Annotated in this window: 53 protein-coding genes (1 of these 53 running past the window's edge); 37 read left to right on the top strand and 16 right to left on the bottom strand. The window is 65.6% G+C overall.

Features of this window, described 5'->3' with window-relative positions; all coding sequences use genetic code 11:
- Window positions 1-88 carry the 3' portion of a hypothetical protein gene (locus NA3_RS39030; RefSeq protein ID WP_258562210.1) on the top strand. The gene continues 41 nt to the left of window position 1, outside the view, so only the last 88 of its 129 coding nucleotides appear in the window; its start codon lies off the left edge, out of view; it ends in the stop codon at window positions 86-88.
- Between the two features lie 857 nt (window positions 89-945).
- On the opposite strand, the gene NA3_RS12015 is transcribed toward NA3_RS39030, so the two are convergent.
- The 3 genes from NA3_RS12015 to NA3_RS12005 are packed head-to-tail and all read right to left on the bottom strand — an operon-like array spanning window position 946 to window position 5,116.
- Window positions 946-2,049, bottom strand: a complete 1,104-nt coding sequence (locus tag NA3_RS12015) for an NAD(P)-dependent alcohol dehydrogenase (protein ID WP_062963700.1) — start codon at window positions 2,047-2,049, stop codon at window positions 946-948.
- Window positions 2,046-3,635 carry a class I adenylate-forming enzyme family protein gene (locus tag NA3_RS12010; protein WP_062963699.1) on the bottom strand — a complete coding sequence of 530 codons (1,590 nt, stop codon included), beginning with the start codon at window positions 3,633-3,635 and terminating at the stop codon, window positions 2,046-2,048. Before NA3_RS12010 ends, NA3_RS12015 begins: the two co-directional genes overlap by 4 nt.
- A 20-nt stretch (window positions 3,636-3,655) precedes the next feature.
- Window positions 3,656-5,116: an aldehyde dehydrogenase family protein gene (locus tag NA3_RS12005; protein ID WP_218021815.1), complete on the bottom strand. Its 1,461-nt coding sequence runs from the start codon at window positions 5,114-5,116 to the stop codon at window positions 3,656-3,658.
- Window positions 5,117-5,292: 176 nt separating this feature from the next.
- Between NA3_RS12005 and NA3_RS12000 the strand changes: the two genes are divergently transcribed.
- Complete coding sequence (locus NA3_RS12000) at window positions 5,293-6,918, top strand: sigma-54-dependent Fis family transcriptional regulator (protein ID WP_062963698.1); 1,626 nt, start codon at window positions 5,293-5,295, stop codon at window positions 6,916-6,918.
- 184 nt (window positions 6,919-7,102) lie between these two features.
- Here the strand turns inward: NA3_RS12000 and NA3_RS38180 are convergent, their stop codons facing one another.
- Together NA3_RS38180 and NA3_RS11995 are read right to left on the bottom strand one after the other, a co-directional pair.
- A complete protein-coding gene (locus tag NA3_RS38180) occupies window positions 7,103-7,279 on the bottom strand; it encodes an SPW repeat domain-containing protein (protein ID WP_218021814.1) in 177 nt (58 codons plus the stop codon).
- Between the two features lie 196 nt (window positions 7,280-7,475).
- Window positions 7,476-8,504: an AraC family transcriptional regulator gene (locus tag NA3_RS11995; protein WP_062963697.1), complete on the bottom strand. Its 1,029-nt coding sequence runs from the start codon at window positions 8,502-8,504 to the stop codon at window positions 7,476-7,478.
- A 173-nt stretch (window positions 8,505-8,677) separates the two neighbouring features.
- On the opposite strand from NA3_RS11995, the gene NA3_RS11990 reads away from it, so the two are divergent.
- The 7 genes from NA3_RS11990 (at window position 8,678) to NA3_RS11960 (ending at window position 15,568) form a co-directional block, all read left to right on the top strand.
- Entirely contained in the window at window positions 8,678-9,052 is a 375-nt protein-coding gene (locus NA3_RS11990; RefSeq protein WP_218021817.1) for a carboxymuconolactone decarboxylase family protein, read from the top strand.
- Window positions 9,053-9,064: 12 nt separating this feature from the next.
- Complete coding sequence (locus tag NA3_RS11985) at window positions 9,065-10,114, top strand: beta-keto acid cleavage family enzyme (RefSeq protein WP_062963695.1); 1,050 nt, start codon at window positions 9,065-9,067, stop codon at window positions 10,112-10,114.
- A gap of 122 nt (window positions 10,115-10,236) precedes the next feature.
- Window positions 10,237-11,586: an MFS transporter gene (locus NA3_RS11980; protein ID WP_062963694.1), complete on the top strand. Its 1,350-nt coding sequence runs from the start codon at window positions 10,237-10,239 to the stop codon at window positions 11,584-11,586.
- A gap of 49 nt (window positions 11,587-11,635) precedes the next feature.
- Window positions 11,636-13,192, top strand: a complete 1,557-nt coding sequence (locus tag NA3_RS11975) for a long-chain-fatty-acid--CoA ligase (RefSeq protein ID WP_062963693.1) — start codon at window positions 11,636-11,638, stop codon at window positions 13,190-13,192.
- A gap of 64 nt (window positions 13,193-13,256) precedes the next feature.
- Window positions 13,257-14,081: an SDR family NAD(P)-dependent oxidoreductase gene (locus tag NA3_RS11970; RefSeq protein ID WP_062963692.1), complete on the top strand. Its 825-nt coding sequence runs from the start codon at window positions 13,257-13,259 to the stop codon at window positions 14,079-14,081.
- A gap of 44 nt (window positions 14,082-14,125) precedes the next feature.
- Window positions 14,126-14,704, top strand: coding sequence for an RBBP9/YdeN family alpha/beta hydrolase (locus NA3_RS11965; protein WP_062963691.1), 579 nt, complete (start codon window positions 14,126-14,128; stop codon window positions 14,702-14,704).
- Between the two features lie 99 nt (window positions 14,705-14,803).
- Entirely contained in the window at window positions 14,804-15,568 is a 765-nt protein-coding gene (locus tag NA3_RS11960; RefSeq protein WP_062963690.1) for a DUF8020 domain-containing protein, read from the top strand.
- Window positions 15,569-15,889: 321 nt separating this feature from the next.
- Here NA3_RS11960 and NA3_RS38170 read toward each other — a convergent pair whose 3' ends face one another.
- A complete protein-coding gene (locus tag NA3_RS38170; protein WP_062963689.1) occupies window positions 15,890-16,345 on the bottom strand; it encodes an MBL fold metallo-hydrolase in 456 nt (151 codons plus the stop codon).
- A 1,064-nt stretch (window positions 16,346-17,409) separates the two neighbouring features.
- Here NA3_RS38170 and NA3_RS11950 point away from each other — a divergent pair.
- Genes NA3_RS11950 through NA3_RS11910 form a run of 9 tightly spaced genes read left to right on the top strand, consistent with a single transcriptional unit; the run spans window position 17,410 to window position 26,176 of the window.
- Window positions 17,410-17,661, top strand: a complete 252-nt coding sequence (locus tag NA3_RS11950; protein WP_062963688.1) for an acyl carrier protein — start codon at window positions 17,410-17,412, stop codon at window positions 17,659-17,661.
- A gap of 38 nt (window positions 17,662-17,699) precedes the next feature.
- Complete coding sequence (locus NA3_RS11945; RefSeq protein WP_062963687.1) at window positions 17,700-18,914, top strand: beta-ketoacyl-[acyl-carrier-protein] synthase family protein; 1,215 nt, start codon at window positions 17,700-17,702, stop codon at window positions 18,912-18,914.
- 46 nt (window positions 18,915-18,960) lie between these two features.
- Window positions 18,961-20,052 (top strand): beta-ketoacyl synthase N-terminal-like domain-containing protein, encoded by a 1,092-nt coding sequence (locus NA3_RS11940; protein WP_063917458.1) that lies wholly within the window; start codon window positions 18,961-18,963, stop codon window positions 20,050-20,052.
- Window positions 20,049-20,828 (top strand): 3-oxoacyl-[acyl-carrier-protein] reductase, encoded by a 780-nt coding sequence (fabG, locus tag NA3_RS11935; RefSeq protein WP_062963685.1) that lies wholly within the window; start codon window positions 20,049-20,051, stop codon window positions 20,826-20,828. Before NA3_RS11940 ends, fabG begins: the two co-directional genes overlap by 4 nt.
- Window positions 20,825-21,529 carry a 2-hydroxychromene-2-carboxylate isomerase gene (locus NA3_RS11930; RefSeq protein ID WP_062963684.1) on the top strand — a complete coding sequence of 235 codons (705 nt, stop codon included), beginning with the start codon at window positions 20,825-20,827 and terminating at the stop codon, window positions 21,527-21,529. Before fabG ends, NA3_RS11930 begins: the two co-directional genes overlap by 4 nt.
- The gene (locus NA3_RS11925) at window positions 21,510-23,186 is read left to right on the top strand and encodes a phytoene desaturase family protein (RefSeq protein ID WP_062963683.1); all 1,677 of its coding nucleotides are present in this window, start codon (window positions 21,510-21,512) and stop codon (window positions 23,184-23,186) included. Before NA3_RS11930 ends, NA3_RS11925 begins: the two co-directional genes overlap by 20 nt.
- A 37-nt stretch (window positions 23,187-23,223) precedes the next feature.
- On the top strand, window positions 23,224-24,345 hold the full coding sequence (locus NA3_RS11920; protein ID WP_062963682.1) for a beta-ketoacyl-[acyl-carrier-protein] synthase family protein: 1,122 nt from the start codon (window positions 23,224-23,226) through the stop codon (window positions 24,343-24,345).
- Entirely contained in the window at window positions 24,342-25,220 is an 879-nt protein-coding gene (locus NA3_RS11915) for a beta-ketoacyl synthase N-terminal-like domain-containing protein (protein WP_062963681.1), read from the top strand. The genes NA3_RS11920 and NA3_RS11915 overlap by 4 nt, the downstream gene beginning before the upstream one ends.
- A 2-nt stretch (window positions 25,221-25,222) precedes the next feature.
- On the top strand, window positions 25,223-26,176 hold the full coding sequence (locus NA3_RS11910) for an acyl-CoA thioesterase (RefSeq protein WP_128145318.1): 954 nt from the start codon (window positions 25,223-25,225) through the stop codon (window positions 26,174-26,176).
- A gap of 67 nt (window positions 26,177-26,243) precedes the next feature.
- Here the strand turns inward: NA3_RS11910 and NA3_RS11905 are convergent, their stop codons facing one another.
- Window positions 26,244-27,326 (bottom strand): acyl-CoA dehydrogenase family protein, encoded by a 1,083-nt coding sequence (locus tag NA3_RS11905; protein ID WP_062963679.1) that lies wholly within the window; start codon window positions 27,324-27,326, stop codon window positions 26,244-26,246.
- 21 nt (window positions 27,327-27,347) lie between these two features.
- On the bottom strand, window positions 27,348-28,529 hold the full coding sequence (locus tag NA3_RS11900) for an acyl-CoA dehydrogenase family protein (protein ID WP_062963678.1): 1,182 nt from the start codon (window positions 28,527-28,529) through the stop codon (window positions 27,348-27,350).
- 377 nt (window positions 28,530-28,906) lie between these two features.
- Between NA3_RS11900 and NA3_RS11895 the strand changes: the two genes are divergently transcribed.
- Entirely contained in the window at window positions 28,907-29,698 is a 792-nt protein-coding gene (locus NA3_RS11895; RefSeq protein WP_062963677.1) for a helix-turn-helix domain-containing protein, read from the top strand.
- Here the strand turns inward: NA3_RS11895 and NA3_RS11890 are convergent.
- Together NA3_RS11890 and NA3_RS11885 are read right to left on the bottom strand one after the other, a co-directional pair.
- A complete protein-coding gene (locus NA3_RS11890) occupies window positions 29,650-30,654 on the bottom strand; it encodes an ACP S-malonyltransferase (RefSeq protein WP_062963676.1) in 1,005 nt (334 codons plus the stop codon). The genes NA3_RS11895 and NA3_RS11890 overlap by 49 nt on opposite strands.
- Window positions 30,651-31,679, bottom strand: a complete 1,029-nt coding sequence (locus NA3_RS11885) for a TylF/MycF/NovP-related O-methyltransferase (RefSeq protein WP_062963675.1) — start codon at window positions 31,677-31,679, stop codon at window positions 30,651-30,653. The genes NA3_RS11890 and NA3_RS11885 overlap by 4 nt, the downstream gene beginning before the upstream one ends.
- Between NA3_RS11885 and NA3_RS39575 the strand changes: the two genes are divergently transcribed.
- The 4 genes from NA3_RS39575 to NA3_RS11865 are packed head-to-tail and all read left to right on the top strand — an operon-like array spanning window position 31,633 to window position 35,094.
- Window positions 31,633-32,370: an ApeI family dehydratase gene (locus NA3_RS39575; protein ID WP_128145317.1), complete on the top strand. Its 738-nt coding sequence runs from the start codon at window positions 31,633-31,635 to the stop codon at window positions 32,368-32,370. The two genes, NA3_RS11885 and NA3_RS39575, sit on opposite strands and share 47 nt — an antisense overlap.
- Complete coding sequence (locus NA3_RS11875; RefSeq protein ID WP_128145316.1) at window positions 32,367-32,858, top strand: 3-hydroxyacyl-ACP dehydratase FabZ family protein; 492 nt, start codon at window positions 32,367-32,369, stop codon at window positions 32,856-32,858. Before NA3_RS39575 ends, NA3_RS11875 begins: the two co-directional genes overlap by 4 nt.
- Before the next feature lie 41 nt (window positions 32,859-32,899).
- Window positions 32,900-33,949: an acyl-CoA dehydrogenase family protein gene (locus tag NA3_RS11870; protein ID WP_062963672.1), complete on the top strand. Its 1,050-nt coding sequence runs from the start codon at window positions 32,900-32,902 to the stop codon at window positions 33,947-33,949.
- The gene (locus NA3_RS11865; RefSeq protein ID WP_062963671.1) at window positions 33,934-35,094 is read left to right on the top strand and encodes an acyl-CoA dehydrogenase family protein; all 1,161 of its coding nucleotides are present in this window, start codon (window positions 33,934-33,936) and stop codon (window positions 35,092-35,094) included. Before NA3_RS11870 ends, NA3_RS11865 begins: the two co-directional genes overlap by 16 nt.
- A gap of 383 nt (window positions 35,095-35,477) precedes the next feature.
- Here NA3_RS11865 and NA3_RS11860 read toward each other — a convergent pair whose 3' ends face one another.
- The gene (locus NA3_RS11860) at window positions 35,478-37,028 is read right to left on the bottom strand and encodes a class I adenylate-forming enzyme family protein (protein WP_062963670.1); all 1,551 of its coding nucleotides are present in this window, start codon (window positions 37,026-37,028) and stop codon (window positions 35,478-35,480) included.
- A gap of 45 nt (window positions 37,029-37,073) precedes the next feature.
- Window positions 37,074-37,892 carry a crotonase/enoyl-CoA hydratase family protein gene (locus tag NA3_RS11855; protein WP_062963669.1) on the bottom strand — a complete coding sequence of 273 codons (819 nt, stop codon included), beginning with the start codon at window positions 37,890-37,892 and terminating at the stop codon, window positions 37,074-37,076.
- Between the two features lie 130 nt (window positions 37,893-38,022).
- Between NA3_RS11855 and NA3_RS11850 the strand changes: the two genes are divergently transcribed.
- Window positions 38,023-38,778 (top strand): hypothetical protein, encoded by a 756-nt coding sequence (locus NA3_RS11850; protein WP_227995129.1) that lies wholly within the window; start codon window positions 38,023-38,025, stop codon window positions 38,776-38,778.
- Between the two features lie 196 nt (window positions 38,779-38,974).
- Here the strand turns inward: NA3_RS11850 and NA3_RS11845 are convergent, their stop codons facing one another.
- The gene (locus NA3_RS11845; protein ID WP_062963668.1) at window positions 38,975-40,777 is read right to left on the bottom strand and encodes an AMP-dependent synthetase/ligase; all 1,803 of its coding nucleotides are present in this window, start codon (window positions 40,775-40,777) and stop codon (window positions 38,975-38,977) included.
- Window positions 40,778-40,805: 28 nt separating this feature from the next.
- On the opposite strand from NA3_RS11845, the gene NA3_RS11840 reads away from it, so the two are divergent.
- Window positions 40,806-41,021 carry a hypothetical protein gene (locus tag NA3_RS11840; protein ID WP_128145315.1) on the top strand — a complete coding sequence of 72 codons (216 nt, stop codon included), beginning with the start codon at window positions 40,806-40,808 and terminating at the stop codon, window positions 41,019-41,021.
- A gap of 159 nt (window positions 41,022-41,180) precedes the next feature.
- Here the strand turns inward: NA3_RS11840 and NA3_RS11835 are convergent, their stop codons facing one another.
- Window positions 41,181-42,584 (bottom strand): DUF3533 domain-containing protein, encoded by a 1,404-nt coding sequence (locus NA3_RS11835; protein WP_063917456.1) that lies wholly within the window; start codon window positions 42,582-42,584, stop codon window positions 41,181-41,183.
- 262 nt (window positions 42,585-42,846) lie between these two features.
- Here NA3_RS11835 and NA3_RS11830 point away from each other — a divergent pair, with 262 nt between their 5' ends.
- Together NA3_RS11830 and NA3_RS38555 are read left to right on the top strand one after the other, a co-directional pair.
- Window positions 42,847-43,566 (top strand): MerR family transcriptional regulator, encoded by a 720-nt coding sequence (locus NA3_RS11830; RefSeq protein ID WP_063917454.1) that lies wholly within the window; start codon window positions 42,847-42,849, stop codon window positions 43,564-43,566.
- Window positions 43,567-43,892: 326 nt separating this feature from the next.
- Complete coding sequence (locus NA3_RS38555) at window positions 43,893-44,369, top strand: hypothetical protein (RefSeq protein ID WP_181838516.1); 477 nt, start codon at window positions 43,893-43,895, stop codon at window positions 44,367-44,369.
- Between the two features lie 52 nt (window positions 44,370-44,421).
- On the opposite strand, the gene NA3_RS36850 is transcribed toward NA3_RS38555, so the two are convergent.
- Window positions 44,422-44,799 (bottom strand): hypothetical protein, encoded by a 378-nt coding sequence (locus NA3_RS36850; RefSeq protein WP_157126548.1) that lies wholly within the window; start codon window positions 44,797-44,799, stop codon window positions 44,422-44,424.
- A 343-nt stretch (window positions 44,800-45,142) separates the two neighbouring features.
- Here NA3_RS36850 and NA3_RS11815 point away from each other — a divergent pair, with 343 nt between their 5' ends.
- The gene (locus tag NA3_RS11815) at window positions 45,143-45,874 is read left to right on the top strand and encodes an SDR family NAD(P)-dependent oxidoreductase (protein WP_062963664.1); all 732 of its coding nucleotides are present in this window, start codon (window positions 45,143-45,145) and stop codon (window positions 45,872-45,874) included.
- A gap of 708 nt (window positions 45,875-46,582) precedes the next feature.
- Window positions 46,583-46,729, top strand: a complete 147-nt coding sequence (locus NA3_RS36845; RefSeq protein WP_157126547.1) for a hypothetical protein — start codon at window positions 46,583-46,585, stop codon at window positions 46,727-46,729.
- Window positions 46,730-47,638: 909 nt separating this feature from the next.
- On the opposite strand, the gene NA3_RS11810 is transcribed toward NA3_RS36845, so the two are convergent.
- Window positions 47,639-49,312: an aldehyde dehydrogenase family protein gene (locus NA3_RS11810; RefSeq protein WP_227995130.1), complete on the bottom strand. Its 1,674-nt coding sequence runs from the start codon at window positions 49,310-49,312 to the stop codon at window positions 47,639-47,641.
- Window positions 49,313-49,324: 12 nt separating this feature from the next.
- Here NA3_RS11810 and NA3_RS11805 point away from each other — a divergent pair, with 12 nt between their 5' ends.
- From NA3_RS11805 to NA3_RS11770, 8 genes are all read left to right on the top strand, one after another.
- Window positions 49,325-51,025 carry an AMP-binding protein gene (locus NA3_RS11805; RefSeq protein WP_063917480.1) on the top strand — a complete coding sequence of 567 codons (1,701 nt, stop codon included), beginning with the start codon at window positions 49,325-49,327 and terminating at the stop codon, window positions 51,023-51,025.
- A complete protein-coding gene (locus NA3_RS11800; RefSeq protein WP_062963661.1) occupies window positions 51,022-52,557 on the top strand; it encodes an FAD-dependent monooxygenase in 1,536 nt (511 codons plus the stop codon). The genes NA3_RS11805 and NA3_RS11800 overlap by 4 nt, the downstream gene beginning before the upstream one ends.
- A gap of 87 nt (window positions 52,558-52,644) precedes the next feature.
- Window positions 52,645-53,466 (top strand): SDR family NAD(P)-dependent oxidoreductase, encoded by an 822-nt coding sequence (locus NA3_RS11795; protein ID WP_084491494.1) that lies wholly within the window; start codon window positions 52,645-52,647, stop codon window positions 53,464-53,466.
- Between the two features lie 69 nt (window positions 53,467-53,535).
- A complete protein-coding gene (locus NA3_RS11790; protein WP_062963989.1) occupies window positions 53,536-54,228 on the top strand; it encodes a TetR/AcrR family transcriptional regulator in 693 nt (230 codons plus the stop codon).
- A gap of 255 nt (window positions 54,229-54,483) precedes the next feature.
- On the top strand, window positions 54,484-55,236 hold the full coding sequence (locus NA3_RS11785; protein ID WP_062963659.1) for a maleate cis-trans isomerase family protein: 753 nt from the start codon (window positions 54,484-54,486) through the stop codon (window positions 55,234-55,236).
- A 33-nt stretch (window positions 55,237-55,269) separates the two neighbouring features.
- Window positions 55,270-55,920, top strand: coding sequence for a VOC family protein (locus tag NA3_RS11780; RefSeq protein ID WP_062963658.1), 651 nt, complete (start codon window positions 55,270-55,272; stop codon window positions 55,918-55,920).
- A complete protein-coding gene (locus NA3_RS11775) occupies window positions 55,920-56,165 on the top strand; it encodes a hypothetical protein (RefSeq protein WP_062963657.1) in 246 nt (81 codons plus the stop codon). Before NA3_RS11780 ends, NA3_RS11775 begins: the two co-directional genes overlap by 1 nt.
- Window positions 56,162-57,415, top strand: a complete 1,254-nt coding sequence (locus NA3_RS11770) for an alpha/beta hydrolase family protein (RefSeq protein WP_062963656.1) — start codon at window positions 56,162-56,164, stop codon at window positions 57,413-57,415. Before NA3_RS11775 ends, NA3_RS11770 begins: the two co-directional genes overlap by 4 nt.
- The last annotated feature ends 256 nt before the right edge of the window (window positions 57,416-57,671 follow it).

The following is a 57,671-nucleotide window of genomic DNA, read 5'->3' as shown; positions in this document are numbered from 1 at the left end:
GACGAACAGCATCGCCGTGGTGCTCAGCTGCAGCCGCCGCGATCCGGTCGCGTCGGTGGTCTGGTCGCCCGCCGACGGCACGCTGTAATAGCTGGTCGCGTTCGCGTTGAAATGCTCGGTCGGCAAGACCGCCAGGCCCGGCGCGTGCACGCTGATCGACAGCGGTTGCCAGGCGGCGAACGGCATCTCGACCGGATCGCTGACCACATCACTCCACGGTGCGATGGTCACCACCTGCTTCCCGCCGAAGGTGACCTCGTGCATCGTTCCGGGTTGTGTTGCCGCACCGGCGCTTTGGGTCGCGATCGTCACGTGCGCGAGTTCCATCGGCACCGGCCGCGTGCGGTTGGTGAGATGCACGCGCAACACCGAACCACCGCGATGCGGAGTGATCACCAGTCGATAGGTCTGATTCGACACCGATAGTTGCGGAATCAACCCCGGATCCGCGGCGCCGATCGAATCCGACGGCGCCGCCATCCAGCTCCCGACCCAGTGCGAAGCGCCGCACCCGGCCGGCTCCGCGCTCGCCACGCCGGCGACGACCGAACCGGTCAACGCCAGCGCAGCCCCGGCAATCGCCGCCAGATATTTACCCACGACCATGCTGTCCCACCTATCCGGCGCCCGACACAGCCGGCCGCCAACTTGTAAGCGCCAGTAACACTTAGGGCAGGGGGCCGGTCATCGGAAATCCTTTCCTCGGATGCCGGGTCACTCGCGTCCTCGACGCTACGCACGGTTCGAGACCGGGCCGAGTGCCGCGAACAACCCCCTTCAAGGTGATGGCGACACTCCCCGCCGATGCTGGCCGCAGTGAGCCAACCTGGACGCACCGCCTCGCGACCGGTCGATGTGAGCGAGCGCAACCAGAAACTTTCGCACGCGAGGGTCCACTAACCTGCCTCACTGCCGGTCCGGAAGAATCACCCGGACCAGTATCGTTCAGTTGCCGAACGTGAGCACGGCCTTGATCGCATCGCCGCGGTGTGCGGCATCGATAGCCTTGTTGATATCCGCGAATTCGAAGGTGTCGATCAGCTTGTCGAAGGGAAATCGACCCGTCTTATGGAGCTCGATCATGCGCGGGATGAACTCCGAAGGGACAGCATCGCCTTCGATCACGCCGATGAGCGACTTACCGAAGAGCAATTGCCCATGATCGATCGTGATCTCGTTCGGAATTCCTTGGAATCCGACTGTCGCACAAATTCCCGGCGTCTGCAGGCACTCGAGGGCACTGCGCACGACGTTCGGAAATCCGATGCAGTCCACAGAATACTGCGCACCCAGTCCGCCTGTGATCGCCCTGATCGCTTCTGCGGCATCCAGTTCGGACGGGTTCACCGTGTGGGTTGCCCCGAGCTCGATGGCCTTGGCGAGACGGGACTCCTGGATGTCGACGGCAACGATAGTCCCGCAGTCGGCTACCTTCGCCGCCAGCAGCGCCGCCAGACCCACAGATCCGGCTCCGAAGATCGCGATCGATGAACCGGGGGCGGGCTTGAGGGTGTTGAGCACCGCACCGGCGCCGGTCTGGATCCCACAGCCCAACGGCCCCAGCAATTCCAGCGGGACGCCATCATCGACCTTGATCGCGTTGCGTTCGGTGACGACCGCATGCCGCGCCCACGACGACTGACCGAACCAAGCACCGAGGACCGCTTCGCCGTTTCGGCTCAGCGGTGAGGTGCCGTCCACACGGCTGCCGGTCAGATTCAGCGCCATGAAATCTCGGCAGTGCTGTGGAATACCTCCGGCACAGTTGTCACATCGTCCACACGAATTGTACGAGAGGACGACGCGATCGCCCGGAGAGAGTGAGGTGACCTCGGAGCCCACTTGTTCGACGATGCCGGAGCCTTCGTGGCCGAGGACAATCGGTGTCTGGCCCTCGCCAGGCGCAGCAATCACACCCAAATCGGTATGGCAGACGCCGCATCCGACCACCCTGACCAGAACTTCCCGAGGCGCCAACGGAGAAATTTCGACCTCTTCGAGGACCAGTGGTGCATTCGCTGATTCGAGGACAGCTGCGGTTGATTTCACGGTGTATTCCTCAGTTCTTCTGTGAGCTCGCCGAGTTTGCGGCGCATGATCTTTCCCGACGCGGTTGTCGGTAACTGGTCGACGAATTCGACGGCACGCGGACGTTTGTAGGCAGCGAGACCGCTTCGGCAGTGATCGAGAATATCCGAATCACGCAGATGTGCCCCGGCTTTCGCGACGACATAAGCGACAGCGATTTCCCCGCGCACATCGTCGGGGCGGCGCCCGACCGCCACCATCGCGACGTCCGGATGACTGGCGATCACGCGCTCGATCTCCGCTGGATAGACGTTGTACCCGGCGGTGACGATCATGTCCTTGAGGCGGTCGACCACGAAGAAGTGGCGTGTCTCATCGCTGTAGGCAATATCTCCGGTGCGCATCCAGCCGTCGGGGAGAACGACTTCCTCGGTCGCAGTCGGATTTCCGAAATAGCCGAGCATGACCAGCGGACCACGTATCTGCAGCTCCCCGGGCTCGCCGACAGGGGCTTCACGCTGATGGTCTCCGTCGCCGGAATCACTGTTCAGGGCGGCGATTCGGATCTCGACCCCGGGCAGGGCGACCCCGATCGATCCGGGCACCTGTGGGGCGTAAGGACTGTGCGTGGTGCCGAGCCCGGCAAGCTCGGTCATTCCCCACAGCTCGATCATCGGCACTCCGGAGCGCTGCTGCCATTTCCGCAGGGTGTCTACGGAAAATGTCTGTCCGCCAACAGTTGTCAACCGCAGGCTCCTCAGATCCGCGGCGGCGAGTGAATCATCGGCGAGGATCATCGAGTACATGGCGGGCACGCCCTCGAACATGGTGGCGCGCTCGCGGGCGATCAGGCCCAATGCCGCTGCCGCGTCGAAACGCTCCATCAGTACGACTGTCCCGCCGACGAGAAACGTAGAATTGATCGCCACATTCCCGTACACATGGGCTGCCGGGAGAGCCGTCACGACGATGTCGTCGCGGGAGCGCGCGTGCATCGTTGCGGTCAGCGCGCAATTGAGCAGGATCGCTTGGTGCGACTGCATAGCCCCCTTCGGGTGTCCTGTCGTTCCGGATGTGTACGCAATCGCGCACAGATCTCCCGGACGGTGTTGGACCTCGGTGGGGAGCAACGCAGTTCCCTCGCGTAACAGGGCGGAGAACGGAGTCGCCGCAGGTTCTTGCGGCGCGTCCCCGAACTCGACGAACAGCTTCACCGACGGAGTCTCGGCCATTATGGCTGCAGCAGTAGCGGTTTGCGCAGAGCCTGCGAATACCGCACCCGACTGGCAATCGTTGAGCACGTAGGTCAATTCCGGCCCGGTGAGCATCACATTGATCGGGTTGACCACCGCCCCTGCACGCAACGCACCGTGGTAGCCGACGATCCATTCCCAGCTGTTCTGACCGTAAAGAGACACAACGTCCCCTGCGCCGATGCCACGGTGCTGGAGCGCAGCCGCCACTTGGCGCGACATCGTGTCGAGTTCGATGTAGGTGAACCGCTTTTCACCGACTATCAGCGCGCACTTGTCCCGATGGCGCCGGGCCGCGAACGGCAGAATCTCCGCCGGCGAGATCTCCGGAGCGAAAGGCAGGGCTTCAGACATCGAAGGACCACCTCGCCCCGTCAGGAGACCGCTCCGGCCACCTTGTTCAAGGTGAGCGTCTGGTAGTTGGTGTATTCGGCCAGACCGTGCAGTGAATTCTCCGCACCAATACCGGACTGCTTGTGACCGCCGAACACTTGATGCGGCGAGTACTGATGTACCTCGTTCAGCCACACGGTGCCCGCCTCCAACTGCTTGCCGATCCGCTCCACAGCCTCCAGGTCAGCGCCCCACACCGTTGCACCAAGACCCCACAGCGTGTCGTTCGCTCGCGCAACCACATCGGCCTCGTCTGTCCAGCGCAGCAGCGGGAGAATGGGCCCGAATGGCTCCTCCGCGACCAGGCGGGAGTTCTCCGGGGGGTTGTCGACGATGGTTACCGGCACGAACCAGCCCGCCGCGTCCTGATCGATGACACCGCCAAGAGCAAATGTGTATCCATTGGCGGCGCAGTCGTCGAAGTACTCAGCTACCTTGCGGTACTGCGGCTCGTTCTGGATCGGACCGAGTTGGGTCGCCGCTTCGGCGCCGTCGCCGACGACAATGGTCCGGGCATAAGCCACCAATTCGTCGCGCACGGCGTCGTAGACGCTGTCGTGGACATAGACGCGCTTGGCCGCATTGCAGAACTGTGCGTTGTTCTGGAAAGCCGCCCAGAACAACTGCGGTGCAACCTTTTTCGGATCGACGTCACCGAGAACGATAGCCGGATCGTTACCGCCGAGCTCGAGAGTGATCCGCTTGAGCGTGCCGGCGGCCGAGCGCATGACGTGCTTACCGGTATCGGTACTCCCGGTGAAGGCGATCTTCGCGATGCCCTCGTGCGCGGTCATCCATTTGCCGAGTTCATCATCACCGCTGACCGCGCTGAGCACCCCCGCCGGAAGCAGATCCTGCACCAGTTCGACGAGCTTCAGGTCGCACAACGGCGTGAAAGGTGACGGTTTGACGATGATCGTATCGCCGGCAACCAATGCAGGCGCGATCTTCCACACGGCCAGCAAGATCGGGAAGTTCCAGGGCACGATGGCGCCGACCACGCCGAGCGGGGTGTGGCGGCTTATCACCCGACGCTCCGCGGTGTCTTCGAGCACTTCCTCAGGGAGCGACTGTTTCGCGATCTCCCGAAACCATGCAACCGAGCCGTGCACCTCCCATTCGGCCATAGCGCGCGGTTTGCCCTGCTCGGCGGTCAACAGCGCCATGAAGTCCTCAGCGCGCTCCTCGAGGCGATCGCCGATAGCGGATACGATCGCCTGGCGTTCGGCCAACGGCGTCGCCGACCAACCCGAGAAAGCGGCCCGCGCCGCGGCGACCGCTCGGTCCAAGTCCTGCCGCGTGGCCACCGGCACCTGGGCGATCACCGACCTGGTCGCCGGGTTGTACACGTCCGCCATTCCGGTTCCGCCGGCAGGCTCACCGTTGATCGTCATGACGAAGTCCGCATCGACGCCGACGCGCACGAGATTCTCCACTGTCACGGTTCGCTCCTTGTTACCTAGGTCGCGTCGTCCGACGCCACTGCATATATGCTGACCCGAGCGAGCCACATCACAGTGTTCCGATTCCGAACGCTTGTGCCACCACCTCGGATGTGCTCCGATCACCAGCGACCAGACTGAAGTAGCTACAGGTTCAGCCAGAAATGACATCGCCAATGAATGCCGATCTCCGTGCGCAGCGACAGCGACCCGAAATCGCCAACGCCTGGAAGCGAGCCACACTCCTCGGATTGGACCCCGGAATGCCAGTTCGCGAAACCGGATTCTCCCCCGACTTCGACCGCCACAGTCGACTGTCCACGGCCGCACAGCCGATTCTCGATCGCATGATGGATGAGCTGGCCGACACCCGGTTCTCAGTGCTGCTCACAGACCGCACCGCGCGCATCATCGACCGGCGTGCGGCCCAGCGCCAGTTGAACACCGCGTTGGATGATGTTCTTGCCGCGCCGGGTTTTCAATACCTCGAGCAATCGACCGGGACGAACGCCCTGGCGACGGCATACGAGCTACGACAGCCGATCTCGGTAACCGGCGACGAACACTTCTTGGAGTTGCTGAAGCAGTTCTGCTGCCATGGCGCGCCCATCACCCATCCGATCACCCGCCGCGTCGAAGGCGTTCTCGATATCACCGGGCCGGTCGACCAATCGACCACACTACTCGGCCCGTTCCTGATGAGGGCGGTCCACGACATCGAGCAACGATTGCTCGAGGGCGCTCGGATGTCCGAGCAGCGACTCCTCGCGGCGTTCCAAACTCACACGCGCAATAGGAATCACGCGGTTCTCGTCTACGGCGAGAACGTGATGCTCAGCAACTCTGCGGCGATGGATCTCATCCAAACCAGCGATCACGCAGCACTAAGAGACATTGCGGCCGACGTGGTCGAGAGCCATCCCGTTCAACGACGATTGACCTTGTCTTCCGGGTCGAGTGTATTGGTCACCGCTCGCTCGGTATCCGATACCGCCGGTGGTGTCATATTCGACATAAGACCCGTACGTGAACAGTCTCCTTCCTCCGTGGAATACCAACGGCCGGAAGGGAGTTCGTCCACCGTCGCACAGCGGATCGAACTCGTCATCGGAGAGCCCGGGACCGGACGCACGACCGTTGCACGCCGGATTGCCGGGGAAAACGCAGTGTTCTTCGACGCCCTCGACGCCGACCTCGACGATAGTTGGGCACTGCGGGTGCGCAATACACTGAGGCAGTCGCCCAGCGTCGTCATCGACAACATTCACGTACTCGAAAGGGGGGCGGCAGCTCGCCTCACCCCGGCGGTGCGAACAGCCGCCGGGCTGGTCGTGATGACCACATCTCCATTGTCCACTCCCGACCCCGAACTGGCCGCCCTGGCGGCAGAAGCTCTGGCCCGCAGGGAACTTCGTCCTGTGCGGGCCTACCAACAGGATTTCAACGCATTGGCCCTGGAGATCCTGCGCGCTGTCGAACCGAACAGTTCGAGGGGAATCACGCCTACCGCCCTTACCGCCCTGGCAGCCCATCCTTGGCCCGGCAATCTGCGCGAGCTGCAATCCGTGCTGGACTACGCGACAACAGCCCGTCCGGTCGGCGCTATCACTGCGAATGACCTTCCGCCGGCTTACCGTTCACCTGCGACACGACGTCTTACGCCGATCGAGACGGCGGAACGCGACGCGATCATTTCGGCGCTCCGAGCCGCCCACGGCAATAAGGCCGCCGCCGCTGCCGAATTGGGCATCGGCCGCACCACTTTGTACGCACGCTTGCACAGATACCGAATCACCGGCTGAGTTGCGTTCCCGACGGAAGCAATCAACATTGCGCCGATTCCACTGCCCTGCGCTCGAGGAATTACCTGGCGGACGGTAGTTATTCGATTGCTGCGCTATTCCCCAACCCAGCTGTTGAAGTCTCGCCGGCGCGGGCCGAATCCCAGTGGTTATCGGCTCGCACCCCATCGTTGGCGGTTCGCGCTCATCCAGTTCGGCGCATGCCCGGCGCCATCGAGCTCAGCCTGAGCAGCACGGCGACCACGTTGCTCCAGATCGTCGCGGGATGGGCGACATTGCCGCTGACCACCCAGCGGCTGATGATCATCCACACGCCGATCAGCGGAGCGGCCCAGACGATGCCGTGCACGCGTCCGTACATCGAGGCGAACCCCCAGCGCCAGCACCGCCAGGGCGGTCCCGCCGATCAGGTTGTTCGCGGTCAAGGTCAGGTCACCGTGGAAACCGACGACCCACGCCGAGATCGCGATATAGAGCCGGTCAGGAACATCACGCCGATGACAGCTTGCGCGGCCGGTTCCATTGCGGACAGTCCGAGGAGGCGGGGACTGTGCGGCTCACGACGGCCCGGGATCCCGCTGCGGCTCCTTCGTTACATGGGCCGTGCGTGTGTCCCATTGGGTGGGGGCGCAGCCGAATCGGGTGTGGAACCATCGGGAGAAGGCGCTGAGTTCGGAGAATCCGAGGTCGGCGGCGATTTCGGTCATCGTCCGGTCCTGTCTTGCGACGTAGCGTTGGGCCAGGTCGGTTCGTACGGTGTCCAGGATCGAGGAGAACGTTTCGCCTGTGCGGGTGAGATGGCGGTGCAGGGTGCGGCGGTCCATGCCCAGGCTGTGGGCGACCTGTGCTGCCGAGCAGCGTTGCGTCGGTAGCAGGGATTCGATCGCGCGCCGTACTTGATCGGCTGTCGTGTCGCCCGGGACGGCCAGGGATTGCAGGTATTGGCGGGTGTAGGGGCGCAGGAGCGGATCGGCCAGGGGATTGGTGGCGTCGAGGTCGCGGCCATAGAAGACGATGCCATCGAACTCGCAGCCGAAATCGATGGTGTCGCTGAGCATTCGGTGATGAACGTCGACAGCGGCGGGGGCTGGATGGGTGAAGCAGGTCGTGAGGGGTTTCCAGTCCTCGTGTAGGAGGTCTCGCAGGATCCGGCAGGTTGCGGCGACCACCAGTTCGACCGCCTGCCGTCCCAGCGTGGCGCCTGGTGCGGCCTGTACGCGCACGGTTGCCAGACCGTTGTTCTCGGTCAAGCGGGTGTTCAGGGCTTCGTTGTGCAGGTTGCCGTGGCGAAGCAGGATTTCCAGTGCGCTGCGGACATCGGGTTCTTCCCGGGCGACCAGCCCGATGGGGCCCAGGGTCGATATACCGCGGGCGGCGGCCAGTCTGAGGCCGAAGTCTTCGCACGCGGTTTCTGTAGCCGATAGTTCGAGCAGCCGGTTGATGGCTTCGGCCGGGAGCCAGCCGTCGGTGTCGGCGACCGCGGCGGGATCGATGCCCACCGTGCGCATCAGCGGATGCGGGTTGAGTCCGAGCGACAGCGCTAAGTCCACATATCCGTTCAACACAGCGCTACGCACCATCAGCATCGTGCGGATATCTCCTGTCCCAGATAGTCAAACGAATGACCCAGAGGGTCAAGGTTTCATGTCCGTTCGACGTTATCGTGGCCTGCATCACGCCGCAAGAAGCGGCGGTAAGCACCGCAGGAGTCGCTTTGACAACCTCGTCACCGAAGGTGTCCACGCCGGTCGTGGATCACATGCGTGCCAGCGGAAGCTGGAATCCGTTGTGGGATCAGCTGTATGAGTGGGATCCGGAGTGGACCGAGCAGTTCATGACGATGGGATCCACTCCGATCCGGCGGGGAGTGTTCTCCCCGCAGTTCGTCGAGCTGCTCAGCATCGCGATCGACGCCGCGTGCACGCACCTGTACTCCCCGGGTGTGCGCCGCCACATCCGGTCCGCGCTCGAGCTCGGTGTTACTCGCGAAGAGATTCTCACCGTCCTGGAAATGGTCAGTGTGGTCGGCATCCACGCCTGCAACGTCGGCGCGCCGATCCTGGCCGAGGAACTCGATGCCTTCGAGCGCCGGTCGCGAGACCGGAGCGAAAACCGTTCCGAAGAAACCAACTGAGAGGACTCTGTCATGCATTACCTCGATGATTCGCTGCTGCCGGAGAATCAGGACAAGCTCGTCATCCAGGTCGCCCCGTACGGGCCGGAGTTCCTGCCGGGAGATTCCGACGACATCCCGGTGACGATGGACGAGCAGATCCAGAAGGCGGTGGACTGCTACAACGCCGGCGCGCAGGTGCTGCATGTGCACGTGCGCGAGGAAGATGGGCACGGCTCGAAGCGGTTCGAGTTGTTCAACGAGATGCTGGGCCGGCTGCGCGAAGCGGTGCCGGAGATGATTCTGCAGGTCGGTGGCTCGATCTCGTTCGCGCCGCCGGAAGGCGCCGATCAGGCGAAGTGGCTGGACTACGACACCCGGCATTTGCTGGCCGAGCTCGATCCGAAGCCGGATCAGGTCACCATCGCCATCAATACCAGCCAGATGAATATCGTCGAGTTGCTCAGCGATGACGACATCGCCGGTACCTCGATACAGAACCCGGTGCTGTACAAGGCGTATCGCGACATGGTCGTGGAAGCCGGACCCGAGTTCTACATCGAGCATCTGCGCCGATTGACCGCGGCCGGTATCCAGCCGCACTTCATGCTCGGTTCGCTGACCCAGCTCGAGACCGTGGAACGGTTGATCCGCCGCGGCCTCTACACCGGCCCGCTGGTGTTGAACTATGTCGCCATCGGCGGCGGTGCGGCGGGTACGCATCCGGCGGACCTGCTCGAGTTCATTCGCCGCACACCGGACGGCGCCGTGCTGACCATCGAGACGATCATGCGCAATGTGACGCCGATGTGCACGGTCGCGATCGCGCTCGGCCAGCACGTGCGAGTCGGGATCGAGGACAACCTGTGGGGCCGCAAGGGTGAACGCCGTACCTCGGTGGAGCAGGTCGAGCAGATGGTCCGCATCGCCGGCGAACTCGGCCGCGGTGTCGCCTCGTGCAAGGAAGCCCGCGACATCTACCTGTTCGACGAGGTCTACCGCGACACCGACGAGGCTTTGGCGAAGATCGGATTTCCGCCCAACCGCAAGCCGGGCCAGGTCGGCTTCCTGCACCACGCCTGATCGCACCTGGGCAGCGTGCGGTCCTACAGCACGGTAGGCCGCGCGCTGTCCCTTGTCCCTCACGGTCGACCGGCCGCGCCAAGCCGCTCACCGCACAGTTCCGCCAGGCTCGAGGAAGCGCCATGGACCTTCACACCACCCCCGCACACCCTGCCGGGGACATATCGACGACGACGCTGGGCCGCTCCCGGATCTTTCCGTGGGTCGTGTTCGCCCTGACCTTCGGGCTGCTGCTGTCGGACTACATGTCCCGGCAGGTCCTTCCGGCGGTGTTCCCGTATCTGAAAACACAATGGGGACTGTCGGATTCACGGCTGGGTGCGCTCACCAGCGTGGTCGCGTTGATGGTCGCGTTGGGCACGGTGCCGCTGTCGTTGCTGGCCGACCGATGGGGGCGGGTGCGCAGCCTGTTGATCATGGCGAGCTTCTGGAGCGTGGCCACCCTGTTGTGCGCATGCGCCGGCAACTTCGGCCAGATGCTGGGCGCGCGTTTCCTGCTCGGGGTCGGTGAGGCCGCCTACGGCAGCGTTGGTGCCGCCGTGGTGGTCGGGGTGTTCGCCCCGCGGCTGAGAGCCTCGGTCAGCGGGGCCTTCCTCGCCGGCGGTTCCTTCGGCTCGGTCCTCGGAATCGCACTGGGCGGGGTAATCGCCCGTCACATCGGATGGCGCTGGACTTTCGTCGCCATGGCGGTCTTCGGCCTGCTGCTGGTGGCGGCGTTCCGGCTGTTCGTGACCGAACACCGCCTGCAACGCCACCACATCCCCGATGACGCCACCGCGGAGAACGATTCGGAACCAGGTACGCGGGTGCCGTTGTCGAGCCTGTTCTCCACCGTGCCGGTGTGGTGCGTCTATCTGGCCGGGGGCCTGCAGCTGTTCGTGTCGGCGGTGCTGATGGCATGGCTGCCCAGCTTCTTCAACCGCTCCTACGGGATGGCCCCCGATCGCGCCGGTCTCACCGCGGCGGTGTACGCGCTGTTGATCGGCGTCGGCATGATCGGCTGCGGCATGATCGCCGACCGGGTCGCCCGCGCCGAACCTGCTCGCCTGTGGAGCGTCGTGGCGGTGTATTGCGTGGCGTCGATCGTCCTGCTCACGCTTGCTTTCAGTCTGCCCACCGGACCGGCGCAGCTGATCGCGCTCGGTATCGGGGCGCTGTTCTGCGCTGGTTCCACCGGTGCGATCTCCTCACTGGTCATCAATCTCACCCATCCGAGTCTGCGTGCTACCGCGTTCGGCACGGCCGTGTTGTTCAACAACATCTTCGGCTTGGCGGCCGGTCCGCTGCTCGTCGGTTTCCTCGCCGACCACTACGGGCTCGCTACCGCACTGCGATTGGTGCCGCTGGCCTATCTCGGCGTTCTCGTCGTCACGATCCTCGGCAGACGCGCGCACCCCAGCGGCCGGCACCGACTGGTTCGGTCGCAAGCCGTCTCATCATCGGCTCCGCCGGCACCGTCCGCCGACTCGTAACCGTTACGCCCACCCAGTCACCGTCCACGACTCCTGTCGAAGGTTTGTCATGCTCAATTTGTCTGTGTTGCTGGAAGATTCAGCGCGCAACCACCCAGGACGCGACGCGGTCGTCGCCGCCGGGGATCGCCTCACCTACGCCGAGGTGGACGCCGCGGCCAACCAGGTCGCCAACCTGCTGGTCGCCCGTGGCATCGCGCCGGGCGACAAGGTCGCCCTGTCGTGCCCCAACGTGGCGTGGTTTCCGATCATCTACTACGGCATCCTCAAAGCAGGCGCGGCCGTGGTCCCGCTCAACATCCTGCTCAAGGACCGCGAAATCGCCTACCACCTCGACGATTCCGACGCCAAAGCGTACTTCTGCCACGATGGCAATCCCGAGCTGCCGATCGGCGAGTACGGCCGCGACGGCTTCGAACAGACGCCCGGATGCCGGCACCTGTTCCGCATCGACACACCGGCCCCGCAGCACGAGGGCACTGCCGATGGGCTGGCCGCGCAATTGCGAACCCAGCCCGCAGAGTTCGCCACCCAGGTCCGGGAAGCGACCGATACCGCGGTGATCCTCTACACCTCCGGCACCACCGGCACACCGAAAGGCGCCGAACTGACCCACGTCAACATGCTGCTCAACGCGTTCACCGCGAACCGGCAGTTCGACAGCCACCCGACCCGCCCCGACCGGCATCTTCTGGTACTGCCGTTGTTCCACTCCTTCGGTCAGACGGTGAACATGAACGCCGGATTCTCCGTCGCCTCCACCCTGGTACTGGCCCCCCGCTTCGACGCCGCCGCCGCGCTGGCGCTGATACGGACCGAACAGATCACCGTGTTCGCCGGCGTTCCCACCATGTACTGGAGCCTGCTCAACGCACTCGACGACACAGACGTCGACGTCGACGCCATCGCCGGGCACATGCGGCTGGCCCTCTCCGGCGGCGCCGCACTACCGGTGGAGATCCTCACCCGGTTCCGGCAGCGGTTCGGCATCGACATCATGGAAGGCTACGGCCTGTCGGAAACCTCGCCGATGGCCTTGTTCGGCAGCCTCGAACACGGTCCGCGCCCCGGCTCCATCGGGACACCGGTGTGGGGAGTGCAGGCCCGGTTGGTCGATGAGGACTGGAACACCCTCACCGGCAGCCACGTCGTCGGCGAGATCGCTATCCGCGGCCACAACGTCATGAAGAGCTACTACAAGCGGCCCGACGCCACCGCCGAGGTCATGCGCGAGGGCTGGTTCCGAACCGGCGATCTGGCCCGCCGCGACCCGGACGGCTGCTATCACATCGTCGATCGCAGCAAAGACCTGATCGTGCGCGGCGGCCTCAACGTCTACCCCCGCGAGATCGAAGAAGTCCTCATGACCCACCATGCAGTGTCCCTGGCCGCCGTCGTCGGCATCCCCCACGACAGTCACGGCGAGGAAATCAAGGCCTACATCATCCCCGCCCCCGGCACCGAGCCGATCGAAGGCGACCTCATCGCCTGGGCCAAAGACCAGATGGCCGCCTACAAATACCCCCGCCACATCGAATTCGTCCAGACCCTGCCCATGACCGCCACCGGCAAGATCCTCAAACGCGAACTCCGCGACCACAGCTGAAATCTGCAGCGATGAAAACAGCAGTAGCACAACATATTTCCGGATCCAAAGTAGGAGAACCCTCGTGACGTTGCACGGAAGGACGGCCGTGATCACCGGCGCCGGCCAGGGCCTCGGCAAGGCCATCGCGCTGGCCATGGCGCACTCCGGCGCCGACATCGTCGCCTGCGACATCCAGGACGACAAGCTGGCCGACCTCGCCGACGAGATCGAAGCGCTGGGCCGGGCCTGTCTGCCGGTGCGCTGCGATGTCTCCGATCGAGCCGCGGTGGACCAGATGTTCGCCGATGCCGCCGACAGTTTCGGCACCGTACACATCCTGGTCAACAATGCCGCGCTCGTTCCCTCGTCATCCGCCGACACCGCGCGCCGCAATCTGCACTATGCCTACCTGACCACTCCGATGGAACGCCGCTCGCTCGGCATCACCAGCAGTCTCACCGACGAGGACTGGCTCCGATGGTGGGGAGTCAACGTCCACGGCGTGTTCTACTGCACCCGCGCCGCGCTGCGCTGCATGGAGCCACAGCGCTACGGCCGCATCATCAACATCAGCTCCATCGCCGGCACCTCCGCCGCCGGCGCGCACAGCCCCGGTTACTCCGCCGCCAAGGCCGCCGTGGCCAGCCTCACCAAAACCGTCGCCCTCGACGTCGCCGGCGCCGACATCCTGGTCAACGCCATCGCCTGCGGCGGTGTACTGACCCCGCCCTTCCAGGCATACCTCGACACCGCCACCCCCGAACAGAAGAACAGCCTCTACCAGCTGATCCCGATGGGCCGCCTCGGCACCCCCGAGGTATATGCCTCCCTCGCGGTGTATCTCGCCGGCGACAACCACTACCTCACCGGTCAGATCATCAGCCCCAACGGCGGCGCCGTCATCTGACACCCCGCCCGAAACAGCCCCGCACGTTCCCCTGGAGCAGCACCGTGCAGCACACCCTCGCACCGGTCCTCGTGATCGTCCCCGGCCTCGGCGATCACGGCGACAACCACTGGCACAACCAACTCGCCGCAACAATTCCCGGCACCCGCACCGTACGCCGGCCATCGGGCGACGCACTGCTGAACCGCGACGCCTGGGTGACCGCACTGGACAACACCCTGCGGGAAATCCCGCATCCGGTTGTGCTCGTCGCCCACAGCGCCGGCGTACTCACCACCGTGCACTGGGCCTGCCGGCCCACCCGCGACATCCACGCAGCTCTGCTGGTCACACCGCCGGATTTCGAACACCCGCTCCCGGACGGCTACCCGAGCACCGACCAGCTCACCGCCCATGGCTGGAATCCGATCCCAGGGCGGCAGTTAGGTTTCCCAAGCATCCTCGCTACCAGCAGCAACGACCCCCTCGCCACCCGCCGCCGCGTCGCCGGACTGGCCGAAACCTGGGGCAGCCGCCTGGTCGACCTCGGCCCCGTCGGCCACCTCGACCCCACCGCCGGCTACGGACCATGGCCCCGAGCCCAACACCTGCTCGACGAGCTGACCACCACCGCCGACAAGTAACCGGGCGACACCGAAGCCGGCCCCATGCCCAACCAGCCTCTCCAAAGGCGCAGTCCCCCATGGGCTTTGCCGCTCTCACCGATGAAGTTGAGGAACACCATGAAGATGAGGAAAACCGCCGCGACCGCCATTCTCGCGGCAACAGCCATCGCTGTCACCACCGCCACCGCGAACGCCGCGCCCCAAGCCGGCGACCAACCACCGGCGGCAGTGCACTACGAAGTACACCGCGACGGCGGTTCCGCCGTCCTTTCCACCTCCGACGGCACACTGAAAATCATCGCCGACCAACTGATCCTCACCGACCACAACGAGCGACCCGTCGCGGCCATCCCGCTCACCTACCAGCTCGACAACACCGCTCACCCCATCAACGCGCACATCGACGGCATCACCGCTACCCTCACCCCCTCCAAAGACAACCCCCGACCGGCCCAACCCGTCAGCCGCGACCAGATCATCCCCGTCGACAAAGCCGCCCAGATCGCCGAATCGATCAACCCCCGCGACATGCAAGCCCTCGGCACCTTCACCCAGCGAGTCACCATCGGCGCCGCCGTGAGCGCCATCCTCGGCGCGGTACTCGGCGGCGGAATCGGCTGCCTCGTCGGCGGCGCAGCCGGCGCCGCCGTCTCCAGCCCGGTCATCTTCCTGCTCGCACCCTTCGTCGGCGCCACCATCGCAGGTTGTGTCCTCGGCGCAGCCACCCTCGGCGCTGTCGGCTCGATGGCCGGGCTCATCCTCGCCGGCGGACCGATCACCCTGTTCGCCGCCATCCAATACTTCTCCACCATCCTCACCCCCTGCCCACCCAACGTCCCCGCCTGCAAAGACCCCCTACAGCCTGCGGCAACCGCGAAATAGAAGCTGCCGGGCCTCATTGGGGATGTGCCGACCACCGGGACAGGCTGCCGATCAATGCAGCCCCAAGCGTTGCGAATGGTCACTTTTCATTCGCAACGCCGACGGCCCGGTACGCCCGGCGGTCGGCACGGCCAGCACACCACCACACGACGACGAGCTCACCAGCGCAAATGACGTGCCGTTCGGCAGGTCGTCCACTAAGCCTTGGGTTCGAGACAGATGCCGTTGATGCCGTTGCCACATTCTTCAGCGGGGGTTGGCCGGGCCGGGAGCGGTGGCTGGCGGGGCGGGTTGTGGACGGTCGTGGGCGGTGAGGTTGGTTTATCGGATGGTGATGGTTTGCAGGTCGTTGCCGATGGTGACTTGGCCGGTGTAGCCCTGTTGGGCCCAGTGGGTCCATTGGGTCGGGTCGATGGTGGCGGTGGGGCCGAAGTCGGCGATGTGGGAGAGCGCCAAGTGGGCGACGTCGGCTTTGGCTGCGATGGTTCCGACTTGCTGGACCGCGGTGTGGGATTGGGTCATGTGTGATTGCGCGGTCGCCGAGAGGTTTCCGCCTTCGGTGTTGATCGCTTCGTGCACCAGCAGTTGTGATCCGTGGGCGAGGGTGACGAGGTTGTCGGAGTTGGTGGTGTCGCCGGAGAAGGTGACCGCACCGTATTCGGTGTCGAAGCGATCAGCGACAACGCATCGTCGGCGCTTCCCACGTACGCCACCTTGCGCGCCATGTCCGCCAAGGTGCTGGCTCTCAGCTCCCAGGAGCCGGCGGTATCGGCACACCAGAGCGCAAACCGAAAGCGTTGTTCAGCGTCCCGATAGTCGGCAATATCGAAGGCGGAGAAGGCCGCAACGCCGCTCAGATTGCCGATCGCCTCGAATAAGGCGCGACGAGCTGTCGGTGATGCTTGCCCCGTGAGCAGGGGCACATAGCGACGCAGTTCCTCCTCGGCTGTGCTGCTTGCTGATCCTCCGGGCAACCTCATCACGGCGCAGGAGCAATACTCCGGCGCGGCGGCGGCCCACTTGGTGATCGAGGCTCTGGGCGTGTAGAGCCTGCCCCCTCGAGCCGAGGTCGCCTAAACACCGCGTACGCCGCAGCGCATCTGCTCCAGATTTCGACGTTCCGGTCCTGGGGGAAGTCCGGCGGGCACGGGCCGTGCTCGCCATCGGACCAGCGGATCACCGGTCAGCCGCAGGTATGTGGCACATGCTTTACGAATCCTCGGCGCGCCCGTGAGCAGGTGCTGATGTTCGACTACGTCGAAGGTCCTTACGCTGCGTCAACTGTGTCATTCCGGGCTGGCGCAAGCCTCGCGAGGGTGCGGTGGACTCCGGTGTTGAGGTAGTTTTCGGGCATACTTCTGTGCGCAGCCTCGGGAAATACGAGAGGCTCTCACCGACGGGCGCAGTTGTTGATTGTGAGCTAATTTCCTGGGAGCGTTCAGTTTTCGTTGTTGGGAGGTCTTCGCCATGTCGGCCCGCCGCGCCGATACCAACATCCGTGGTCGGTACAACTCGACCGGTGAGAGTCCTCGTCTACGGCCGTGTGGGATGCGACCTGTGGTGCTTGGGGTCAGGCGAGTGGTGGCCGGCGTGAAGGGGTGCCGGCTGACAACGCGTATCGGTCGCACGCGAGCAAACTCAGTACCTGGCTTCGCCGAGACGCGCCCGGTGCCGTGATCGCGGTACCGGGCAGCGGGAGAGGCGGCGAACGTATCGGACACAAGGAGATCGGCGAGGGTGGCAGTTAAATGTCAGACGGGTTTTCGTGGGGCGATTCGACGTTAGGTTGAATTGACCCGATCACCTCCCTTCGATCGGGGCGTTCGGAAAGGAATAGTTTCATGCCTGTGCTCGCCCCCGCTGAAAAGAATCAGATCAAGGAAACCGTGTGCACGATCCTCGAGCTGGAGCCCGAGGAGGTGTCCGACAGCAGTTTGTTCAAAGACGATCACGGAGCCGACTCTCTGTTGGCGATCGAAATTCTTGCGCAGTTGGAACGAACATTCAAGATTACGATCGATCAGTCCGAGTTGGAGCGACTGGTAAATCTAGAGGGCGTCTATTCGGTCGTGGCGGAAGCCAAAGCGGCCTGACGGTCGCGACGGGTCGCGACAACGGAGCCGGAAACCGTATGAGGCGCAGGGTGGTCATCACCGGTCTGGGCGCGATAACCAGCGTGGGTATCGGGGCCGGAGAATTTCTCGACGCATTACGCGACGGACGGCAGGGAGCGGCGCCGATCACAGCGTTCGACACCGCCGGATACCCCAAGACGATGGGTTGCGAGGTGGCGAATTTCGCCCCCGAGCAATGGCTGGGCACGCGCGCAGAAGAATTCGGGCGGGCGACACAATTCGCTGTCGTGGCGGCTCGGATGGCACTCGCCGATGCCGGCCTGGACGGTGAGCGTCTGCGCGATCGCCGAGGCTTGGTGGCGGTGGGTACGACCGACGGGGAGTCACGAGACCTCGACCGGATGATGCGGTCCTGGATCGACGACGGACCGGACGCGATGGTGCCCGGGCTCGCCCGGCGCATCCCTGTCAGTCGCTTGTCGACCAGCATCGCACGCGAGCTGACCTTGACCGATGTGGAGGCGGTGACCATCCCGACGGCCTGCGCCGCCGGTAATTACGCCATCGGATACGGCGCGGACGCTATCCGCTGCGGTGACGTCGACTTCGCTTTGGCCGGCGGCGCGGACGCGGTGTGCCGGAAGACCTTCTCCGGCTTCTACCGAGTCGGTACGGTCGCCGCCGAGCATTGCCGTCCTTTCGATGCCGACCGGGACGGGATTCTCACCGGTGAGGGCGGCGGCATCCTCGTGCTCGAATCTCTGGATTCGGCGGTCGCGCGCGGTGCGCGCATTTACGCGGAAATTCTCGGCTATGGCATCAATTGTGATGGCAAACATCCGGTCGCTCCGGACCTGGACAGTTTCGGCCGCTGTATGCGATTGGCGCACGAGGATGCCGGAATCTCGCCCGGAGATGTCGACTTCATTTCCGCGCACGGGACCGGTACCCGCGCGAACGATGTCACCGAAGCGGGCGCGATTCGGCATGTGTTCGGCGACCGGCCGCCGCCGACGACGTCGATCAAATCGATGATCGGCCACACGATGGGCGCGGCGAGCGCGTTGGCGGCGATAGCATGCTCGCTGGCGATCACCGAGAGATTCATACCGCCGACGGTCAATCATCGGCACACGGATCCGGAGTGCGCATTGGATGTCGTGCCCAATCGCGCGCGTCCAGCGGACCTCCGGGTGGTACAGAACAATGGGCTCGCGTTCGGGGGAAACAATGCCGTGCTGATCTTGGGGCGCCATGAGAAACGGTTATGACGACGGCATTGCGTCGCGTAATCCGAAAAGGGGAGAGGAAAATACGATGACATTGGTATTCACTGGTTGCTCGGTTCTGTCCCCGTACGGAACGAGTACCGCCGAATTCGGGAACGGAATTCGATCCGGTACTTCGGCAGTGCGTCCGGTCGGCCCCGAGTCCGGCGATCTCCCGATCCGGCAGGCCGGGCTGGTCGCGGACTTCGACGTACGAAAAACCCTCGGCACCAAAGGTACTCGGTCGATGGACCGGGTCACCGGCCTCGCCGTCGAGGGGGTGCGGCAGGTTCTCGAGCGGCTTCCGGGCTGCGCCTGCGGGGCGGATACCGCGGTAGTCCTCGGCACCACGACCGGCAGCGTGCGCAGCATGATGGAGTTCGTGGGTGACTCCTACGTTCGGGACAAGCCCTATCAGGTCGATCCCGCCCGGTTCCCGAATGCGGTGATGAACCGCGCCGCGGGACAGTGCGCGATCTGGCACGGTGTGCGGGGACCCAACGCCACGATCGCCGGTGGGCGCGCGGCCGGGGTGGCGGTATTGCAGTACGCCGCACGGTTGTTCGACCGAGACCGGGCCCGGACCGTGCTGTGCGGGATGGTCGAGGAGTTCTCTCCGCACCGCGCATGGGTGGAATACCTGGCCGCGGGGCGGGTGGACCGCCCGATCGGTGAGGGCTGCGCGGTGTTCGTGCTGGAGCCCGCCCGTTCGGCCGCCGCCGCCGGCCGCGGTGCGCTGGCCGAGCTCGTGGGGATGGCACACGGGGTGTGGGGACCTGCCGCACCCATACGCGATGTGTTGTCGCGACTGCTCCGTTCGGCGCTGGCCGGCGCGGGTGTCGGCGGTGAGGAGGTGGCGCTGATCGCGGTGGCCGGATCTCCCGGCACCGACCCGTGGGAGGGCTTCTGCGCCGGGGAGTACGCGGCGGCGCGGGATGTCCTCCCGCACACGATGATTCGTTCGATCGCCGATCTCGTCGGCGATTGCGGTGCGGCGACCGGAGGGCTGCAACTGGCTGCTCTGCTGGGCGCGGACTATCCGCCAGGAAAGCCGTACGCGTTCTTCACATCGGTCGATCTGGACGGCGCGGTCGGCTGTGTGCTGATCCGCCGCGACGAACCACGAGGGGAATTCCGATGACCAGTGATGCAGACCGTGATCGTCCGGCCGACGACGCGCCGGCCCGGCCCGTGGCGCTGGTGACCGGCGGTTCGCGTGGTATCGGCCGCGCCGTGGTCACCCGCCTGGCAGCGGATGGATACGACGTGGCGTTCTGCTATCGGTCCCGTTCCGAGGCGGCACAGACCTGCGCCGACGCTTCCCGTGCGGCCGGCGCCCGGATAACGGCCACACCGCTCGACGTATCCGATTCCAACGCCGTTCGGGATTGGGTCGAGACCGCCGAACGGCAGCTCGGACCCATCTCCGCGGTGGTTACCTCGGCGGGCATCGTCCGCGACGGCCCGCTCATCCGAATGTCGGAAAGCGATTGGCACACCGTGATGGACGTCAACCTCTCCGGCGCCTTCGCGGTCTGCCGCGCGGCCGCCTTCCCGATGTTGAAGCGGCGCTCGGGCAGCATCGTCACCATCTCGTCGATTGCCGGAATCCATGGCAACGTCGGACAGGCCAATTATTCCGCGGCCAAGGCGGGCGTCATCGGCATGACCAAGGCGATGGCCAAGGAAGTGGCGCGTTTCGGTGTGCGGGCGAACGTCGTGGCGCCCGGATTCATCGACACCGATATGACCGCCACGCTCGACGGCGAGGTGCGTGAGTCGGCGGTGCGGCGAATTCCGCTCGGGCGCTGGGGAACTGCCGAGGAAGTAGCGGAGATGGTGAGTTTCCTGGTCTCGCCGCGGTCGGCGTACGTCACCGCCGGTGTCTTCCGGGTCGACGGAGGGATGTCCCTGTGACGACGGAGCCGAAGTTCTACTTCTCACTGCGCAGCCCGTATTCGTGGCTGGCGCTGGAAGATCTGACGGCGCACCACGGCGAACTCGCGCGAACGCTGACGTGGCTGCCGTTCTGGGATCCGGATGCCACTATGCTGGCCGAGCTGGAGGCGGCCGGCGGCGGCTTCTGCTACGCGTCGATGTCCCGGGAGAAGCATCTCTACATCCTGCAGGACGTCCGGCGCGCGGCGGCCGCTCGTGGTCTGCCGATGACCTGGCCGGTCGATCGTGCTCCTCGGTGGGAGGTGCCGCATCTGGCATGCCTGGCCGCCGACCGGGAGGGGCGCATGCCCGACCTCGCGGTAGCACTGACGCGGGCCCGCTGGCATCACGGCCGCAATATCTGCGATCCCGGCACGGTCGCCGCGGTCGCCGGTGAACTGGGGCTCGACGGTCCTCGCATGGCCGCGGCGGTGTCGGCGCCCGAAGTGCGTGCCGCCGCGGTGCGCGCACTGCTGGGCGCTTATCACGACGGTGTTTTCGGCGTGCCGTTGTTCGTCCGCGGTTCGGCCAAGTACTGGGGCGTGGAACGGCTCGACGCTTTTGCCTCCGCGGTGGGCACAGTTCCGGCATCACCCACCGAAGTCACTGCACCGCCGGTCGACTTCACCGTACCGCTTCCCCTCGGCAGCGATCTGGGTCATGCCGGTGGCTGCGGCTGAGCGGGCGCGCTGGGACGCGATCGTCGTCGGCGCCGGAATCGGCGGCCTGGTCTGTGCGGGCTACCTGACCGCTTGCGGCTACCGGGTTCTGGTGGCGGAGCAGCACGATGTTGCCGGCGGCAACGCTCATGCCTTCCGGCGCCGCCGCGCCTACGAATTCGATGTCGGCGTGCACTATCTCGGCGACTGCGGACCGGACGGGATCCTGCCCGCGATTCTGTGCGGACTCGGGGTGTGGGATCGAGTCGCTCTGCGGCCCATGAACTTTCGGGGTTTCGATCGTATCGTTCTGCCCAGCCGGACCATCGACGTCCCTGTCGGATGGGACGCCTACACCGCCGCGCTGTGCGCGGCCGTGCCCGGCGAGAGTGCGGGGATCACGGCGTGCACGCAGGTACTCGCCTCGGTCGCGGCGATCTCGCGCGCTGCCCTCGTCGATCCGAAACACGCGGTGGAACTGGTCAGGCGGTGCCCGGAAGGACCGGCGTGGGGGCGGCGCTCGCTGGCGCGACTGTTCGACGAATATCGGCTGTCACCTGTGGCGCGGACGGTGCTGGCGGCGCAGGCGGGCAATTACGGCGCAGGTCCGGCGCAGGCCACGGTGGCCACTCACGCCACCGTGCAGGACCATTACCTGCGCGGCGCCTACTACGTCGACGGCGGCGGCCAGACCCTGATCGCGGCGTTGGTGGAGGCGATCGAGGCGTACGGCGGGCGCGTGTCGACGCGAAAAGCCGTGCGCACCATTCACACCGACGGCGGCGTCGTCTCGGGAGTGAGTTTCGCAGACGGTGACCGGGCCGATTCGGACCTGGTGATCTCCAATGCCGACTTCCGCCGCACGGTTCTCGAATTATGCAGCGATACGGCAGGTTTCGGCGTTCAGGAGCTGCGGCGGACCGCGTTGGCGCGTATGCGCCATGCGTGGTCGGTTCTCTATCTGGGGCTCGCCAGCGAGCCGCCGGGACTCGAGGGCGCGAATCTGTGGTGTTTCGATCACGAGGACATCGAGGATGCCTACCGGCGGTTCGAGGTGGGTTCGGGCGGGCCGCCGTTCGCCTTCGTCTCCTGTGCCTCGGCCCGTCCCGCCCAGAGGCGGTGGGCCTGTCCGCCCGGGCATGCCGGCGTGCAGGTCATGGTGCCGTGCGCCGAGCCTATGATGCGGTGGGGCAACGACATCCGCTACCGGCGGGATCCGCAGTACCGGTTGTGGAAACGGCATCTGACCGCCGAATTGCTGACCGTCGCCGAGCGCGCGCTGGGCCGGACGATCGATGATGCGGTGCACGTGGAGGTGGCCACGCCACTCACGCACCGGCGCTATCTCGGATCGACCGGTGGAACGCCCTATGGAGTGGCCGATTGGGGCGGGATCGCCTGTCGCCCGGAGACCGAGACGGGTGTGACCGGACTTGCCGTGGTCGGCCAGAACACTCGCTACGGCAGCGGTGTGGCGGGTGCGGCAATCAGTGGAATCCGATGCGCGGGCCGGATCGTAGGCCGCGATCTGCTGGGCGAGGTATATCGCGGCGCCGTGCCGGCGGATCGGATGCGGCTGCCACCGCGATGCGTCGACGCGGACCCGATGGCGGTGTCGCGGGGCAGATCGCGCCGCGATGCGCCGGGCCTGCCCAAACTTCCCCTGATCCGATCATGACCATCCGGGAATGGTCTCGAATGTCTTGTGAGAGTTGATGAACGCACCAATCGACACCAGCTGGCCGATCACCGGAACAGGAGCCGTCGCCGCGATCGGCGACACCGTGCCGGAGCTTTTCGCGGCACTGTGCGCCGGCCGTACCGGTGTGGCCGAAATCCGGCGCTTTCCCACCGGCGACTATCGCACCCGCCACGGTTATCCGCGGCACGAGCGCGGATCCGACGCCGCGGCGTACGCCACCCGGTTACTGATCAGGTCGGTCGCCGAGGCGATGACACAGTCCAGGCTCGACGACCTGACCGATATCCCGGTGATCGTGGGCACCGGCCTGCGTGAACTCCGCTCGGTGGAGTTGGCGTGGCAGGCGGGCCCGGACAGCGAAGTACCTCGTCTGGACTTCGGGCCCGCGCTGCGAGAACGGTTCGGCTGTACCGAAGTTCACACCCTGTCCAACGCGTGTGCGGCCTCGCTGCACGCGCTGGGGCTGGCCGAGGACCTGCTGGCCGCCGATCGCGCCGACGCGGTTGTCGTCGCGGGAACCGACACGATCGCGGTGAGCATGTTCGCCGCGCTCGATCTCGTCCAACCGGCGATGACGACGTTGCGGCCGTTCGACGCGCGCCACAAAGGAGTGCTCATGGGAGACGGCGCGGCCGCTGTCGTCCTGCAGCGTGGTGGAAAGGCCCGTGCGGTGCTTCGGGGTGTCGGCATCAGCTGTGACGCGGGCCATGTCACCGCTCCCGACCCGGTCGGGATCGTCGCGGCGATGCACGACGCCCACCGCCGCGCGGGGGTCCGGCCGGCCGATGTGGACCTCGTTCTGGCACACGGCACCGGAACGGCCCTCAACGACGCGGCCGAGGCCGCCGCACTGACCACGATCTTCGGCAAAGAACAGCCGATCGTCACGGCGGTCAAGGCGATGACCGGTCACACCTCGGGCAGTTCGGGCCTTGTGAGTCTGGTCGCGGCGATCGAGTCGCTTCGCACCGGAGCGGTGCCGGCCATCCCGGATCTGGCGATACCGATCGACGAGGCCCGGTCCCTCCGGCTCGCCGCGTCACCGATCGACGCCGCCGAACTCCGGGTGGCGCAGGTGAATTCGTTCGGGTTCGGCGGCGTCAACGCCGTCGCGATCGTGGAGCGGGTGGCATGACGGACATGGTGGCGGGCAGTCCGGTGATCGTCGGCACCGCTGTGGTCGCGCCGGGAATGCCCGCGCACGACCCGGTGGCGATACTCGGCCGGCGGGGCTTGCGCTACAAGGACGAGGCCACGCGGCTCGGTATGGCCGCCACGCAGTCGGCGTTCCGGGACGCCGGTATCGATGATTGCGCGGGGGCGGTCACGGCGGTGATCGTCAGTTCGAACTTCGGTAATCTCGACACCGTCTGCCGAATCGTCGGTGATCACGCCGGTCCGGGCGATCGCAGCCCGATGGATCTACCGAACGCGTCGAGCAATGTCATCGCCTCCTCGATCGCCATTCGCTTCGGTCTCTTCGGCCCCAATCTCATGATGTGCAGCGGCGCGAACTCCGGGCTCGACGCGGTGGACTGGGCCACCGTCCTGCTCGGCTCCGGTCGCGCGGCCCGGGTGGTGGTCGTCGGCGTCGAGGTGAGCAATGCGGCCGTGCGGCGATTCGCACCGGCTCGCGCCACGTCCGGCCTTTTTCACGGCGCGGCCTGCCTCGTCATCGAATGCGCCGACCCGGCGATCCGCCCGCCGCGTGCGGTCCTAGGCGCCTGCGCGCGTGGCCGGGCGCGCATCGAATCGCTCGCCGCGACGGCGGTGAATCGTTGGTACACACCGGATTTCGGCCCATCAGCCGAGCTGGCGGGAATCGTGAGCGCCCGCCGGACGGTCGATCTGGCGGCGCGTTTCGGCGCCGCCTCGGGTGCACTCGGGGTGCTGCAAGCCGCCTTCGCCGCGAACCGGCCGGGCCGCTCACTGCTGACCACCGGCGGCGGCGACACCGCGCCGGCGGCCTGCCTGATCACCTCGACAATCGCTACTACCGCAGGAGAATGACGATGACTACATCGGCGACGCCGGTTTCGGCGCCGACTACCCGAGTTGAGCTGCGCCCACGATACGAGGGCGCGAATATCGGCCCGTGGATCGGGTTCAAACATGTGAACTATCTGATCGAAGAGGCGCTCATCGATCATTTCCGAACCATCGGTCACGATGTGCGCACCTTGTACGCCGACTACGGATTGTGCTGGGAAGTAGTCGATATCGACACCCGCATCATCCACGTGTTCAACCTCGACGAAGCGGTACGGCTGATCGTGCGACCGCGCCCGGCGCAGACGGAGGGTGAGCTGGCCTACGAGGTCACCGTCGTCGGCCACCGTGACGGAGCGGAGATCAAGGTGGCCCGCTCACGAGTATCGGTTGCGCTGCGCCGTGATTCGCGCTGGCCCACGCCGTACGCGGCGGCCCGGCCGGAACTGGCGAGTGCGATCGTTCCCCAGATCCGGCGCGCGGCACCGGACACGGGCTTCGGCGCACCGTCGAGGACGGACCGCTCGACGGATGCGACGCGACTGCTCGAGGGGCGCGACGGGTTCGCGTGGACCTTCCGGATCCCGTATTTCTACTGTCATTTCACCGAACGTCTGCAGATGTCCGGATATCTGCGGGTCATGGAGGAAGCCGTCGACCGTTTCCTGGCCGACCGCGGAGTGTCGATCCGCACGCTCCTCGACGATCGGCAACTGATACCTGTGGTGCCGCGGTCACGGATCACCATGCTCGCGGAGGCCTACATGGAAGAGGACCTGCAGGTCGTGCTGGTGGTCGAGGACGTGTTCAAGAACCTGACCTTCACGCTCGGGATGGAATGCTTCGTGCGGCGTGGGGCGGATCTGGTGCCCGTCGCCGCCGGTGCGATCACGCACGGATATGCGCGACTCGAAGATCGTGCACGGTGGGGACTCAGCGGCCTCGATGATCGGCTGTGCCGGGCACTCGGACGATAGCCCTCCGTTGCCCGCCGAACGATCGGCGGCGCGGGTGTTCTCATCCCGTGCCGCCGATCCGGATCGGTTACGGCCGAGCGGTCGACGGCAGCGCGTCGGCCAGTAGCAGCAATTGTTCCGTGGCCGCGCCGAACTGGAATTCACTGCGTTTGGCGGCGAGGAAGTACCGGTGCACGTCGTAGTCCAGGAAGATGCCGATGCTCGCGTGCACGTGCACCATGGTGTGCGCCACCCGGTGGCCGGCCTCCGCTGCCCAGAACTTGGCCGTGGCGATCTCGGCATCGGCCGGGAGCCCCTCGCTCTCCCGCCAGACCGCCTGCCACAGTGTCAGCCGCACGGCTTCGACATCGATGTGCGCATCCGCCAGGCGTTGCCGGACGGCCTGGAAGGAGCCGATCGGCTTGCCGAATTGCTCTCGGGTCACAGCGTATTCACCGGTCAGCTCCACGGCCCGCGCCAGCACGCCCAGTTGCAGCGCGCAGGTGGCGATGGTCGCGCGGCGACGTGCCCAGTCGGAGGCACCGTCTCCCGGCGCCCCGAGCACGGCGTCGGCACCGACATCGACACCGTCCATTTCGACCAGCGCAGCGTCGGTGCCGTCGACGACGTGCTGGCCGGTGATCCGCAGACCGGCGGTGTCGCGGCCGATGATCAAGAGCAGCGGCCCTTGTTCGGTGTCGGCTTCGATCAGGAAAGCGTCGGCGAAGGCGCCCGAGGGAACCGCGGTGTGGGCGCCGGTGACCTGCCAGCCGGTCGCTGTGGGCTCGGCCCGGAATCGGTTGTCCTCGTCGGCAAGTGCGATCGCCAGCGTGGCGGTTCCGGAAGCGACCGGCCCGACCCAGCGCTGCCGCTGCCGCTCGTCGCCGAAGGTCGCGATCGCGCAGGCGGCGACCGCGACACTGGTGAGATACGGGATCGGGGCCACGGCGCGGCCGATTTCGGTGAGTACGGCGCACTGCTCACTCAGGCCGAAACCGCCGCCGATCGGCGCCGGCAGCGCGGCATCGAGTATCCCCGCGTCGGCGGCCGCTGTCCACAGCGCCCGGTCCAAGCCGGTGCCATCCGGGGTGTTCTTCGCCGCCCACTCGGTGAACAGGCTGCGCGCCAATCCCGCGAGGTCGTTGTGCTCTTCGGTGAAACTGAAGTCCATAACAGCATCCTTAGACGAAGTTCAGCGGGTGACGGGTAATCCGAGAGCGGTTTTGGCGATGATGTCGCGTTGCACCTCGTTGGTGCCGCCACCGAAGGTGAGAATCAGCGACGAACGGTGGAACCGTTCGATCCGCCCGCGCAGCGCGGCCCCCGCGGAGTCGCCGCGCACCACCGCCGACGTGCCCAATACCTCCATCAGTAACCGGTAGGCCTGCGTGGCGAATTCGGTGCCGAACACCTTGGTGGCAGAGGCGTCCGCGGGCCCGAGTTCTCCGGAGTCGGCCGCCCAGGCAATCCGCCAGTTGCGCAACTTCAAGTACTCGATGTGAGCGTGTACCCGGGCCAGATGCAATCGGACCCATTCCGATTCGATGACACGCCTGCCGTCTGCCCGCGTGGTTCGTTCGGCCCAGTCCCAGACCTGGCGCAGCGATTCCTGCAGGGGTGCGGCGGACGTCAATGCCACCCGCTCGTGGTTGAGCTGATTCGTGATCAGTGGCCAACCGGCGTTCGGTTCACCGACCACGCTGGTGGCCGGGACCCGCACATCGGAGTAGTAGGTCGCACTGGTGCCGGGCCCGGCCATCGTGTGAATCTTGGTCCACGAGAACCCCTCTGCCGTGGTGGGCACGATCAGGATCGAGAGCCCGCGATGCTTGGTCGCCTGCGGGTCGGTCCGTGCCGCCAGCCAGATGTAATCGGCGTATTCGATGAGACTGGTCCACGCCTTCTCACCGTTGACGATGTAGTGGTCGCCCTCGAGCACGGCGCGGGTGCGCAGTGATGCGAGATCGGTGCCGGCCTCGGGTTCGGAATAGCCGATCGAGAAATGCAGCTCGCCGCGTGCGATCCGTGGCAGGAAGTACGACTTCTGTTCGGGCGTACCGAATCTCATGATGGTGGGGCCGACGGTGTTCACGGTGAGGAATGGGAACGGCACTCCCGCCGCCGCGGCTTCGTCGTTGAAGATGAGCTGCTCCATCGCGGGGCGGTTGTGGCCGCCGAACTCCTCGGGCCATCCGAGTGTCAGCCAGCCCTCGCGACCGAGGGAACGAACGACTTCCTTGTACGCTTCGGGGGCCCCGTATTCCCCTCCCGGCCCGTCCAGCGCCGTCCGGATTTCCGGTGTCATCAGCTCGGCGAAATACGCGCGCAGGTGTTTCCGCAGTCGTTGTTGTTCTTCGGTGAAATCGATTCTCATCCGCACTCCTCGCTTCGCTCTCAGTCGACTCCAAAACTAGAACACGTTACTGGTCAATATGAAGCGTCGGAGCCAGCAGGAAAATGTCTGGAGAATGGCAATAAGATGTCACTTGCGCGGGCAAATCGCGCGGTAATCCAGATCTTCGAGCGTGGCGATTTCCCGGCCGGCGATCGCCAGGGCGCACGCGGGGATATTCTGAAGTGAAACAGGTTCATCCCGGATGCGCGGCGTCGGCGGGGCGTGGAAGAGGCGTGACCGCTCACCGTCGGCAACCCGGGTTGTCCGCTGAACCTGTTGTGCGACAATGTTTTTGATCGTGCGACCCGCAGCGGCAGCGCCGACGCGAGCACGGGAAGTCGAAGGGGAGGCAGAGGGTGAACTACCACGTGGCGGGGTCCTCACGATCCGAGCCGAGACATGTCGACAGCGGCGAGGGGATCGTAGAGCTGCTGGCGAAGTCGCGGCAGTTGATCGACCGCGCGATGGACGAATGCCGGGACGACCGTGCGGGAGGCCAGGACATCGTCCGGGTTCGGCCCGGGGAGGGCTGGGAACAGGAGTTGCAGCGGCTGCTCCAGCAGTCCCGTAAGGAGGCGATGCTGGTGGTGTCCAGTCCATTGCGTATCCAGCCGCACTATCAGTCCAGCCGCACGGTCGTCGAGGAACTCCTCGCGGCGGGACGCCTGGTCCGCTTGCTGTACTCGTGCCACTACGTGGAGACACGTAGCCCGGACATGCTGCTCCGGCACCCCCAGGTGCACGCGCAGACCAGGGTCGTCGACGCCGACTTCTACAACATGATCATCATCGACAAGCAGGTCGCCGCCATCTGGGGCGGACTCGGCGAACAACGGCCCCACGGTTTCGTGGTCCGCGAACCCGCGCTCCTGCGCGTGATCCACCAGTTGGCGCGAATTCTGTGGGATTCGGCATCGGATCTGGCGGTCTACCTCGAGCTGCGATCGCACGAATTCGACGAGACGGCCCTGGCCGTGCTGCGCGCACTCAACCAGGGCCTCAAGGACGAGGTCGCCGCCCGGCAATTGTCTGTGTCGCTGCGGACCTACCGACGATATGTCGCCGACATCATGGTGCGCCTCGGCGTCACCACCCGCTTTCAGATCGGTGTGCGCGCAGCCGAACTCGGCCTACTCGACTCGCCCTGACGGTCCGCTGGGGCGGCCGGCCCGGCCGAAGCCGGCCGGCCGCCGCGGACGATGGTCGGTGATGCGTTGATCCCCGGCAGCGTCGCGCGAACGATCCCCGTCAATGCGTCGCGCGCTCCACATTCGATGAAGGTGCGTACGCCTCGGTCGCCGAGGTACCGCAAGCCGCCGGTGAAACGCACCGGTAGCACCAGATGACGCGCGAGGATTGCCGCGAAGTCGTCGTCATCGGTGTAGAACCGCTGCATGATCGGCGAGTAGACCGGCCGCAGGCACCGCCCGGTGGTGGCGAGTTCGGCGCGCAGGCGTCGCGTGAATTCCGCCGCGACCGGCTCGAGCAGCGGACTGTGAAACGGATAGGGGGACGAGATCCGCGCGGCCGGCACCCCATTCGCGCGCGCCGTCTGTTCGGCCGTCCGCAGGGCCTCGGCCGGGCCGGCGACGACGGTTTGGCGCGGGCCGTTCTCCACGGCGACGACAAGTTCCGCGACCTCGATGCTGTCGACCAGGGCCTGGGCGCCGCGCGGTTCGGTGCGCAGGACCAGCATGCCGCCCGTTCCCGCGGCAGCGCGCAGGCACCGCGATCGGATATGGACGATCCGGGCGCCCTGGCCGACAGTGAACACCCCGGCCGCCACGAGTGCGGCTATCTCGCCGAAACTGTGCCCGATCAGCACATCCGGCCGCAACCGAGTGGAAGCCACGATGCGATATGCGGCCACGGCGGTGCCGAACAGGGCCAGCTGCAGCACATCCGGATCGTCGGCGAGGAGGTCGTTCAGGCTGGGTGGGTCCCCGCCCAACAGCATCGGAACCGTCGCCGCGCCGCCGAGGGACGCGATCCCGTCATCGATTTCCCGGAATGTCCGCCCGATCTGTGGCCACCGATCGGCCCAGACCAGAAAGGTGTCCTCCAGATAGGCACCCTGCCCTGGGAATACGCACGCGCTTCTCATATCGTCGGACGAGTTTCGGCGGTGGTCTTCACACAGATTCGGCCTTGGGTATCGATGCGGTGCAGCAGTATCGGCTCGTTCAGCTTCGCGAAGTACTCGTCGACCGCTCGCGTGGCCCCACTGTATTTCCCATAGTCGTCGACGATCAGTACACCGCCGACCGACAGCAGCGGATACAGATGTTCGAGTTCGTGGCGCGTCGAATCGTAGAGGTCGGTATCCAGTCGGAGAATCGCGATGCTGCCGGGCGCATGTTCCGGAATCGTCTCCTGTACCAGGCCGGCCACGCACCGAATCTGCTCGCGCGGATATCCGGTTCCGGCCACCGTGCCGAGAACCGACTCCTCGTCGGCGCCGACGTCCTGCACGCTGTCGGTGACGCTGGCCAGCAAGTCTTTCAGCTTCGTCGCCCCGGACGGCAATTCCAGCTGATCCAGATCCGACGGCTCGTCCCAGGTCCAGGTGAAGGTGTCGTAGAGCCAGATCGTGCGGCCGAGATCCTTCGCCGCGAAAAGTGTGGCCGCCGCGATCGCGGCGCTACCTCCACGCCACACGCCGCATTCGACAACATCGCCGGGAATTCCCGCCTCGGTGACGTATTTCGTCGCCAGCCGCAACGCGTAACTCATGGCCACCGAGGTCTGGGTGGTGTGCTGCACGCTTTCGTACAGTTCGATGAACTCCGGATCGAGATGTCTGATATCGGGGAAAGTACCCAGCGCACGAGGCACCTCCATCGCGGCCACCCGCAGAGACGCATCGGCCGCGCGCTGATCCTCGCTTTCACACAGCAGTCCGGCCGCGACGAGATGGTCGATCGTCGCACCGACGGCCTGGTTCGTGTCCTGCGCTCCGAGTTCGGCGACGACTTGCTCGGCGCGCGCCGGTTGGGAGAACCGGGAAAGTACCTCCACGATCGCGGGCGTCACCTCGCGCAGGTCGAGCGGACTGTCGCTGTGCCCGAGTCGGACACCATCTATGCCCCATGCGAGGAACGTTCCGGGCCGGGTCCGGTATGTCGTCATGGCTTCTCCCGTCGTCACTGTGGCCGACCCGAACCGGCCACGAACAGCGCGCGACCGCGCCAACCCGAGATCTACCGGTGGGCGCGGGTGGAATTCGGGCACTCGCAGGAAGCTGTCGTGCGGGGACCGTCCGCGGCGGAGGTCGTTGTCCGGTAGATGCCAGCGGGGGCCGAAATCGCATGGTGCGCATTTACATTCGGCTGGCCCCGATACCCGCTCGTCCGACGGTATCGCTCGAGCTCATCTCAGGAGGTGGGAGAGGATGCCTGTTCTCGGCTACGTGCCCCGTGACTTGCCGAACGCGAGTCCGGTCCGTGAACCGATAGATTGGCAGCGGCGCACCGACCCTCGGGAATTCTGTGCGTCGTGGACGGTACCCGCCGACGAGGCGATCTTTCGCGGGCACTACCCCGGATTCCTCATCTTTCCCGGGGTGTGTCTCGTCGAGTCCGTGCACCGGGTTGCGGTGATACACGCTGCCGAGCACGGAATATCGATGCTGCTGTGCGGGATCGAACACGCCCGGTTTCTGCATCCGGTCTTTCCCGGCGACCGCATCGTCGTCGCGGGCCGGACGACCACCGCCGAGGACGATTGTGGATATACGGCCACGATCAGCTCACAAAGTGGAGACGGTAAACCGGAGCCGGCAGCTCGAATCCGCTTGCGCTACCGAAGGTGCGGGCGGTGAGCGCCGGAGGGGGTCGGTCCGGTCGGGTGAGTGTGCTGGGGCCGGAACAGATCATGGCATTGCTTCCCCATCGTCCGCCGGCACTCTTGATCGACGGAATCGTCGAACTGATCCCCGGTGAACGAGTGACCGGCGTCAAGGCGATCACAGTGGAAGCCGTGTGGTACGAAGGCGTCGGCGGATCCGACTATTCGTATCCGAGTTCGCTACTGGTGGAATCGTTCGGCCAGGCGGCAGCGGTGCTCCTGTCCCAGGCGTGGCGCCCGGAACGGGGCCTCGGAGACGACGTGCCGATCCTCGGCGGTGTGACCGGCGTGCATTTCGACGAGCCCGTCGTGCCCGGCGATGTCGTGTACCACCACGTACGGATCCACCGCGTCATCGGCGACAACGCCATTATCAGCGGGCACAGTACCGTCGGCGACAGCACGGTGATGCGGATCGAGCAGGTGATCCTGGCATTGCGGCCCAAGCGAGTGATCACATGATGCGCGACCGACGACGTTCGTTCTCCGGAGAGGGCTGGTAGATGGATTTCGGATTCGATGAAACACAGCTCGCTGTGGACGAGGCGGTCCGAGGAGTACTGTCGCGGGAACCGGCCTCCGCAGCGGCGTGGCCGCTGCTGTGTGACGCCGGCCTGCACATTCTGGGATTTCCCGAGAAATTCGGTGGAGCCGGACTCGGGGCTGTCGAGGTGGGGATCGTGGCCCGGGCGCTGGGGGAGGCAGCGCTCGCGACACCGGTACTGGGGACGAGTATCGCTGGGCTGGTGGCTTCACGGGCACCGGCCGCGATGGTGGCCGACTGGTGTTCCGGCGTGCTCGACGGGCAGGTGACGGCCGTGAGTCCGGGAAGTGCGGGCGGGGCGGAATTGCCGGCGCCGAAGGTTGTGGCAGGCACGCAACAGCCGACGATTTCCGGCCGATTCGCCGCTGCGCCTCGAGCCGAGCACGCACAATGGCTGCTCGCCCCCACCACCGCGGGACCCGTTCTGGTGAAGGTCGACGCGCGGACCGCGACAGCGACGTCAGTCGAGTCTTCGCTTCGCACAGAGCAGTCCGATGCTCCCGCCGATGTGCAATTCGAACTCACCGACGCGCGGTTCACCGCCTTGTGGCCGGAGTGTGCGCACGAGCGCGATCTGTATGCCGACCTGTACCGCGCGGTCTTCCTGTCCTATGCGAGCGGGTTGCTCAGTGGCGCAGTGAAACTCACCGCCTCCCACCTCGGGTCGAGAACTCAGTTCGGACGTCCGCTGGCGACCTTCCAGGCGGCATCGCAGGAAATCGCCGATATCTATGTGCTGGCCACCGCACTGGAATCGGTGTCGTTGTTCTGCAATTGGAGCATCGACAACGGCGACCGGCCGAGTACCGAACTGGACGCGGCACTGTTCATGTTCGCCGGCGAGGGCCGCGCGGCGATGCAGATGTGTCATCACCTGCACGGGGGTTTGGGAGTCGACGTCACCTATCCGATGCACCGGTATTTCTCGCTGGCCAAGGATGTGGTCCGGCATTGCGGCGGTGAGCGGCACAATCTCAGGAGGCTGGGTACACGATGTTCATCGCTCTGACACCGCAGCAACAGGCGCTGCAACAGGAAATCCGTACGTACTTCCGCTCCATCGTGAGCGACCAGGACGCGCGGGAACTACTGCACGATCGGCACGGCCCCGTCGCGCAACGCATCGTGCGTCGGCTCGGCGCCGACGGCTGGCTCGGTGTGGGATGGCCGAAGGAGTTCGGGGGCAGGGGATTCGGTGCTCTCGAACAACAGATCTTCGAGTCCGAAGCGGTGCGGGCGAGCATTCCGCTCTCATCTGTCACTCTGCAAACGGTCGGTCCGACGCTGTTGCGGTATGGAACTCATGAACAGAAGCAGCGCTTTCTGCCCGGAATCCTGCGTGGTGAGATCGAATTCGCGATCGGCTATACCGAGCCCGACGCCGGGACCGACCTCTTCTCGCTGACGACTACGGCGAAGAAGCAGTCCGACGGTTCCTATCTCGTGAACGGCCAGAAGACCTACACAACCGGTGGGCACACCGCCGATTACATCTGGCTGGCGGCCCGCACGGGTACGCGCGAGTCGCGTCACCGCGGCCTGTCGATCCTGATCGTCGACACCAAGGACCCCGGATTCAGCTGCACTCCGATCATTTCGCTCGACGGGGCGCACCACACCAACGCCACCTACTTCCGTAACGTGCGGGTTCCAGCCTCGATGCTGGTGGGCGAAGAGAACAACGGCGTCGAGTATCTGATCTCCCAGCTCAATCACGAACGCGTGATGCTCAGTCCGTCCGGCCGGATCGCCGCCATCTACGACCTGGTATATCAGTGGGCCGTCGCTGCCGGACTTCTCGATCGAGACGATGTGCGCGAATGTCTGGGTGAAATTCTCGCGGTGCTGCGGGTCAACGACATCATGAATTGGCGGGTGGTGGCCTCCACGGGTCCGGACGGGCCCAGCCAGGCGGATGCGTCGGCGTCCAAAGTTTTCCACACCACCCGGGTCCAGCGCGTGGCCCGCATCGCGGAAGACATCGTCTACGCCTGGGGAGACTTCGCCGACCCGCTCACCGCGCAGACAGTGAAAGCGCTGGACGTGCACGCCAAACGGAACGTCGTGATCACCTTCGGCGGCGGCGTCAACGAGGTGATGCGCGACATGGTGTCCGAGGTAGCCCTGGGCCTACCGAAAGTCGGTCGCAGATAGCGGGCGTCGCGCCGAACCCGCGCACCGGCGGACTCGGCGCAGGCTTGGGCGCCTCCGCACCCTGCCCGGCGCAGGCGGCCACAGCATGGGTGGCTTCCACGCTGCACAAGCAGCGCTCGCCCGCCTCCGCTGAACCACAGCACCGGACGCTTCAGAACCCGCAACCCGAATCGGTGACGACACTGTGCTCTCACCGACTAACGGTGCCACCTGCCGGAAATGTTGCGCTGCTGGCGGCAACGTCGCCTCTGACTGTGTAGGTCCCGTCTGCGAGCGACGCAATCGGTGGTCCTTGGAGCGGCTTGCAGCGCTGCGTGCAAACCGGCGGAGACGATGCCGCGACTTGCCGACGGCTCGACGCGTCGCGGGACTGCCTGGTTCGGCTAGGCTGTCGGCTCGCTCTGGTGGCCCAACTCCTGACGGAGGCTCTTCCTGTCGAGTTTGCCCACTGCTGTCTTGGGCACGGACGACCGGAACAAGATGTTGCGGGGTTTCTTGTAGGAGGCCAAGCCTTCGGCGACAAAGGTGACCAGTTCGGTGCGGAGTTGTTCGGATTCGTCGTAGCCGGGCGCCAGCACGACCACGGCGGTCACGGCCTCGACCCAGATCGGGTCGGGTGTTCCGACGACGATCGCTTCGGCGACAGCAGGATGGGCGAGCAGCCGCTCCTCGACCTCCCGAGGGTAGACGTTGTATCCGCCGGAGATGATCATGTCCGAGAGCCGGTCTTTGAGGTAGAGGAAGCCGTGCTCATCGAAGACGCCAATGTCGCGTGTGTGCACCCAACCGCCTTCGGTGAAGGTCACCTCGTTGAGGTCCGGTGCGTTGAAGTACCCGACCGCGGCGGCAGGTGAGCGCACCACGATCTCCCCGGGTGTTCCCGGCTCGACATCCTCACCGTCTTCGTCGAGAAGTCTGATCTCGACATCGAGTGCGGGCTGCCCGCACGAGCGCAACCGTTCACCGTGGTGGTCCTCGTGACGCAGGACCGTGAGGCAAAGAGGAGCTTCGGTCTGTCCGTAGTACTGCAGGAACTGCACGCCGGGCAGCGCGGTCATCGCTTGTTCGATCGTGACCAGTGGCATTGGGGACGCGCCATATATCAGGTAGCGCAGCGACGATACGAGGGCTGGGTCGAAGCTGGTGCGCTGCAACAGCATCTGGACCATTGTCGGAACCAGGATGGTCGAGGTGACGCGATGGGTGGCGATCTGCTCGAAGAAGGTGTCGGGGTCGAAGCCGGGGAGCACCAACGTGGTGGCGCCACGTAACCAGAACGGGAGGACGAATACCCCGCTCGCGTGGATGAGTGAGGCCGAGTGCGCCATCACGTCGTCGGGGGCGACCGGTAGGAGGTTGAGCAACACGTTGCGGGCGATCGCCGCGTATGTGCGCTGGGTGTGCTGCGCTGCTTTGAGGACACCGGTGGTGCCGGAGGTGAACAGGGTCAAGATCACATCGTCCGGTTCGATCGCGACGTCGGGCAGGGTGGTGGGCATGGTGGCCGCGACCTCGTAGAGGGCCGGGGTGTTGTCGAATGAGGATTCCAGGCCCACACATCGCAGTCCGGGGAACTCCTGCGCCAGGTGCCGCGCGCGATCGGCAAGGTCCGGTCCGTAGAACAGGGCGGTGCAGCCGGTTTCGGCGATCATTCGGCTGTGCTCCTCGACCGAGAGCCGCGAATTGAGTGGCACGCGGTTGACGCCGGCCTTGACGCACGCGAAGTCGGTCGGGACGCTGTAGATGCTGTTGTTGACCAGCAGTGCGACTCGTGACCGGTGTTCGCACCCTTGCTCGAGCATGGCATGTGCCAGCCGGCTGCTGAGGTCGTCGACCTCGCGGAACGTCATACGCCGGTCTGCGCAGATCACGGCTGTCCGCTCGCTGTGCTGGCGGGCTCCCCGCACGATCAGGTCTCGGGTCAGTGGGCTCATCGGGAAGGTTCTTTCTTGTGTTGGAAAGGCTGTTTCGTCTCGGGATCAGGATGTGCGGGTGAAGCTGCCGTGGCGACCGGCCCCGGATACGAACCGTGCAGCACCGGTGACGCCCTCGCGGTCGACGATCGGTGCGCCGGCGGCTCCTTCTGCCCGGAGCGCGGCATCGAGCGGCATGTCGAAAGAGCGGTAGGTGGAAATGCGGTCGGCCAGCATGCATTCCTGGGGGAACTCCAGCAACTGGTCCGCGATCCCGCGTGCTGCTTCCAGCGAGGTGCCGGTCTCGACGATCCGATTGACCAGGCCGAAAGACAGCGCCTCGTCGGCGCCGACCGGACGGCCGGTGAGGATCATGTCCAGCGCGCGTCCCTGCCCGACGATCCGCGGAAGTCGCACCGTCCCGCCGTCGATCAGAGGTACGCCCCATCGTCTGCAGAAGACGCCGAATGTTGAATCCTGCTCGCAGATACGCAGGTCCGCGAGAAGTGCAAGCTCGAGTCCGCCCGCCACCGCATATCCGCTCACTGCGGCGATCAAAGGCTTGCTGAGGGCCATACGAGTCGGCCCCATCGGCCCGCAGCCGCCGCCGGCGGGGTCGAGTTCGTGGCGACGGTGCGGATCTGCGACAGCTGTGAGATCCGCACCGGCGCAGAATGTTCCGCCGGCCCCCCACAGTATGGCCACGCGCTGGGTGTCGTCGGCTTCGAACCGAACGAATGCCTCACGCAGCTGCGCCGCCATCGGACCGTCGACTGCATTACGCCGATCCGGACGGTTGAGCACGATGGTGGTCACCCCGCCGTCGCGCTCGACGAGGACATCCGTCGCACGATGCTCAGGGGAATGGGAAAGGTCGGACGGCACAGCCGGCCTCCTAAGGGTCGGTTGACGTTGCCCAGACCATAGCTGTTTGTAACAGATTTGAACAGAGTAGGATCGCATTGTGTTTCAAGTCGATGGTCGTCCCACGGCGGCCCGTGTCATCCTCGATCTTTTGACAGCCAGTCCGCAGGTCGAGTTCGGGCTGGATATGCTCACCCTCGCCGGCGAGATCATGGGGCTGAGTCCAGCGAACATGCGAGTGTCTGCCGCCAGACTGTGCACGGAGGGGAAGATCACCCGCACCGCGCGGGGTTCGTACACGCTTCGGACCGAAGCGCTGCCCGCCTACACCGAGGTCAGCAGTTGGCGAACCCGCATCGAGCGCATGGTGGCATGGGAGGGTACGTGGAACGCGGTCGACCACTCCCGCGTCAAACGCAGTGACCGGGCGATCCTGCGCGCACACCACACCGCGTTGTCGCTGGCCGGTATGGCCCACTGGACTCCTGCGGTAGCACTGCGGCCGAACAACCTCGATCACGGCACACACGGGCTTCGCGTCACATTGTCCAGACTCGGCGCGGCAGCCGAATGCCACGTGTACCGAATCGACGAGATGAGCACGGGCGACGTCGAAGCCGTGCCTCGGCTATGGGACACCGCGGCGCGGACACGCCGCCTGCAGGAGGCATCGCGAGCGCTCACCGACGCCGCCCGCACCCGCGACAACTACACAGCTGTGGAAAACGCTCGGACATCGCTGCTGCTCGGCAGCGCGGTAATCAGCACCATCGTGCACGACCCGCTGCTACCGGAGGAACTCGCGCCCGTGACGCCACTCGTCGAGCTGATCGAACAGATGAAAGACTTTCAAGATCACGCGCTGACGTTATGGCTCCAGCTACTCCACGACGGACGCCGAACGTGACCGGCCACCATGGAGACAGCCGGCCGAGTCCCGGCCGCACCGCGGCGACATCGCCGCCACCCCGCCTGCGGAAGTCACTTTCCTGCCCTTGACCTGGTCGCAGATGACCTCGGCACATTGGTCTTCCGGCATGCGGCGTGGCCGTTTCAGGCCCCGCTTGTCGGGTGTCGTGTTGGAAGCTCCTGGACGGTCAGTGCTACCGGTACAGGTTTTCGATCGTTGCGGCGAATCGTTCGGCGATCACGTGGCGCTTGACTTTGAGGGTGGCGGTGAGCTCGCCGGATTCCTCGGTGAGGTCGCGGTCGAGGAGGGCGTATTTCTTGATGGATTCGGCGTGGGAGACGGTGCTGTTGGCGTCGTCGATCGCGCGTTGGATCTCGGCTCGGAGGGCGGGGTCGGCGCGCAGGTCGGCGATGGTGGCGTTGGCGGGCTTGCTGTTGGCGGTCTTCCAGGCGGTGAACGCTTCCGGGTCGAGGGTGATCAGCGCGGTGATGAACGGGCGCCCGTCGCCGAGGACGACGGCTTGCGAGATCAGCGTGTGGGACCGGATGCGGTCTTCCATCGGACCGGGTGAGACGTTCTTGCCGCCGGCGGTGATGAGCAGATCCTTCTTGCGGCCGGTGATCGACACGAAGCCGTCCCGGTCGAGGACGCCGATGTCACCGGTGTGCAGCCAGCCGTCGGGCATCGCCGCGGCCGTGCCCTGCTCGTTGCGCCAATATCCGGCGAACACCACACCGCCGGACAGCTCGATCTCGCCGTCCTCGGCGATCCGGACCGCGTTGCCGCCCAGGGGTTGTCCCACGCTGCCGATCTTCACCGCACCCGGCACGTTGACGCAGTGCGCTGCGGTGGACTCGGTCATGCCGTAGCCCTCGTAGATCGGGAGGCCGGCGCCGCGGAAGAAATGGCCCAGCCGCGGTGCCAGCGCTCCGCCGCCGGAGATCGCGAATTCGCAGTTGCCGCCGAGAGCTTCGCGCAGCGGCGCGTACACAAGCCGGTCACACAGGGCGTGTTGAATCCGCAGGAGGAGGGAGGGACGCTGCGCGAATTCGCCTGTGCTATCCAGCTTTTCGCTCCAGCGGATCGCGGTGCGCTCGGCGAATCCGAACACTGCCCCCTTGGTCTTGCCGCCGTCGCGTGCCTTCTTTTCCGCGCCGTCGCGCACCTTCTCGAACACGCGCGGAACCCCGAGAATCGCGTGCGGGCGGAAGCGCGTGAACTGCCCGGTAATGGTCTTGAAGTCCGCCCAGTGCGCCTGGGTCATCCCGCCCTCCAAGGCCGCGAGTGACACCGCACGGGCCAGCACGTGCGCCAGCGGCAGGAAGGTGAGCATCCGCTGCCCCGGGCGAGAGACCTCGCCGATGCTGGCGCTCAGGATGGCGCGCACCTCCGAGAGGAGGTTGCGGTGCGTGAGCATGCAGCCCTTGGGGCGACCGGTGGTGCCGGAGGTGTAGACCAGCGAGGCGAGGGCGCCGGCGCGCAGACCGTCGAGCCGTTCTCGCAGGAGTTCGGTGGAAACGCTCTCGCCGTCGGCGATCAAGACGGCTTCGGCCCCATCATCGATGACCAGTATCCGCCGGAGGGTGTCGGGCGCGCCGTCGAGCAGGTCCTTGTGCCGGGCGGTTTCCACGACCGCGAGGGCAGCCCCGGAGTCCTCGAGGATCCACCGCACCTGCTCGGTGGAAGACGAATCGTAAACCGGCACGGTGACCGCTCCCGCCGCCCAGATCGCGAAGTCGAGCAGCGTCCACTCGAACCGGGTCGCCGACATCAGCACTACGCGGTCCCCAGGCTGAATCCCGTTGGCGATCAACCCCTTCGCGACCGCGGAGACCAGACGCGCAAACTCTTCGGCGGTCACATCGAGCCAGCCGTCGCCCATTGGCCGGGAGAACAATACTCGTCCCGGAGCCTGCTCGGCCTGGGTATAGACCGAGTCGACGACGGTTTCGTCCTCGGCAATGGTGAATGTGGCTGGCACCGCGAACTCACGCATGGTCATCTCCAATGGTCTGATCGGGTCGATGGAGTCGCTGCAGCGAACGAGCGAAATCGGCGATCTCGCGCGAAGTGCAGTCGGCCATCCGCTCGCCGAGCCGCGCCAGATCATGGCCGGCAGCCGCCGCCAGCACGCGCCGCCCCGCAGTGGTCAGGGTCAGCGGATACCCAGCGCGCTGCCTGCCTTCCCCGGCTCCACCCAGCCCACCTCCAAACAGGCCCGCACCTGCCGCGATCGTTGAGCGATGCACTCCGACGCCTCGGCGATCTCCGTAACCCGGCACCCTTGGGGGTGCGAGGGTGGGCGTTGCTTCGGGTGTGTGCCGGGGCACGGGCGGGCGCCTTCCATGTGGGGTCGCGTCTTGGTTGTGTCTTGTGATTCTGGTGACTCTGGCCGGACGTCAGACGTGCCGGTCGCTATCCAGCAGCGGTCCTATGCCGTGCGAGGCTGGTGTAGGCCCCTTCACGCGCTCGTCAGCCCCGGAGCAGGTTGTGATTCCGGTTCGTGGGGGCGCGGTCCGGTGAAGACCTTTGAGGTCGTAGAGGTGGGTGACGGCGGCGCCGAGGAGCAGGGATGAAGCGAAGCCGATGCCGACCATGGTCCAGGCGCGGCCGAGTCCGGCGTCGGTTTGCGCGTCGAAGTAGAGGATGGAGCGGACGCCGTCGACGACCTGGCGGAAGGGTTCGAAGTCGGCCAGGAACCGGTAGAAGTCCGGCAGGGCTTGCAGCGGGATGGTGGCGCCGGCAGACGGGATGGCCAGGCCGATCAGCACGAGCATGGAGACGATGGGTCCCGGGGTGCCGAAGGCGGCGAGCAGAGCCAGGGCGGTGATGCCCATCGAGGCTGTGGCGCAGGTTCCGAAGATCCACAGCATGGGCAGGTGGGAGGCGTCGATGCCGATGATGCCGACGGCGGCTGCCATGGCCAGCGCGGAGGTCAGCATCGACAGGATGAGCATGAGGACCGAGCCCACGGCGAAGTGGCGCACCCGGCTGATGTGCTGCACGGGCTTGACGGTGCGGAACGGGCCCTTGTCGTTGGCGAGGTAGCCGAGGGCGGTGTCCACCTGGGCGTGGATGACGTTGGCGCCGAGCATGCCACCGAGGACGAGGACGAGGGTGTAGAAGAACGCGCTCAGCCCGAGGCCGCTGTGGTGGCCGAGCGGGTGGCCCTCCTCGACGGTGGCCTTGACCGGGTCGGCGATCATCAGCTGCGCGGCGGCGCCCGGCGCGGTGGGATGCTCGGCGATCGCGGCCTGCTGGCTCAGCACCTGGGCAAGCTGCTGACCCACCTGGACAGAGGTGTTCGCAACGACCTTGCGGTTGATCTCGGCGGCCATCGAGGAGCCGAAGCTTCCGGCGGCGGGGTTGGTCAGCACCGTCATCGTCGGCGGGTGTGGCTCGGCGTGGGCGGGGCCGGCGAGGGCGGCCACGGAGGCGGAGAAGTCCTCTGGGATGACGAGCGCGCCGAATACCTTGTCCTTGGCGAGGAGGTCGGCGGCGGTGTGGCGGTCGACCTGCTTCCAAGCGACCTTGTCTTTCAGATCGGGGTTGCCGGTGATCTGCGGGGTGATCTGGCCGCCCAGGTTGATCTGTCTGCCGGCGACCTGGGTGCCTTGGTCGTCGTTGACCAACGCGATCGGCAGGTCCTTCATCGAACCGACCGGGTCGTTGTTGGCGCCCAGGTAGAGCAGGGACAGGATGAACGACAGCAGGCCGAGGATCAGCGCCGAGGGCAGCCACAGGCTCTTGCTGCGCAGCAGCCGGCGCGCGCTGGCCCGAATGGCGTGGACGGGCTCAGACATGGCGGCTCCCGCAGCCGAGTGAGGCGGCACGGGTCTGCTTGTGGGATCTGGTTCTGGTGAGGCGTGGCGCTGGCAATGCTGCTCCAGTTTCGGTGTGGCCTTGAGAAGGCGTCGGAGTGCGGAGGGGGAGGGTTCCGTGCATCCCGTCTGGAGCTACTGGAAACCGCAACTTTCTAACTAGATAGTGACACTATTGAATAGGTATCGTCTATCTGGGTGTCTGAGAGACTGGCCACACCGAACAGTTCGAGCGAGTGAGCGTATGAGGATCTCTGACCTGAGCCGCCTGACCGGGACGCCGATCGGAACCATCAAGTACTACCTGCGGGAAGGCCTGCTGCCGCCCGGCCGATCCGTCGGCGCCACCCTGACCCTGTACGGCGAGGAACACGTCCAGCGCCTGCGCCTGATCCGCGCCCTGACTGCCCGTGGCGGCCTGTCCATCGCCGCCACCCGCGACGTCCTCACCGCGATCGACCAGCCACAGGAACCACTGGACACGCTCCGCGTCGTCCACTACGCGCTGCCCACGCCGGTCGACGCCGCCGAGACCGGCGCGGTCGACGAACAGGCTCCGCAGGTCGACCAGCTGTTGCGGGCCATGGGATGGGACATCTCCGCCGCATCTCCGCACCGCAAAGCACTCGCCGCGAGCCTGATGGACCTCCACCGTCTCGGGATGGAGTACAGCACCCAGGAACTCCTGCCCTACGCCGAACTCGCCGCAGCCGCAGCACGACTGGACCTCGATCGACTCGAACACATCACCGACCGCCTACGACTCGCCGAGCACGCCGCGGTCGTCGTATTGCTCCTCGAACCGGTCCTGGCGGTCCTACGGCGCCTTGCCCAGGAGGACCAATCCCGCCGCCGGACAGCCTGGGTTCGCACCACCGACGGCGCAGCCGCGCAGTCCGCAGCACACGCGAACCGCCACACCGAGAACTCCGCTGACACAAGACCCGGATCGACCGGGCGCTGACCACAGGGCATAGGTCATCGCGCAGAGCAGCTCGGGGTCGGGGGAAGGTTCAGCTCCCTCACGCTGTTCTGCCCCGGCCCCAGGTTTCTAGGAGCGCATTCATGTCGTGGACAGTGCCGGTGAAGTCACGAAGTTGGGACATTGCACGTGGATCACTCCTCACTGCGAGTTGCCACCAGATTGTCAGTGGTTCGAACTGGGGTTTTCCCAATCCATGTCAGTAGATATTCCTGCTTGATGTCTGTGGCGGTCAGGGAGGCGGGACCACGCGGCGTCATCGCTCGGGGGCTGGGGCGCAGCTACGGAGACCCGGCGGCGGTGGCCTCGTGGTCGACATGACCGCGTTCGACCGCAGCTACACCATCGACCCGGACGGCGGGATCGAAACGCAACTGCTCCTTTTCGAACGCCGGCGGCCCGAACACCTCGCCGCGATCAGCAACCACACCATCGTCGTGAAAGAGTTCGCCACCTGGAAGGTCCAGCCATGGTTGCGGGCCCGGGCCGAACACCGACCGCTGACAACTTCCAGTCGCCGCAACGCTGGCGCTCAGATCATGCGGGCCACCGAATTCCTGATCTGGCTCCGCGAGACCGACCTTTCGCTGCGCGGCTGCGACCAGGCCGCGCTCGACCGCTGGCACGCCTCCCATCTCGGTCACCAACGGGTCAGCGGCAAGCCATTCTTCGACTGGGTGGTTTCCACCAACTGCATGCCCCAACTGGAGTCCCGACCACACCAGCCCGGCCAGCGGCGCCGCTCAGTCAGCACCGGCGGCTGCAGATCCTTCGAAAGCTTTTGACCGACAACCAGATCGAGCTTCGACTGCGGGTCGCGTTCACACTCTTGCTGCTCTACGGGCAGCCGCTCAGCAGAATCGTCCCGCTCACCATCGACGACGTCCTCACCACCGCCGACAGTGTCTCGATCCGATTCGGCGAACCACCGACACCAGTTCCCGAACCCTTCGCGAGTGTGGTCCTCGAACTGATCGACGAGCGCACGAACATGCGCACCGCGACGAACCCGAACTCCCGCTGGCTGTTCCAGGCCGCCGCGCCGGCCAACTGCTCCGCCCCGAAACACTCGGCCAGCGATACGCCAAGAACGGCGTCCCCACCATCAACGGCAGGATTTCCGCCCTCCCGCAACTCGTCTTGCAGGCACCGGCGCCGGTGGTCGCCGATGCTCTCGGCATCCACTACACCACAGCACATCGGCATCGTGACCAAGCCGGAGGCACCTGGAACCGCTACGCGCCAGGTGACCACGACCGCTGACCATTGCCGGCTCGGTCAGCCTGAATACCGACTACCTGAATACCGGTCCCTACCAGTCGGTGACCCCGAAGTTCTGGCCCCTGGCCGGATTGCGGGTGCGGACAGGCCCGTGAGGGCACAGATCCGAAGAGTCACACGTGGCTCTTGCGGGCGAGGCTTCGGTCCCGGCGGGTGCCTGCATGGCACCATGGTGTGAGCGGAACGTCAGGTCGGTTTCCCGCCGGTGCTACGAAGTCCTTGCCGCCATTCTCGGAGGGAAGGTCCTTCGGGACAAGGCATCCGGAGAGGAACAGGTATGGCGGACATTGTGGTGGTGACGGGCTCGACTCGTGGCATTGGGTTCGAGACGGCGCTGGCATTGGGATTGTCGGGGTACACGATCGTCGTGACGGGCCGGTCCGGGGAGGCGGCGGCGGCCGCGGCGCGGCGGCTGCGTGAACGGGGTATCGACGCACAGGGGCAGAAGCTCGATGTCGCCTCGTTCGAATCGGTACAGCGTCTCGCCGACATCATTGCGCGGGACCATGGGCGGTTGGATGTGCTGGTGAACAATGCGGGCATCGCTGCTGAATGGGATGCGCCGAGTCGCAGCCAGTACGCGCATCCGGAATCTGTGAGGCGGACGCTGGAGACCAATGTGATCGGGGTGTTCCATACGGTGGAGGCCTTGCTGCCGTTGCTTCGGCGCAGTGACTCGGGCCGGATCGTCAATGTGTCGTCGTTCGTGGGATCGCTGACGCTCCAGGCGCAAGCCGATCCGGCCGACATGGTGGTGCCCGCCTATCAAGCCTCCAAGGCGGCACTCAACAGCCTGACCATCACGTTGTCGAAGGTTCTCGCGGACACGAATATCAGCGTGTTCTCCGTCGATCCGGGATTCGTGCAGACCGACTTCTCACCCATCAACCGCACGCAAGCCCTGCTCACCGCCGCGCAAGGCGCCAAGCCCGTGGTCGAGGCCGCGATGCTGAAGGTCGATGCCGCGTCCGGCTCGTTCATCGGCCGTGACGGCGTGGTGCCCTGGTAGCGGCCACCGTATCGATCAGGTCACCCGGATAACAGCCCATTACCCGGTGACCTAGGGTCGCGAGTCGCACCGCGACCAGCACCTCCATTCCGACCACGCGACTCGTGCACGTTATCCGGTAGATCGATCCATGGGGGAATTTCCATGACCGCAACAGTGACGAAACTGACTGCCCATGCCAAACCCCCACCGGTGGCGGACCGACCATGCGCCCGGCGATCGACGCCTTTCTCGACACCCCGAAGGTCAGAGCCGGCACGAACACCCTGCGGGCCGGCCTACACGAATGTGCCGACCGGGTCGCCGAGGTGATCGGCCCCGGCCACGCACTCAACGAGATCACCGACACCGAGATCGGTGAAGCTCTCACCGAGCTGTGGGGTGCCGCGCAACCGGCGACCTGGAACCGCAACCGCGCCGCAGTGCGCTCCTGGCTCACCTGGTGCTCCGCCAAACAACGTTGGACCGCACCAGGATTGCCCACGTCCGCAGAGCGGCGACGCGAGAACAACGACGACATCAAGGCCGTGTCACGCTCCCGTACCGACCGGCTATGCCGCCGCCGCGACATACCACTGCGGGAGATGACGCTGTGGCGCATGCTCTACGAATCGGCCAGCCGCGCCAGCGCGGTGCTCGCGCTCAACATGCCCTTTCTGGCGTATTCGGGTCACACCCCACGACGGCTGGCTTCGGGCCGGCGACGCAATGGAATTCACCGCTGCCGTGGCCACGCAGACCGCGCTCCTCGTCGAGGGCAACGGACGGCCCAGCGCTCACACCCTGGCCGCCGCCCTCGGCCCGGACATTGCCACCGCCGCTGGAGCCGACTTCGTGGACAAGGCCCCGGTCTGACCGCCACGGCAAAGGACCGGCACGCCGCGCAGCGCACCGGCCCCGCGAAGCCTGCAGGCTGCGACTGTTGCTGTCCATACCCGCGCGGTCCTCGACATACCGGCCGACACCTGAGCCGTGACAACTACACCTGTCACACCATCCGATTTGGCGGTATCGGTGACATGATCGCGACGGGCGCGACGAAATGGCTCACGCGACGAACCACGCGAACCGCACTCGCCGTGCCGGGTCCTCGGCCAGGGCAGAACAAGCCGGAAACTTGGCGCCCACACCTCGGCTTGAGCAATCACTCTAGTTCGCGATAGTCAGATCCGGTCAGGCAGTCGAAAGGCTGCCGACGCGTGTGAGACAGGCTGATGACCGTGTCGGCGTCTAGAGGTATCAGCGACGAATGCGCGCGGATGATCAGCGGTTGTATCGATCTCTGCGATGCCGAAGTCGTTGCAGCCCTTGTTGGGTGCGTTCCGGCCGTGTTTCGCCACTCCGACGTCAAGAAAATGTGGTGGCGCCGAAAACTCCCTTTTCACTTGGCGCTCACTTGATGGCGAAGTCCTGGACCGAGGGCCCCGAGCGCCGCGCTGGTGCGGGAGTGCCGGGCGAAGTCACCTTCGCCACCAAACCCGCGCTGGCGCGGATATGACCCTCGATGCGTTCAAGGCGGGTAGCCCGGCGAAACGGGTCACTGGTGACGAAGGTCTGCGGTGCTGATGCCGAATGCGGAAAATGTTGCGCGACAACGGTCTTGACTATCTTCTCGCGGTAGCATCTAATGTGACGGTGGGCACCGTCGCCCACCCGGGGGCGGAGTCGATGGCGGTGCGCTCACCCGCCCGGTGGAGGCGGGACGGTTGCATATCCCACCTCCACGGTTCGAAGGCCCGCGGGGTCGGCCGCGATGTCGGGGATCTACCCGGCGGTGGGTGCCACCTGCGCATAGAGCTTGGTGTCCTGGAATTCGGTGATCGCGCTGGGGCCGCAGAGAAGCCCGTAACCGCTCTGCTTCAGACCGCCTTCTTCGAAGGCTTCGTGGATGACGCCCCAGCAGTTCGTCCAGACGAACCCGGCGCGCATGTTGCGGGTGACTCGCCGTGCCTTCCATTCGTCCGTGGTGAAGACTGCTGCGCCGAGGCCGAACGAGGTGCCGTTGGCCATGCGGACCGCATCCGCTTCGTCATCGAAGATTTCGAAAGTTTGGACGGGCCCGAACAATTCGTCCTGAACGACCGGCACATCGAGCCGGTCGACCTCCAACAACGAGGGCTGGTAGAACGCTCCGCCTGGACGCTCGTCGTCGACCACGACGCCGCCGCGGACAAGGACCTTGGCGTATTTCTCGGCACTGGACACGATTTCGTCGACGCGCTGTGCGCTGGCCGCGTCGATAAGGGGGCCGAGGTCGCCGGTCGGGTCCTCGCTGGGAGCGGCCCGCAGGTTGGAAATTGCTTCGATGATCATGGGACGCAGGCGATCGGCGATGCTGCGCTGGACCAGGATGCGTGACCCGGTCAGGCAGAACTGTCCATTCATCAGGCAGGTCGCGGCGATGACATTGTTCATGACGACGTCCAGATCGGCATCGTCGAAGATCACCAACGGTGTCTTGCCGCCGAGTTCGAGGCTGAGTCGCTTGAGCGTGGCGGCGCCGGCGGCCGCGATCGCCCGTCCGACGTGGGTGCTGCCGGTGTAGCTGATCATGTCGACATCGGGTGAGGCCACCAGGGTCGGCGCGACTTCGTTGCCACCTTCGGTGAGGATGCTGATGACGCCGGGCGGGATGGATTGCGTCGAGGCCACGATTTCGGCGACCAGAGTATTCGTCAGTGCGGTCTGGCCGGGCATCTTCACAACCATCGTGCAACCGGCGGCGAGTGCCGGCCCGATGGACCGCATGGACAGGATCACCGGAGAGTTCCACGGCGTGATGATGCCGATGACGCCCATCGCTTCGCGTCCGGTCTGGAAGTAGACACCGGGGCTGACCTCGGAGCTGCGTCCACCATCCAGGACGAGTGCGGAGGCCGCGGCGTAGCGGAGCCAGTCCACCGTGGTGGACACCTCCCATGTGGTCTCGGGAAGTCGTTTGCCGTTCTCACGGGACAGCATGAGTGCGACTTCGTCGACCCGTTCTTCCAAGCGATCGGCGAGCTCGTGGATCGCGCGTGAGCGAATGCGTGGGTCGCGAGACCACTGGGTGTTGTCGAACGTGTCTCGAGCGGCCGCGATGGCTGCGCGAGCCTGGGCCTCGCCTGCGCTGGCGTACGTGCCGAGGACCGAACCCGTCGAAGGGTTGATTGTCTCGAGCCGCTCGCCTGCGTCGTTCCATTCGCCGGCGATGAGATTGCGGCCGGCGAGTCGATCGGTTGCCTCGAGTGTTTGAGCGGTCATGTGCTGCGGATCCTTTCGTGTCGATTCGGGCGGGCCGTGTGCCGTTGACGTGCGCCTGTCCGTCCATGCGGCGGAGGTGCGGGCGACGATCCGGCCTCGTGTGACGTGGAACACGGCGCCTTTAGCACTCTGACCGATTTCTACAGTGATGTCAATGATTCGACATGAATGTTGACTAGAGTGGGGCGAGGGCATACCGTGGTCGGCATGTCCACTAGTTCTGTGACTCCCGTCATCAAACGAGGTGACGGCGGGCTTGTGCCCTACGACCGCGGCGTTGTGGAGCGCTACCGTGCCGACGGTCTCTGGAGTGGCGCCTCGCTGGCGTCGGAGCTTTTAGCGGCCGCCGGGAAAGCTTCCGACCGTCGAGCCGTGACGACTGCGGAGGAATCACTTACCTATCGGGAACTGTTCGACCGGTCGATTCTTTTCGCGCGCGGCATGGCCTCGGCGACAGGTGTCCGGCCGGGTGATGCGGTGATGTTCCAGATGGGCAACACCATCGAAACCGTTGTGTCCTACCTCGGATGCCTGCTCGCGGGCATCAGGCCGGTGTGCACGCTCGCCCAGCACGGCGTTCGCGAGATCGGACACCTCGCTGGACACATCGGAGCCTCGGTGTTGCTGGTGCAGAGCGATTTCGCCGACGGCCGGCTGCGAGGCCAGGCCCGCGAGCTGCTGGCGACCGGCTCCATCGCGACAGTCATCGCCGCGCGCGGCCCGTTCGGCGGCGCGACCGACTACGCCGAAATTCTCGCGTCGGGCCGGAATGCGGGGGACACGGAGCTGCCGGGCCTGCAGGCTGATCCCGAGCAGATTGCCGTATTCCAATTATCCGGTGGCACAACCGGTCTGCCGAAGGTGGCGCCGCGGCTGCACGAGGAATACGCCTACAACGCGCGTGCCTGGGCCGAGGCCATGAACTACCGGCCGTCCACGACCGTGGTGTACCCGCTGCCGCTGATGCACAACGCGGGCATTTCCCTCGCGCTGCAGGCCGCGATCTTCGCAGGGGCGCACCTGGTCCTGCTGCCGGATGCCCGCATCGACGGAATTCTGGACGCTCTCGAGACCTACCCGACGGCGAGCCTGCCGCTGGTGCCGCCGGCGCTGGCTGTGCGGCTGCTGGAGACGCCGCGCGCGGCCGCGGTCGACTGCAGTTCGTTGTCCGATTTCGTCGTCGGCGGGCAACGCCTGCCCGCCGAAATCGCCGAGCAGTTGCGTGATCAGCTGGGGATCCGGGTGCGTCAGATGTTCGGAATGGCCGAGGGCATGTTCACGCTCACGCCCGCCGATGCCGACGAGGACATCCGCTTTCACACGGTGGGAGCGCCGATCTCGGCGCACGACGAAGTACGCGTTCTGGAAACGGAAAGCGAGGAGGAAGTCGCTGATGGGGAGGTGGGCGAATTCTGTGCACGCGGTCCGTACACCATCCGTGGCTACTACCGTGCCGAGGCACACAATGCCGCGGCCTTCACAGCCGATGGCTTCTACCGCACCGGCGACCTCGCCCGCCGCCATATCCGTAACGGAAAGGCCGTGTACTCGATCGACGGTCGTGTCAAGGATGTCATCAATCGCGGCGCCGAGAAGATACACGCCGAAGAGGTCGAGGAGATCGTCGTTCGCCACCCCGACGTCGCGAATTGCGCTCTCGTTGCGATGGCCGATCGCGTGCTGGGCGAGAAGGCCTGCGCGTACCTCGTCATGGAATCGGGCGCAACGGCATTGACGGTCGAGACGCTGGGGGAGTTCCTCCTGGCACACGGTCTCGCCAAATACAAACTGCCCGAGCGCGTCGAGATCGTCACCGAGCTGCCGCTGACGAATGTGGGAAAGGTATCCAAGAAGACGCTGCGAGAAGACCTGGCAGACCGCCTGCGCGCCGAGGAGGAACGCTCATGAGCCGCCGCATCGAGATCATCGGCGCAGGACCCGCCGGTCTTTACGTCGCGAGACTGCTCAAGTTGAAACAGCCTGCGCTGCAAGTCATTGTCCACGAACGGCTGTCGGCCGGCGCCGCGACGTTCGGGTTCGGTGTCGGCCTCACCGAGGCGACAATGCGCAACCTCGTCAGCGCCGACCCCGAGACCGCCGAACAGATCCGTGCAGCCAGCTTCGCCGGCCACACCCTCACTTTCCGCCGCGATGACACCCCGGACGTGACACTGCACGGCGCGCGCAACCTTGCCATCGGACGTGCGACGCTGCTCAGCATCCTCACGGACGCAGCGACCCGAGTCGGCGTCGAGATCAACAATGGTGTCAAGGCCGACCTTGCCGACACCGACCAGGCCGATGTCGTGATCGCCGCGGATGGCGTCCGTAGTCGCACCCGCCAGAAGCTGAGTGCCGATCTCGGAGTCCACGAGGCCCTCGGGCGATCCCGATTCGTCTGGTGTGGAGTGGATTTCGCGGTGGAATCGGCATTCTTCGCCGCAGTCGACGCCCCGGAAGGGTTGTTCGTCGCCCACGCGTATCCCTACGCCGAGGACCGCAGCACCTTCTTGATCGAGGTCGATGAACAGACGTGGGAGTCGGCCGACCTCGCCGCATTGGATGCACTGGTGCCCCCTGGTCATACCGACCAGGCGAGCGTCGAGATGCTCAACCGAGTCTTCCGCGAGTCCCTGGCCGGTCGGCCGTTGCTGACCAACCGCACCCGATGGGGACGATTCACCGCACTGTCTCTGGACCGCTGGTCCGCCGGTAACACCGTGCTCATCGGGGACGCTGCGCACACAGCCCACTACACCCTCGGTTCAGGTACCAAGCTGGCACTCGAAGACGCGATCGCCCTAGCGGAAGCGCTGACCGGAGAGTCGTCGATCGCCGCGGCATTCACCGTCTATGAGGATCTTCGCCGGGCGCCTGTCGAGAGGTTCAAACGATTGGCGGGTCGCAGCCAGGCCTGGTGGGAGTCCTATCGAAGACGAGCCGATCGGTCCACGCCCGAGCTGGCCCTGTCCTACATGACCCGGGCGGGCAATCTTGGGATCGAGGATTACGCTCGCGATCAACTCGAGACCGTGCGTGCGGCGCTTGCGTGGCTGGGTAACGATGTGCCCTCCACACCAGGCACTTTGGATGATTGGGTGCTGAGCAGACAGCTACCGACATTGGGTCTATCGTGCCGCCTCGTCGATGCCGCCACTCTCGCCCGTGAGACCGATCACGAGACGATCGAATGGAACTCGGCCGACGTCTGGGGTTCGGATGCTCGGGCGAAGGTGGACCAGGCTGCCCGGCGGTCCGGCCTGCCCCTCGTCGTCGAAGGAGCAAGCGACCTCGAATCCATCGGTGCGCGTATCGATTTCGCCGAACGGGTGCATATCGAGACCGATCGAGTGGTCGGCGTTCGGCTCCCCGCTGAGGCGCGAGCACAGGCCGCCGCTGCCATCGGCGCCCGGCGCGCCGACTTCATCGTCACCGCCTGACCTCACCATCCCGCAGACCGACGCCGGCGACGCCGGCGACAGGTCGCGCTACCACCTACGCCATCACAATCACCCTGAAGGAGTCCCATGCCCAACCCCACCAACACCAATTCCACAGCCGAACAAGCCGGTTCGCGAACCGGCGCCCAGGCGGGTCGACGACCGGACGGTACCCACGCGGGACGCGTGGCCGTAGTCACCGGCGCCGCGCAGGGCTTCGGGCGTGCCATCGCGACCGAACTCGCCCGCCGGGGCGCCGACCTCGCCGTACTCGATCTCAACGAGGCCTCCGAAACCGTTGCCGAGATCGAGGCCATCGGAGGCAAAGCCCTGTCGATCAGAGCCGACGTCTCGGACTCCGACGCCGTCGCATCGGCCGGTCAGCAGGTGCTCGAGGCCTTCGGTGGGGTCGATATCGTCGTCAACAACGCCGGAATCTACCCGTTCCGGGACTTCTTCGACCTCGATTTCGACTACTGGAAGCGGATCCAGGCCATCAACCTCGACTCCCAATTCCTGGTTACGGAAGCGTTCGCACCGAGCATGCGCGAGCGCGGGTGGGGTCGCATCGTGAATCTGACCTCCAATTCGCTGGGCTTGGCCGTGCCGGGTCTTTCGCACTACATGGCCAGCAAGGGCGGGGTCATCGGGTTCACGCGCGGACTCGCCACCGACCTGGCTCCGTACGGGATCACCGTGAATGCGGTCGCACCGACCGCGTCGCGCACTCCGGGCGGGGAGGCGACCATCACGCAGGACGTGCTCGAGGGCGTCGCGGGGATGCAGGCCATCAAGCGCAGTGGTGTCGCCGAGGACATCGTCGGTGTCGTCTGCTTTTTGACCGGCGACGACAGCGCCTTCGTGACCGGCCAGACCATCATGGCCGACGGCGGACTCGTCCGTCTGTAGCCACCGCGGGCGCGGCTGGCCAACCGGCCGCGCCCGGGAGGGAGCGCGACTATGCATACACTCCAGGGTATGGCTCCGCAGGCACGTGAGAAGAAGGGCTCTCGCAGTGCGTTGAGCCGCACGCTCGTCACGTCCGAACTTCTGGACCGTGCTACCGAACTGTTCGCCGTCAAGGGGTACGAAGCAACCAGTCTGCAAGACATCGCCGATGCCGCGGGCATCTCGCGACCTGCTCTGTATCACTATGTGAGCAGCAAGGAAGATCTGCTGGTGATGCTGGTCGAGCAGGTCAGCCAAGGGCTGGCCGACGTACTGAGCGAGCTCTCGGAGCGCGCGGACCTGACGCCCACGCAGAAGCTGCGGACGGTTACCGAACTGCTGGTGCGACAGCGCGCCCAGCACCCCGCTCAATTCCGTATCCTCGATCGCTCGGAAACCGTTCTTCCGGAACCGGTCGGCTCCGAGCATCGAGAGGCCAAGCGCCGGGTGCTGAGCGAGGTTGTCGCACTCATCGACGAGGGGATCGCCACCGGCGAATTCCGGCACGTCGACAGCCGGACGGCGTCGCTGTCCCTGTTCGGCATGTGTAACTGGGTGGCATGGTGGTTCCGGCCCGGCATCGACGTCGACGGCGTCGTCACCGAAATCAGCGAATTCACCCGTTTGATGCTGGCGGCGACGGACGCACAGGTGCCGCCGAGCCGATCGACACTCATCCGTGAGATCAAAGAACGCCTGGATCTGCTCGAACGCCAACCCTGAACCGGCAGCGGGCTTTTCGGCTCCGAGGTGGCCATCGCCGCGGTGTCTCTCTCGGCATCGACACGTCTTCCCGCTGCGGCTCTTCCCTGTCCGGACGACTTCGGCGACCCGTCGTGCACGTGCTCGGGTACGAGCCGGTGGCATAAGCCAAGCCTTTATTGACATTGCTGTCGAAATATTGACAATAGGGTTGGGTGGTTTGGGGCGGCCGCGCCCGTGAGCCAGCCCGATCTTCAACCCGAAAGTAGGGATTCGATGACCACACGCATCGCATTGATCGTTCCGAGTTCGAACGTGACGGTCGAGACGGAGATGCCGCGCCTGCTGGCTCGAGTCGAGGGAGTCGACTTCTCGTTCCACTCGAGCAGGATGCGGATGCACGCGGTCACCCCCGAGCAGTTGCGTGCGATGAACGCGCAGCGTGAGCGCTGTGTCCTCGAGGTCGGTGACGCCGGCGTCGACGCGGTCCTGTATGCCTGTCTGGTGGCGATCATGGCCGGCGGGCCCGGGAGCCACCGTTCGACGGAACTGGCGATCGCCGAACAGCTCGCACTCGGCGGATCCGGCGCGAAAACGCTGTCCAGTGCGGGTGCGCTCGTCCGGGCGCTGACGGATATCGGTGCCGCGCGCGTTGCGCTGGTCATGCCGTACACGGACTCGCTCGCCCGGCAGGTCGTCGAGTACATCGAGGCCGAGGGCTTCGACGTAACCGATTGGCGGGCATTGGAAGTCGCCGACAATACCGAGGTCGGCTGCATCCCCGCAAACCGGGTGCTCGGTGCGGCGCGCGAACTGAACCTCGACGGTGTCGACGCACTCGTCATTTCCTGCTGTGTGCAGATGCCCTCGCTGGATCTGGTCCAGGCGGCCGAGGACGAACTGGGTGTACCAGTGCTCTCGGCCGCGACCGCGGGAGCTTATTCGCTGCTGCGCAGTCTCGATATCCCAGTGAATATTCCCGGTGCCGGATCGCTGCTGCGCGCTGATAGCCAGGCTGTTCTGGGCTGAGTGAACCCGGGCGCTTCGATAGGAGGAACCATCATGTCCCAGACGAATGAGAAGGTCGAGCACCGCGTCCGTGGTGTCGACCATGCCGCATTCCCCACTTTCGATCCGGCGGCGACCGTGCGCTTCTATCGAGATGTGCTGAAGTTCCCGGTCGTTCACTCGATCTGCGCCGCAGGCTGGGGACCGGAGAAGCACCCGGACTTCATCCACTTCTTCTTCGATATCGGCGGCGGCGACCGCATCGCCTTCTTCTACTACTTCGGATGGCAACCCGCCGGTGACCAAAGCGCGCCGGGCGATGCGTGGGCCCGGCTACCGCACGACACCCCCGAATTCTTCGTCAACGCACGGCATCTCGCCATCAACGTGGCCGACGAGGAGGACCTCCTCGAATACCGTAGGCGCCTCGACGACTCGGAATGGCCGACGGAGATGCAGGTCATGCACGAGACCATCGAATCGATCTACACCCACGACCCGAACGGCTACATGGTCGAGATCACCCGCGCGCTGCGGCCCGTCACACCGCAGGAGGACCTGGACGCCGCTCTCACGATCGACGCACTGTGCGAGGTCGCCACCGGAGAGGCCCCCTCGATGGACAAACTTCTCACCCGCAAGGCCGAACTCATCGTCGAGCGTGCCGCCGCGTGGGACGCAGCCCGGAAGGAGCTGGCCCGGTGATGACCCGCATCTACATCCTCGAGGTACCCGAGAACGAGAACGTGGTGAAGGTCGCTGCTCAGGATCCTGCCATCACGATCGACAAGGTCGGTCCGTACTTCCGCATCACCGCCGACTCCGACATCATCATCGACCGGCGCGCGACCGGCGTCCGCCACGCCGTCTGGTACAGCACACTCGCCGGCTTGGAAGGCTCGATCGTCGTCCAGCACGACAAGGACGCATTGCGGGTGACGGCACGATGAGCACCAACGCGACCGGACGACTGGGTGACGGCCGGTACATCGCTGCGGCCGAAATCCCCTCCGGCACGAGCGTCAGCGTCCATGAGTTGCCGACCGCCGACGATGCGCGCGTTTCCGGCATCCTGCGCGTGGTGCCGGGGGCGAGTACCGTCGCTTTTCTCATGCACCCCCGGCAGGACTTCACCCACCATATCCTGGTGCCCGAGCTGCTCAGCCGAGGCTACTCGGTGTGGACACAATCGACGCGGGGCGGGCTCAACGACGTCAGCCTGCTGCACGAGCAAGCCCTGCTGGACATGGCCGCCGGTCATGTATTCCTGCGCGATCACGGGTTCGAACACGTTGTGTCCGTCGGGCACTCGGGCGGTGCCGCGTTAGCTACCTACTACATCGAGCAAGCCTCGCGAACTCCCGGAAAGCGCGAGACCCACGCGCCCGGTGGGCGCCGGGTTCCGCTCGCCGACGCCGTCATGCCGGTACCTGAAGGTCTGATGATGATGGCACCGCACGTAGGCCAGGGGCAGTTGCTGATGCGCATGATCGATCCGTCGGTCGTCGACGAATCCGATCCGATGTCGACCGATCCCGACCTCGATCCCTACGACCCGCGCAACGGATTCGCCGAGCCTCCCGAGTCGTCACGTTACGCACCAGAGTTCGTTGCCAAGTATCGTGAGGCGCAGCGCGCGCGAGTCGCACGCATCGATGACCACGCCCGTAAGCTTCTCGCTCGCGCCGACGACGCTCGCACGAGGTACAGCGAACTCGGCGATCCGCGTGATCGTCGCATCTCCCTCGCGACCGGAGTCATCAGGATGTACCGCTCCGACGCCGACCTCCGATGCGTCGACCTGTCGCTGGACCCCAATGATCGGCCCTACGGTTCCCTGTTCGGCCGACGACCCGACCTGACGAACTATGGCGTCGTCGGATTCGGCCGGCTCACCACACCCGAGGCATGGCTGTCCACCTGGTCCGGATTATCCAGCAGAGCAAGCCTCCTGCGTACCGCTCCTGGTTCCGACCTGCCCGTGCTGCTCATCGAGTTGACCGGCGACCAGGCATGCTTCCCAGCCGACGTCGGCGCGATGACCGCAGCGTTTCCCCACCCGGACGTCACTCACGTCCGAGTTCCCGGCCGCCACTTCGGCGCACCCCTCGCACGCGGAGGCACGCCCGCAGCGATATTGGCAGGGGAGGCGATGGCTGGATGGCTCGGTGAGCGGTTTCCCCATCAGGCCGATCGCTAACGGCGTGACCACGAGGGTCACTTCGAGGGCCGGGATGTCCCCGAGATGTCTCCGCGCGGTCTGTGGCCGGTGCCGGGTGTCACCGGGAATTCGACGATCGTCGTAACGGATTCGGCCTCCGTGACCAGGCCGACTCCGTCGCCGCGGGAGTGCCCGTGGGCTTTCGTGGTGATCCTGGTGATCGTTGCAGCGAGGGCGTGCTCATCGGCCGCTCGGGCCGAGCTACGCCCACACCTCGGAGGCACAGTAAATGCCT

The sequence above is a fragment of the Nocardia africana NBRC 100379 genome, assembly GCF_001612635.1.
Classification (GTDB): domain Bacteria; phylum Actinomycetota; class Actinomycetes; order Mycobacteriales; family Mycobacteriaceae; genus Nocardia; species Nocardia africana.
This window is presented reverse-complemented; position numbering and strand designations above follow the sequence as displayed.

Coding starts and splice junctions, on each gene's coding strand:
- NA3_RS11870 (WP_062963672.1), top strand. CDS start 32,900: ATGGATTTCGGATTCGATGAAACACAGCTCGCTGTGGACGAGGCGGTC.
- NA3_RS11790 (WP_062963989.1), top strand. CDS start 53,536: ATGGCTCCGCAGGCACGTGAGAAGAAGGGCTCTCGCAGTGCGTTGAGC.
- NA3_RS11845 (WP_062963668.1), bottom strand. CDS start 40,777: ATGCGTGAGTTCGCGGTGCCAGCCACATTCACCATTGCCGAGGACGAA.
- fabG (WP_062963685.1), top strand. CDS start 20,049: ATGACCAGTGATGCAGACCGTGATCGTCCGGCCGACGACGCGCCGGCC.
- NA3_RS11775 (WP_062963657.1), top strand. CDS start 55,920: ATGACCCGCATCTACATCCTCGAGGTACCCGAGAACGAGAACGTGGTG.
- NA3_RS11910 (WP_128145318.1), top strand. CDS start 25,223: ATGACTACATCGGCGACGCCGGTTTCGGCGCCGACTACCCGAGTTGAG.
- NA3_RS11960 (WP_062963690.1), top strand. CDS start 14,804: ATGAAGATGAGGAAAACCGCCGCGACCGCCATTCTCGCGGCAACAGCC.
- NA3_RS12000 (WP_062963698.1), top strand. CDS start 5,293: ATGAATGCCGATCTCCGTGCGCAGCGACAGCGACCCGAAATCGCCAAC.
- NA3_RS11975 (WP_062963693.1), top strand. CDS start 11,636: ATGCTCAATTTGTCTGTGTTGCTGGAAGATTCAGCGCGCAACCACCCA.
- NA3_RS11865 (WP_062963671.1), top strand. CDS start 33,934: ATGTTCATCGCTCTGACACCGCAGCAACAGGCGCTGCAACAGGAAATC.
- NA3_RS11900 (WP_062963678.1), bottom strand. CDS start 28,529: ATGAGAATCGATTTCACCGAAGAACAACAACGACTGCGGAAACACCTG.
- NA3_RS11795 (WP_084491494.1), top strand. CDS start 52,645: ATGCCCAACCCCACCAACACCAATTCCACAGCCGAACAAGCCGGTTCG.
- NA3_RS11985 (WP_062963695.1), top strand. CDS start 9,065: ATGCATTACCTCGATGATTCGCTGCTGCCGGAGAATCAGGACAAGCTC.
- NA3_RS12010 (WP_062963699.1), bottom strand. CDS start 3,635: ATGTCTGAAGCCCTGCCTTTCGCTCCGGAGATCTCGCCGGCGGAGATT.
- NA3_RS11950 (WP_062963688.1), top strand. CDS start 17,410: ATGCCTGTGCTCGCCCCCGCTGAAAAGAATCAGATCAAGGAAACCGTG.
- NA3_RS11920 (WP_062963682.1), top strand. CDS start 23,224: ATGAACGCACCAATCGACACCAGCTGGCCGATCACCGGAACAGGAGCC.
- NA3_RS11990 (WP_218021817.1), top strand. CDS start 8,678: ATGCGTGCCAGCGGAAGCTGGAATCCGTTGTGGGATCAGCTGTATGAG.
- NA3_RS11800 (WP_062963661.1), top strand. CDS start 51,022: ATGAGCCGCCGCATCGAGATCATCGGCGCAGGACCCGCCGGTCTTTAC.
- NA3_RS11995 (WP_062963697.1), bottom strand. CDS start 8,504: ATGCTGATGGTGCGTAGCGCTGTGTTGAACGGATATGTGGACTTAGCG.
- NA3_RS11770 (WP_062963656.1), top strand. CDS start 56,162: ATGAGCACCAACGCGACCGGACGACTGGGTGACGGCCGGTACATCGCT.
- NA3_RS11980 (WP_062963694.1), top strand. CDS start 10,237: ATGGACCTTCACACCACCCCCGCACACCCTGCCGGGGACATATCGACG.
- NA3_RS11890 (WP_062963676.1), bottom strand. CDS start 30,654: ATGAGAAGCGCGTGCGTATTCCCAGGGCAGGGTGCCTATCTGGAGGAC.
- NA3_RS38180 (WP_218021814.1), bottom strand. CDS start 7,279: ATGTACGGACGCGTGCACGGCATCGTCTGGGCCGCTCCGCTGATCGGC.
- NA3_RS11815 (WP_062963664.1), top strand. CDS start 45,143: ATGGCGGACATTGTGGTGGTGACGGGCTCGACTCGTGGCATTGGGTTC.
- NA3_RS11810 (WP_227995130.1), bottom strand. CDS start 49,312: ATGCCCTCGCCCCACTCTAGTCAACATTCATGTCGAATCATTGACATC.
- NA3_RS11860 (WP_062963670.1), bottom strand. CDS start 37,028: ATGAGCCCACTGACCCGAGACCTGATCGTGCGGGGAGCCCGCCAGCAC.
- NA3_RS11905 (WP_062963679.1), bottom strand. CDS start 27,326: ATGGACTTCAGTTTCACCGAAGAGCACAACGACCTCGCGGGATTGGCG.
- NA3_RS36845 (WP_157126547.1), top strand. CDS start 46,583: ATGGAATTCACCGCTGCCGTGGCCACGCAGACCGCGCTCCTCGTCGAG.
- NA3_RS11885 (WP_062963675.1), bottom strand. CDS start 31,679: ATGACGACATACCGGACCCGGCCCGGAACGTTCCTCGCATGGGGCATA.
- NA3_RS11785 (WP_062963659.1), top strand. CDS start 54,484: ATGACCACACGCATCGCATTGATCGTTCCGAGTTCGAACGTGACGGTC.
- NA3_RS11835 (WP_063917456.1), bottom strand. CDS start 42,584: ATGTCTGAGCCCGTCCACGCCATTCGGGCCAGCGCGCGCCGGCTGCTG.
- NA3_RS11805 (WP_063917480.1), top strand. CDS start 49,325: ATGTCCACTAGTTCTGTGACTCCCGTCATCAAACGAGGTGACGGCGGG.
- NA3_RS11830 (WP_063917454.1), top strand. CDS start 42,847: ATGAGGATCTCTGACCTGAGCCGCCTGACCGGGACGCCGATCGGAACC.
- NA3_RS11940 (WP_063917458.1), top strand. CDS start 18,961: ATGACATTGGTATTCACTGGTTGCTCGGTTCTGTCCCCGTACGGAACG.
- NA3_RS11780 (WP_062963658.1), top strand. CDS start 55,270: ATGTCCCAGACGAATGAGAAGGTCGAGCACCGCGTCCGTGGTGTCGAC.
- NA3_RS11925 (WP_062963683.1), top strand. CDS start 21,510: ATGCCGGTGGCTGCGGCTGAGCGGGCGCGCTGGGACGCGATCGTCGTC.
- NA3_RS11915 (WP_062963681.1), top strand. CDS start 24,342: ATGACGGACATGGTGGCGGGCAGTCCGGTGATCGTCGGCACCGCTGTG.
- NA3_RS11945 (WP_062963687.1), top strand. CDS start 17,700: ATGAGGCGCAGGGTGGTCATCACCGGTCTGGGCGCGATAACCAGCGTG.
- NA3_RS39575 (WP_128145317.1), top strand. CDS start 31,633: ATGCCCCATGCGAGGAACGTTCCGGGCCGGGTCCGGTATGTCGTCATG.
- NA3_RS11840 (WP_128145315.1), top strand. CDS start 40,806: ATGGAGTCGCTGCAGCGAACGAGCGAAATCGGCGATCTCGCGCGAAGT.